Source organism: Actinomyces urogenitalis, from assembly GCF_002861525.1.
Classification (GTDB): domain Bacteria; phylum Actinomycetota; class Actinomycetes; order Actinomycetales; family Actinomycetaceae; genus Actinomyces; species Actinomyces urogenitalis.
In genome coordinates, this window is sequence record NZ_PKHA01000008.1 from 1 (window position 1) to 57,240 (window position 57,240).

The following is a 57,240-nucleotide window of genomic DNA, read 5'->3' on the forward strand; positions in this document are numbered from 1 at the left end:
ACGGGGATGGGGCGGCGTGCGGGGGGGGGTGGTGCGTGCGATGTCGGTGCGATGGGCTTTTGGTGCGTGGGGGGGGTGTGACGTGCGGGGGTGGTGCGATGGGCTTTTGGTGCGTGGGTTGGGTGATTGGTGCGTGCTTTGGTGAATGTGACGGTCTCTGGGGGAGCGCTAGGGCACGCACCAATTGAGGGTGCACGCACGCTTCGGGGGAAGCGCGTACCAATGGGGCTCGGGCCTGGTGGGGGAGTACGCGCCTATGGGTGGAGGCACGCCGGCATCGAGGAAGCACGTTCCAGTGGGGCTGCGGCCCGGGTGGGGATGTACTCCGCCACGGCAGAAGCGCGCCGCCCAGGGTGGCTGGGCGGGCCGCGAAAGACTATTGGTACGGCCGGGGTGCATGGGGTCCGGCCGCGAACGGGAGGGTAGTATGCGCGGATGTGGTGCGAATCGCAAGGGTCGGTACCGCGCAGGCGTAGATGTCGGTGTTAGGGGCGTGTACGCTAGCGCTTTGCGTGCATTGTGTGTAGTGACGCTCGTAGCGCCGTCGGACGGACGGTCCCCTGGCTGGGGAACCGGTACCGCTCCGCTGGTCTGGGGCTCCCACCGTGCGCAGTGTACGCAGAGTGATCCCCGAGATGAGGGAAGGATCCCCTTTGGCTGCCTCGCGCACCTCTGCACCAACTGCCGCTGACATTGCCGCGCGTACCGCGTCGCGTCGCATCAACTTCGCGAAGATCGCCGAGCCTATGCAGGCTCCGAACCTTCTCGCCCTGCAGACCGAGAGCTTTGACTGGCTCGTCGGCAACGAGAAGTGGCGCGCCCGCGTGGACGCTGCGAACTCGGCTCGGCCTGGCTCGCTGCCCGAGACCTCGGGTCTGGAGGAGATCTTCGAGGAGATCTCCCCGATCGAGGACTTCGGCGAGACCATGGCGCTGTCCTTCCACGACCACCGCTTCGAGGAGCCGAAGTACACGGCCGAGGAGTGCCAGGAGAAGGACCTGACCTACTCCGCGCCCCTGTACGTGGTGGCCGACTTCGAGAACTTCCAGACCGGTGAGATCAAGTCCCAGACGGTCTTCATGGGCGACTTCCCGCTCATGACGGACAAGGGCACCTTCATCGTCAACGGCTCCGAGCGCGTCGTCGTCTCGCAGCTCGTGCGCTCGCCTGGTGTGTACTTCGAGCGCACCACCGAGAAGGCCTCGGACAAGTACGTCTACAACGTCAAGTTCATTCCCTCTCGCGGCGCCTGGCTGGAGTTCGAGGTCGACAAGAACGACCACGTCGCCGTGCGTATCGACCGCAAGCGCAAGCAGGACATCACGGTCTTCCTCCTGGCCCTGGGCATGGACGAGTCCGAGATCCGCGAGGAGTTCAAGGCCTACCCGGCTCTGACCTCCGCCCTGGACGAGGACCGTAAGGTCACCAACCAGGACGAGGCGCTGCTGGATATCTACAAGAAGATCCGTCCCGGTGAGCCGCCGAGCGTCGAGGCCGGCCGCACCCTGCTGGAGAACTTCTACTTCAACGCTAAGCGTTACGACCTGGCCAAGGTCGGTCGCTACAAGATCAACAAGAAGCTGGGCCTGGCCGCGGACCTGGCGGACTCGGTGCTGCGCATCGAGGACATCGTCGCCGCGATCAAGTACCTGCTTGCCCTGCACGCCGGTGCCGAGACCGTTGAGGGCGTCAAGGACGGCGAGATCGTGGACATCGCGGTCGAGTTCGACGACATCGACCACCTCGGTAACCGTCGCATCCGCGCTGTCGGTGAGCTTATCCAGTCTCAGGTGCGTACTGGTATGAGCCGCATGGAGCGTCAGGTGCGTGAGCGCATGACGACCCAGGACGTCGAGGCCATCACGCCCAACACCCTCATCAACATCCGGCCCGTGACCGCCGCGATCAAGGAGTTCTTCGGGACCTCCCAGCTCTCGCAGTTCATGGACCAGAACAACCCGCTGGCCGGTCTGACGCACAAGCGTCGTCTGTCCGCCCTGGGCCCGGGTGGTCTGTCGCGCGAGCGCGCCTCCATGGAGGTGCGTGACGTCCACACCTCGCACTACGGCCGCATGTGCCCCATCGAGTCCCCTGAGGGCCCGAACATCGGTCTGATCGGATCGCTGGCGACCTTCGCCCGCATCAACCCCTTCGGCTTCGTTGAGACCCCGTACCGCGTGGTCAAGAATGGCCAGGTCACCGACGAGACCCACTACCTCACGGCTGACGACGAGGACCGGCACATCATCGCCCAGGCCAACGTCGAGCTGACCGAGGACGGGCACTTCGCTGAGTCCCACGTCCTGTGCCGTGTCACCGGAGGTGAGCCAGCGCTGGTTCCGGCCGGAGACGTCGACCTCATGGACGTCTCCCCGCGCCAGATGGTGTCGGTGGGTACCTCCCTCATTCCGTTCCTGGAGCACGACGACGCCAACCGCGCCCTCATGGGTGCCAACATGCAGCGTCAGGCCGTGCCGCTCATCCGTCCCGATGCCCCGCTGGTGGGTACCGGTATGGAGCGCCGCACCGCCGTCGACGCCGGTGACGTGCTCGTGGCCTCCAAGCCCGGTGTCGTCACCGAGGTCTGCGCCGACTTCGTGCGCGTGGCCAACGACGACGGCTCCGAGACGGTCTACAAGGTCGCCAAGTTCCGCCGCTCCAACCAGGGCAACTGCTACAACCAGCGCGTCGTGGCCACCGAGGGTGAGCACGTCGAGGCTGGCTCGGTCCTGGCCGACGGTCCGGCCACCGAGGGCGGAGACCTGGCTCTGGGTCAGAACCTCCTGGTTGCCTTCATGACCTGGGAGGGTCTGAACTACGAGGACGCCATCATCGTGTCCCAGCGTGTGGTCTCCGAGGACCTGCTGACCTCGATCCACATCGAGGAGCACGAGGTTGACGCCCGTGACACCAAGCTCGGCGCCGAGGAGATCACCCGCGACATCCCCAACGTCAGCGAGGAGACGCTGGCCAACCTCGACGAGCGCGGCATCATCCGCATCGGCGCTGAGGTCCGCAGCGGGGACATCCTGGTTGGCAAGGTCACCCCGAAGGGTGAGACCGAGCTGACCAGCGAGGAGCGCCTCCTGCGCGCGATCTTCGGTGAGAAGGCTCGCGAGGTGCGCGACACCTCCCTGCGTGTGCCCCACGGCGAGTACGGCATCGTCACCGGTGTGCGTGAGTTCGACGCCTCCAACGAGGACGCCGAGCTGCCCGCCGGCGTCAACCACATGGTGCGTGTCTACATTGCCCAGCGCCGCAAGATCACCGTGGGTGACAAGCTCTCGGGCCGTCACGGCAACAAGGGTGTGATCTCCAAGATCAACCCGATCGAGGACATGCCCTTCCTAGCCGACGGAACCCCGGTCGACGTCATCCTCAACCCGCTGGGTGTGCCCAGCCGTATGAACGTCGGTCAGGTCCTGGAGCTCCACCTGGGCTGGGTGGCCTCGCGCGGGTGGGACGCCACGGCGGCCCGTAAGGCCGGCGAGGAGTGGGCCGTGCGCCTGCCCGCCAACGGCGTCAAGGCTGAGCCCCGCACCCCGGTGGCGACCCCGGTCTTCGACGGTGTGCGTGACGACGAGCTCATGGGTCTGCTCTCCTCGACCCTGCCCAACCGCGACGGCATGCAGCTCATCGCGCCCAACGGCAAGGCCCGTCTGTTCGACGGTCGCTCCGGCGAGCCCTTCCCGTACCCGATCTCGGTGGGCTACATGTACATCCTCAAGCTCCACCACCTCGTGGACGACAAGATCCACGCCCGCTCCACCGGTCCGTACTCGATGATCACCCAGCAGCCGCTGGGTGGTAAGGCACAGTTCGGTGGCCAGCGCTTCGGTGAGATGGAGGTCTGGGCGATGGAGGCATACGGTGCCGCCCACGCCCTGCAGGAGCTGCTCACCGTCAAGTCCGACGACGTCAACGGGCGAGTCAAGGTCTACGAGGCCATCGTCAAGGGTGAGGACATCCCCGAGCCCGGCATCCCCGAGTCCTTCAAGGTGCTCATGAAGGAGATGCAGTCGCTGTGCCTGAACGTCGAGGCGCTGGACGCCGAGGGCAATGTCATCGGCCTGGACGACACTGACGAGGACGGCCGTCGCGCCTCCGAGGAGCTCGGCTTCGACCTGGGCCGCCGCCCCGGTGGCGCCATGGCCTCCACGGTCGACGAGATCTGACCACCACAGGCCCCGGTTGAGGGGCGGCTCCGGCCGCCCCTCCCGGGCCCCACGGGCGGGCCAGCGTCCTGGAACAACGCTCGCCAGCCCCACCAGACAATCGATGAGCTGACACATCGGAAGTAGGAACTGTGCTCGACGCCAACGTCTTCGATCGCATCCAGCTCGGCCTTGCCACCTCCGAGGACATCAAGTCCTGGTCCCACGGTGAGGTCAAGAAGCCCGAGACCATCAACTACCGCACCCTCAAGCCGGAGAAGGACGGACTCTTCTGCGAGAAGATCTTCGGCCCCACCCGCGACTGGGAGTGCGCCTGCGGCAAGTACAAGCGCGTGCGCTACAAGGGCATCGTCTGCGAGCGCTGTGGCGTGGAGGTCACGCGCTCCAAGGTCCGCCGTGAGCGCATGGCCCACATCAAGCTGGCCGCTCCGGTCACGCACATCTGGTACTTCAAGGGCGTCCCCTCGCGCCTGGGCTACCTGCTCAACCTGGCCCCCAAGGACCTGGAGAAGGTCATCTACTTCGCTGCCTACATGGTCACCGAGGTGGATGAGGAGGGCCGCCACGACGACCTTCCCTCGCTGCGCAACGAGCTGGAGGTGAAGAAGAAGCACGTCGAGGAGGCCGGCCAGGCCGACGTCGAGGCGCGCCAGAAGCGTCTGGAGGAGGACCTCGCCCAGCTCGAGGCCGAGGGCGCCGACCAGGCCCAGCGCGACAAGCTGCGCAAGACCGCCGAGCGCGAGATGGGTGCTCTTCGCCGCAAGAACCAGCGCACGCTGGAGCACATGGACAAGGTCTGGGACCGCTTCGTCTCTCTCAAGGTCGGTGACCTGGAGGGTGACGAGGTCCTGTACCGCGACATGGTGGCCGACTACGGCATCTACTTCAAGGGTGCCATGGGCGCCGAGGCCGTCCAGGCCCGCCTGCGCACCTTCGACCTGGAGGCTGAGGCCGAGGCCCTGGCCGAGGTCGTGGCCAACGGCACCGGGCAGCGTAAGACCCGCGCGATCAAGCGCCTAAAGGTCATCAACGCCTTCCGCGTCACCGGCACGGCTCCTGAGGCCATGGTGCTCGACTCCATTCCGGTCATCCCGCCGGACCTGCGTCCGATGGTCCAGCTTGACGGTGGCCGCTTCGCCACCTCCGACCTCAACGACCTCTACCGTCGCGTTATCAACCGCAACAACCGCCTCAAGCGGCTGATGGACCTGGGCGCGCCCACGATCATCGTCAACAACGAGAAGCGCATGCTTCAGGACGCCGTGGACGCCCTGTTCGACAACGGCCGCCGCGGCCGCCCGGTCACGGGCGTGGGCAACCGCCCGCTGAAGTCCCTGTCCGACATGCTCAAGGGCAAGCAGGGACGCTTCCGTCAGAACCTGCTGGGCAAGCGTGTGGACTACTCCGGCCGTAGCGTCATCGTGGTCGGTCCTCAGCTCAAGCTGCACCAGTGCGGTCTGCCCAGCCAGATGGCGCTGGAGCTGTTCAAGCCCTTCGTCATGAAGCGCCTGGTCGAGCTCAAGGAGGCCCAGAACGTTAAGGCCGCCAAGCGCATGGTCGAGCGGGCCAACCCCAAGGTGTGGGACGTGCTCGCCGAGGTCATCCGCGAGCACCCTGTGCTGCTCAACCGTGCCCCCACGCTGCACCGCCTGGGTATCCAGGCCTTTGAGCCGCAGCTGATCGAGGGTAAGGCCATCCAGCTGCACCCGCTGGTGTGTGGCGCCTTCAACGCCGACTTTGACGGCGACCAGATGGCTGTCCACCTGCCACTGGGCTCGGAGGCCCAGGCGGAGGCCCGCATCCTCATGCTGTCCTCCAACAACATCCTCAAGCCCTCCGACGGCCGCCCGGTGACCATGCCGTCTCAGGACATGATCATCGGTACCTACTACCTCACCCAGACCCCCGACCCCAAGGTCGAGGTCGAGGTGGACGCCGAGGGCAACCCGGTCGTGCCGTCCTTCTCCTCCTTCGCCGAGGCGCTCATGGCGCACGACTTCGGCAAGCTGGACATGAACGCCACCTGCGACATCCGCTTCGAGGAGGGCATCACGCCCCCCACCGACTGGCAGGCCCCCGAGGGCTGGAGCGAGGGTGAGCCGGTGACGCTGCGCACCTCGCTGGGACGCGCGGTGTTCAACACGGCGCTGCCCGAGACCTTCCCGTACATCAACTACGTGGTGGACAAGAAGAAGCTCGGCAACATCGTCAACCGTCTGGCCGAGTCCTACCCGCGCGTGGACGTGGCGGCCTCCCTGGACAAGCTGAAGTCCAACGGCTTCTACTGGTCCACCTGGTCCGGCATCACCGTCGCCTTCGCCGACGTCGTCTCCCCGGCTTCCAAGCCGGAGATCCTGGCCCGCTACGAGGCTGAGGCGGCTGAGATCGAGGACCAGTTCGAGATGGGTGCGCTCACCGAGGAGGACCGCTACCAGTCCCTCATCGATATCTGGACCAAGGCGACCGCTGAGGTGGCCGAGGCCATGCGTGAGAACTTCCCCGAGCGCAACACCGTCTACCAGATGGTGGTCTCCGGTGCTCGTGGTAACTGGGACCAGATCCGCCAGCTCGCAGGTATGCGAGGTCTGGTGGCTGACCCCAGGCAGCGCCTCATCGAGCGCCCGATCAAGTCCAACTACCGCGAGGGCCTGAGCGTTCTGGAGTACTTCATCGCCACCCACGGTGCCCGTAAGGGTCTGGCGGACACGGCGCTGCGTACCGCGGACTCCGGCTACCTCACCCGTCGTCTGGTGGACGTGTCCCAGGACGTCATCGTGCGTGAGGACGACTGCGGTACCCGCAAGGGCCTGGCCAAGCGCATCTTCACGTGGAAGGAGGTCGACGGCGAGCGGGTCAAGGAGCCTAGCGAGATCCTGGCGACCACCGTCTACGGCACCACGCTGGCTCGTGACGTGGTCGACGAGGCGGGCAACGTCGTCGTCGCCGCGGGCACGGACCTGGGCGAGGCCGAGGTCGCGGCCGCCATTGAGGCGGGCGCCGAGGAGATCACGGTCCGCTCCGTGCTCACCTGTGACTCCGCCGTCGGCACCTGCGCGGCCTGCTACGGCCGCTCGCTGGCCACCGGCAAGCGCGTGGACATCGGTGAGGCCGTCGGCATCATCGCGGCCCAGTCCATTGGTGAGCCCGGCACCCAGCTGACCATGCGTACCTTCCACACCGGTGGTGCGGCTGGTGCCGCGGACATCACGCAGGGTCTGCCGCGTGTCCAGGAGCTGTTCGAGGCTCGTACCCCCAAGGGCGAGGCTGCCGTGGCTGAGGCCGCCGGCACGCTCAAGATCGAGGACGACGCCGAGGGTAAGCGTCTGGTCATCACGCGCGACGACGGCGAGGAGGACCTCGTGGTTCCGGTCTCGCGCCGCCAGCGCCTGCTGGTGACCGACGGCGACCACGTTGAGCCCGGCCAGGCCCTGACCGAGGGCCCGGTGGACCCGAAGAAGGTCCTGCGCCTGCGCAGCGTCGGTGCCACCCAGCGTCACCTGGTGGAGGAGGTCCAGGAGGTCTACCGCTCCCAGGGCGTGGACATCCACTCCAAGCACATCGAGGTCATCGTGCGCCAGATGCTGCGCCGCGTGACCGTGCTGGAGTCCGGGGACACCAACCTGCTCCAGGGAGACCTGGTGGACGTCATGCACTTCCGTGCGGAGAACCGCCGCGTCATGGCTGAGGGCGGCAAGACCGCCTCTGGCCGTACCGAGCTCATGGGTATCACCAAGGCCTCGCTGGCCACGGACTCCTGGCTCTCGGCGGCCTCCTTCCAGGAGACCACGCGAGTGCTCACCGAGGCCGCGATGAACGGCAAGTCGGACCCGCTGCTGGGCCTGAAGGAGAACGTCATCCTCGGTAAGCTCATCCCGGCCGGAACGGGCCTGGCCCGTTACTCCGACATCGAGGTCGAGCCCACCGAGGAGGTCAAGCAGGAGGTCTTCTCCCGCACTGGCTTCGGTGACATGTTCGGCACCGGCGAGTCGGTCGCGCTGGACGACTTCTCCTTCGGGGGAGACTTCCGGGCTGACTTCTCCGATGACTTCCGCACTGGCTTCTCCTCCGAGGACTACCAGTTCTGATCCAGCCCGCGTAGCCCGGCACTGACCGGCCGCGCATGTGGACGCTGACGACGGCGGCCCGGCATCCTGACCACGGTGCCGGGCCGCCGTCGTGCGTCACGAGGATGGGGTTGGGGCGTGGCCCCCGTGCCTGATACCAGAACTTGTCCTGACGTATGTAACGGATGAGTGACGCCTGAGCCATATCCTCAACTCGGTTCGTGCCCGCTGGGTCAGGCTCCCTGGTCCGGGCCGCAGCGTCACGTAGCGCCGTGAGTCGGCGGGCACCGGCCCGGGGCGAGCCGCGTCGCCACGTGTGGGCAGCGGACGCCTCGCGCTCGTAAGGACGGAGGCTGCATGGGTGAGCACACCCAGGACTCGGGTGGGGTTCTTCAGTCCGCCTCGGTGGTCTTCATCAGCGACAACGTGCTGCAGGCAGCCGGCCTTGAGCACTTGCTGACAGCGGCGAAGGACCTCGTCTACGCCGGACGCGTCAGCTCGGTGGACGCCCTGCTCGCCGCGGGCGGGGCCCTGCCTCGGCTGGCCCTGATGAGCCTGGCGCTGTGCGACGGCTCGGACCCGGTGAGCAACGTCCGGCGCCTGCGTGAGGCAGGAGTGCGTGTGCTGGCCTACTTCGCCGGTGCGGACCGGTACCAGGTGCGTCGGGCCTACGAGGTGGCACAGGTCGGCGTCGTACGTTCGTGGGACGAGGGGCCGGTCATGCTGGAGGAACTGCGCCAGGCCCTGGACGATGCCAGTGGGCCGCTCCAGCGGTGGACGGACGTGCTGGGCATCGACGCCGCGACGGTCGTCAGCGACCGCCTGACCGCGGTGGAGCGCGAGGTGCTCATGGTGTACGCCGCAGTAGCGACGGCGGACTACGTCGCCAGGCGCCTGGGACTAGCGACCAACACCGTCAACAAGTACGTGGCCAAGGCGCGACGTCGCTACGCCGAGGCGGGAAAGACCGCTGACAGCCGGGCGGACCTGGTGCGCCTGGCTCAGGAGGACGGGCTGCTGCCCCTGGCCCTGGCCGCGCGCGATGAGCCAGGTACGAGCTGGCCGTGAGAAGTGGCCTCGGGGGGGGGCACCGTCCAGGAGTTATGGTGGCGTCAACTGCCAAGGACAAGGAGACAGACCGCACCAGGACAGCCCACGGCTCCGGGACCCCTGCCCGCGACGCCATCCCTCAACGACGTGAAAGCCAGTGATATGAGTGCCTCCCCGACTCGCCAGCGCTTCGGCGCCCCCGGTGCGCCCCGCGAGGCTCGGCCCGTCGCGAACACGAGCCCCGAGGTCTACACCGAGGAGCTGTCCGTGTGTGCCCTGGCACCGTGGCACAAGGCGCGTCTGGCATGTTCTCCGTCGCGTCTGGTAGTGGACCTGCCGCACCTGTGGATGGGGCTGTTTGCGGTCGGTCGGGAAGTCAGTGAGTTCGACCTGGAGGCGCTGCGCACGATCGAGACGTCCACGCGGGTGCGTAGCCGCCGGGCACTGGCAGCGGCCGTCATGGTCAGCACCGGGATCTGGGCACTGGCCGCCTCTTTTGTCTCCTTTGGCGGCATGGCCCACGGATTGCGGGCGATCTGGGTGGCTGCCAGTCTCCCGGGGCTGGCTAGCCTGGTGCTGGGCGTCATCCTTGCGGCCAACGCCTCGGTGGACGTGCTCACGGTTGCTGATGAGCAAGGCGCGTCGGTGCGGATCGAGGTCAATCCGCGTGGTCGGCACGGGCTGCACCTGTTCAAGGGCGAGCTGCTGCGCCACGTGCGCGTCCACGGTGCCTCGCGCCGGGGGGGGGGATCCTCCCAGGCCCCCGAGGTCGCGCACGATGAGGACGGAACAGGGCCCGGCCGTGTCCTAGACCACCAAGGCGGTCGGCCCTAGGCACTGGTGAGGCGCCGTCGTCGTCGGTAACCTTGCCTGCGGTGCCCGCGTGCGGGTTGCCGTTCTCCATTCCGTTCCCAGCGCTGTGGCCTCCTTCTGGCCGACGACGTGACGCGGGTCTGCCGCGGCGGGAACCGACGGGCCCCTTCCGCGGGGCTCCGGACGTCGCCTGTTCCTGACAGGCTGACGGGCCGGCCCAGGCTCCGCGGCGCTGTGCGCCCATGGGGGAGCGGGGCTGGCGCGAGGGCAGCAGAACTGTCCAGATGCACTTCAAGATGGAGAATCCGTAGTGCCTACCATTCAGCAGCTGGTCCGCAAGGGCCGCTCGACGAAGCGCTCGTCGTCCAAGACGCCCGCGCTCAAGGCCAGCCCGCAGCGTCGTGGCGTGTGCACCCGTGTGTACACCACGACCCCGAAGAAGCCGAACTCCGCCCTTCGTAAGGTCGCCCGTGTGCGCCTGTCGACCGGCATCGAGGTCACCGCTTACATCCCCGGTGAGGGCCACAACCTCCAGGAGCACTCGATCGTGCTCGTGCGTGGCGGTCGTGTGAAGGACCTCCCCGGTGTCCGCTACCACATCGTGCGCGGCTCCCTCGACACCCAGGGTGTCAAGGGTCGCCAGCAGGCACGCTCGAAGTACGGCGCCAAGAAGGAGAAGAAGTAATGCCTCGTAAGGGTCCCGCTCCCAAGCGCCCGCTCGTCGTCGACCCCGTCTACGGCTCGCCGGTCGTCACCCAGCTCGTCAACCGCGTTCTGCTGGACGGTAAGAAGTCCACCGCCGAGCGCATCGTCTACGGCGCCCTGGAGGGGGTGCGCGCCAAGACGGACCAGGACCCGGTCTCGGTCCTCAAGCGCGCCCTCGACAACATCCGCCCCGCGCTGGAGGTTCGCTCCCGCCGCGTGGGTGGTGCCACCTACCAGGTCCCGGTTGAGGTTCGCCCCAACCGCGCCACCACTCTGGCTCTGCGCTGGCTCGTCGACTTCTCCCGGCAGCGCCGTGAGAACACGATGACCGAGCGTCTCATGAACGAGATCCTCGACGCCTCCAACGGCCTGGGTGCCGCTGTCAAGCGTCGTGAGGACATGCACCGGATGGCCGAGTCCAACAAGGCCTTCGCGCACTACCGCTGGTAATCATCCGCGCGTCGGTCGGGGACCCCCGGCCTGATCCAGACCGGCCCCGACCGACGCCTTCTTCATCACACCATCGACACGAAGGACTTCACTAGTGGCACTCGACGTGCTGACTGACCTCAAGAAGGTCCGCAACATCGGCATCATGGCCCACATCGATGCCGGTAAGACCACCGTCTCCGAGCGCATCCTGTTCTACACCGGTATCAACTACAAGATCGGCGAGACCCACGACGGCGCCTCGACGATGGACTGGATGGAGCAGGAGCAGGAGCGCGGTATTACCATTACCTCCGCTGCAACCACCTGCTTCTGGAAGAACAACCAGATCAACCTCATCGACACCCCCGGACACGTGGACTTCACGGTCGAGGTCGAGCGCTCCCTGCGTGTGCTTGACGGTGCCGTGGCCGTCTTCGACGGCAAGGAGGGCGTCGAGCCCCAGTCCGAGACCGTGTGGCGTCAGGCGGACAAGTACAACGTCCCGCGCATCTGCTACATCAACAAGATGGACAAGCTGGGCGCGAACTTCGATTTCTCCGTCCAGACCATTCGTGACCGTCTTCACGCCACGCCGATCGTCCTCAACTTCCCGATCGGTGCCGAGAACGAGTTCTCCGGCGTCGTCGACGTCATTGAGATGCGCGCCGTGCGCTTCCCCGAGAAGGACGCCGACGGTCAGGAGACCCGTGGCGCCGTCGTCGAGTACGAGGACATCCCCGCTGACCTGGTCGACAAGGCCGAGGCCTACCGCGCCGAGCTGCTGGAGACCGTCGCCGAGGCCGACGACGAGCTCATGGAGAAGTACCTCGAGGGTGGCGAGCTGAGCGTCGAGGAGATCAAGAGCGGCATCCGCAAGCTCACGATCGCTGGTGAGGCCTACCCGGTCCTGGCTGGTTCTGCGTTCAAGAACAAGGGCATCCAGCCCGTCCTGGACGCGGTGATCGACTACCTGCCCTCTCCGCTGGACATTCCTCCGGTGGAGGGCCACGAGCCCGGTGACGAGGAGAAGGTCCTCACCCGTCCCTCCGACGAGAACGAGCCCTTCGCCGCCCTGGCCTTCAAGGTCGCCACGCACCCGTTCTACGGCAAGCTCGTCTACGTGCGCGTGTACTCCGGCAAGGTCGGCTCCGGTGACCAGGTCCTCAACGCCACCAAGGGCAAGAAGGAGCGCATCGGGAAGATGTTCCAGATGCACTCCAACAAGGAGAACCCGGTCGAGGTCGCTCACGCCGGTCACATCTACGCCTTCATTGGTCTCAAGGACGTCACCACCGGTGACACGCTGTGCGCCCAGAACGCGCCCATCATCCTGGAGTCGATGACCTTCCCGGACCCGGTCATCCACGTGGCCATCGAGCCCAAGACCAAGGGCGACCAGGAGAAGCTGGGCGTTGCCATCCAGAAGCTGTCCGAGGAGGACCCGACCTTCACGGTCGAGCTCGACGAGGAGACCGGCCAGACCGTCATCGGCGGTATGGGCGAGCTGCACCTGGACGTCTTCGTCGACCGTATGCGTCGCGAGTTCAAGGTGGAGGCGAACGTCGGTAACCCGATGGTGGCCTACCGCGAGACGATCCGTAAGAAGGTCGACAAGGTCGAGTACACGCACAAGAAGCAGACTGGTGGTTCCGGCCAGTTCGCGAAGGTGCAGATGTCCTTCGAGCCGCTGGAGGTCGTCGAGGCCGAGGACGGCGAGGAGAAGCAGCACTACGAGTTCGTCAACGCTGTCACCGGTGGTCGCGTCCCGCGCGAGTACATCCCCAGCGTCGACGCCGGCGTCCAGGACGCCATGCTCACCGGTGTCCTGGCTGGCTACCCGGTCGTGGACGTCAAGGCCACGCTTCTCGACGGCGCCTACCACGAGGTCGACTCCTCCGAGATGGCCTTCAAGATTGCCGGATCCATGGCTTTCAAGGAGGGTGCCAAGAAGGCCTCGCCGGTTCTGCTGGAGCCGGTCATGGCCGTCGAGGTGCGTACGCCTGAGGAGTACATGGGTGACGTCATCGGTGACCTCAACTCCCGTCGTGGCATGATCCAGTCGATGGAGGACGCCGTCGGCGTCAAGGTCATCAAGGCTGCCGTGCCGCTGTCCGAGATGTTCGGCTACGTCGGTGATCTGCGTTCCAAGACCCAGGGCCGCGCCGTCTACTCGATGAGCTTCGACTCCTACGCTGAGGTTCCCAAGAACGTCGCGGACGAGATCATCGCCAAGGCCAAGGGCGAGTAACCCTCGGTCCTCCCGGGGACCGGACTAGAGTTGTCCGGTCCCCGGGACACCCGGCTCCATTGCGGAGTTTGGGTGTCATTCCAGTAAGATTTCCAACAATCCAACAGTAGAGACTCTCAGAGTCGTCACGGCTAGCATGTCGCTAGTCGAATCCCGACGAAGAGAACTACCCGAGTCCCAGGAGGACACCAGTGGCCAAGGCCAAGTTCGAGCGGACCAAGCCGCACGTCAACATCGGAACGATCGGTCACGTCGACCACGGTAAGACGACGCTGACTGCCGCGATCTCCAAGGTCCTGCACGACGAGTACCCGGACCTCAACCCCTTCACCCCCTTCGACGAGATCGACAAGGCTCCTGAGGAGCGCCAGCGCGGTATCACGATCAACATCGCGCACGTCGAGTACCAGACCGAGAAGCGTCACTACGCTCACGTCGACGCCCCCGGCCACGCCGACTACATCAAGAACATGATCACCGGTGCGGCCCAGATGGATGGCGCCATCCTCGTGGTCGCCGCCACCGACGGCCCGATGGCCCAGACCCGCGAGCACGTTCTGCTCGCCCGTCAGGTCGGCGTGCCGGTCCTGCTGGTCGCCCTCAACAAGTGCGACATGGTCGAGGACGAGGAGCTCCTCGAGCTCGTCGAGATGGAGGTCCGCGAGCTGCTGTCCTCCCAGGACTACGACGGCGACAACGCCCCGGTCATCCGCGTCTCCGCTTTCCAGGCCCTGCAGGGTGACGAGAAGTGGACCGCCTCCATCAAGGAGCTCATGGACGCGGTTGACGAGTACATCCCGACCCCCGAGCGTGACATGGACAAGCCGTTCCTCATGCCGATCGAGGACGTCTTCACCATCACCGGTCGCGGCACGGTCGTCACCGGCCGTGTCGAGCGCGGTAAGCTCGCCATCAACTCCGAGGTTGAGATCCTCGGTATCCGCGAGGCTCAGAAGACCACGGTCACGGGCATCGAGATGTTCCACAAGGCCATGGATGAGGCGTGGGCCGGCGAGAACTGCGGTCTGCTCCTGCGTGGTACCCGTCGTGAGGACGTCGAGCGCGGCCAGGTCGTCGTCAAGCCCGGCTCCATCACCCCGCACACCGAGTTCGAGGGCCACGTCTACATCCTGACCAAGGACGAGGGCGGTCGCCACAACCCCTTCTACTCGAACTACCGTCCGCAGTTCTACTTCCGTACCACGGACGTCACCGGTGTCATCACCCTCCCTGAGGGCACCGAGATGGTCATGCCCGGTGACACCACCGAGATGACCGTCCAGCTCATCCAGCCCATCGCCATGGAGGAGGGCCTCGGCTTCGCCATCCGTGAGGGTGGCCGCACCGTCGGCTCCGGCCGCGTCACCAAGATCATCAAGTGATGAGATGATCTGACCCGGCTCATCTGAGCGAAGGCTGAATCAGCCTGATCGAGGTTCCCCCGGTCTCCTGATGGAGGCCGGGGGAACCTTGCTGTTGGCTGCTTCTTGCCCGGGGGGGGCGGGCTGCTTCAGCAACTGGGGTGTGGTCCGCATGCGGGCGGACCTGCGGCCGTGCCTGAGGGTGTCGATATGTCCTGACTATTCTGGGCCCATGGTCGCCCTGTGGGAGCGCTGTCCGGCGGCCATGACCTGGTGTAGGGTACGAGTGATCTCGACCGCATCGTCGCGTCTCCGGGCCAGACGGCTGTGGTCTCTCCACCCCCTCCTGAGGTCCCCTCATGGCCCAGCTTCCCCCGCCTAGCCCCTTCCCACAGCCCACTCACCCCGTCGGTCAGACCCCGGCGGGGCCGCCGCCGTTGGCTCCTGTGGCGCCGGGCCCCTTGGCTTCCCAGGCATCTACGTTCCCTCCGACGGTGCCCTTAGCGCCGCTGCCGGTGCCTGCTACGTCAACGGTGGGACTCGTGCCCCCGGCCGGCGCAAGCGTGGCGCCCTTGGTCATGCCTCCCGGGCAGGTCGCAAGCAAGCGCGACCGGGCATCGCGACGTCGTTCTCGGGCGACCTGGATCTCGGCCGGGCTGTGTGCGGCCAGCGTTGCGCTCATTGGCTTTGGGGCCTATGACCTCCTGGCCTCCATCGACCTGCTCGGCGTCATCACCGGTGGGGAGCCACTGGTCAGTCCCTTCGCCCTGACACGCTTTGGTACCGGCGTCGTGGTCTCCGTGGTCGCCTTCATCCTGGCTATCGCGGCCACGGTGCGCTCGCGCCCGCGTCTTCTTCCCGCCCTCGTCCTCGTTGCGACCCTCCTGCTGCCGCTGCCCGTCTTCGTCTTCTCGGTCTCTTCCGGGGTGGACGCCTTCCAGACCAACGCCATGAGTGACATCAACGCCGTGCGCGAGACGGTCGTGGCCGCGGCCAGCGGCGCGGTGTCCCTGGGTGAGGGTGATGTCGGCGCCCTGGTGGACATGGACCCGGCGCAGGCGCGCCGTGCCCGTGAGGCGATCGGCACCCTGGAGGGCTTTGGCGTCGATGTTCCTCATCGGCAGGAGATCCTCGACGCCCTGGAGCAGATCGAGGCGCGGGGCGCCTCCTGAGCCAGCCGCCGCGACGGCCGACGAGCACCACCTTCTCATCCCCGCTAGGAGCATTCCATGACCAGTGGATACCCGGTACCTCCACGAGGCACATCTGGCACCCCGGGCCTGCCTGCCGCCGGTGCGCCGGTCGTTCCTGTTGCTGCCCAGGCTGCTGGGACGCTGCCGGTGGCACAGCCCGGGCACGGCGCTGCGCCGGTGACAGGAGCGATTCCCGTCGTGGGTGCCGGCTCTGGTCGCGTGGCTATGCCGGTGGCAGGACCGGCCGTGGCTGGCCCGGGCGTCGCAGGCATGGCGCCGGTGGCGGGCCCGGTCATGCCAACGGCGCCCTCGGCCCCTGGCGCGCCCACTGGTCCTGCAGGCCCCACGATTCCCGTGCTGGCCGCTCCCGTGGCGACCGGTGGCGGGCTGCCGGTGCCCGGAGCTCCCACGGCCGTCTTTGGCACGGCGGCGACGCCGGAGCAGGCGCAGGCAAGGCGTGCCCCGATGCTCCTCATCTACATCTCGATGGCTGCCTCCGTGCTCGCCATCCTTGCCTGCGCGCTGCAGTCCTCGGCTGTCGTGGCCGTCTTCTCCTGGCTCTTGGCAGGTGTGGTGGGCCTCGGCCTGGGCTGCGCCTTCTTGGTACGCAACGCCATGGCCCAGGTCGGCTCGTGGTACGCGCCCTCCCGGCTCCCTACGGTGCTTTACCGGGTCAGCGTGGTCCTGGGCGTGGCAGGGATTGTTCTGGCCGCGCTGCGCTTCGCCCTGGTCATCGGAAGGCTGTGACACGTGGTGCGTGAGATGACAACTATGTGGCGGCGTTTGGCCGCGGTGGCGGCCGGGCTGGTGCTCGGCGCTGCCAGCCTGGTCAGTCCGGGTCTGGTCCTGCCTGCCCAAGCAGCGACCACGGACGCCAAGGCGGCGTCCATCGCCGGCCTGGACGAGTTCGGAGCCTGCATGGCCGGGGCTGGTCGAGGCTCGCTGGTCTTCCTCATCGACCAGTCTGGGTCCCTGCGCCAGAGCGATCCGGACAAGGCCCGAGTCACCGCGGGCCACTACCTGGCGGACCGTCTGGCCTCCTTCGCGCAGTCGGCCAAGGTGACGCTGGACGTGCGCGTGGCTGGCTTCGCCGCCGACTACGCGGCCGCGGGTGAGTGGACCGCCATCAGCGAAGCGAGTAGCGGGGCGATCAAGCAGACGATCACTCAGGTCGGCGAGGACATCAAGAACTTCGACACGGACTACTGGAATGCGCTGGAAGGGGCGCGCGCAGACCTCGTGGGACACGACTCCTCCGGCTGCCGGGCCATCGCCTGGTTCTCTGACGGCGCCTTCGACCTGGACGTGCGTACCTCGGACAGTGCCAAGGACCAGTTTGGTACGGACAAGGGATACGCTCCGGGCGCCGACCTGAGCACGCAGGAGGGGACGGCAGCAGCCGAGCAGGCCGGTGTCAGCGACCTGTGCCGGCCCACGGGCGTAGTTGACCAGACACGGGCCGCTGGCATCACCATCCTCGGGATCGGGCTCAACGACGGCTCGGCGGACTTCTCCCTCATGCGGCGCATTACCGAGGCTGCCGGCAAGGACGTGGACGGCCTGGAGCGGTGTGGTGACCAGACCCAGCCAGTGGGGGAGTTCTACCCCGTCTCTGACATCGACTCCCTGCTCATGGCCTTCGACTCTATCGCGGCGGCCGGCACGACGGTGGACACCCGCAATATCAGCATCTGCCAGGCCAAGGCCTGCACGCAGGGAGAGGTTGCCTTCGTCCTGGACGGCGCGCTGGACGAGGCCCACATCCTGGCCTCCTCCTCGGTGGACGGTCTGGACGCCTATCTCTACCGGCCCGGACAGGACGAGCCCCTCGTCCTGTCCTCCCGCCAGACGCAGGAGCGCCAGGACGAGGGAGTGACCTCACGGTGGATCACGCCGCGCACCCTGGAGATCAGCGCTGACGCAGCGCACACGCCTGCCTGGGACGGGGTGTGGCGGCTTGCCTTCGTCGACAACGCGGCGGCCAGCCAGGGCGAGGAGATCCAGATCAACCTCAAGCTCTCCTCCCCGGCTCAACTGGTATGGGAGGACCTGAGCAGGACGGAGCTGCGGGCCGGTGAGACCGTCAAGGACGTCCAGCTGCGCCTGTACGACCGGCCTGATGGGGCACCGGTCGATCCCCAGCGCATCACCGGGACATTGAACGCGACGGTCACCCTGCAGGACGCGCAGGGACAGCAGGTCACGCTCTTTGAGACCGACGACGCGGCAGACCTGGCGGGCGGGCACGACATCACGGTGCCCGCTGACCTCGCACCGGGCGCGGCCACGATGACCCGCACGATCACGCTCACCACGCCGGATGCGACCGGGGTCGACGGCGCCCGCGTGCCGGGCACGACCCTGTCCCCGACGGTGGTGACTGAGCAGGTCACCTTAGTGCCCCCGCTGAACTTCCCGACTGTGGCCGCGGCCCTGACCTTCCCGCTCCTGGAGAAGGAGACCGCCGCCACCGGCACGGTGGGGGTGAGTGGCCCGGGCTGCGTGTGGCTGGACCCGGGTGCAGTGACCCTGACTGGAGCCCCGGCTGAGGCAGGTGAGGTCACGATCAGCTCGAGTCACTCCAGCGCCGAGTCCTGCCTGGAGGTTGCCGACGGTGCCACCGCGGACCTTGAGGTGAGCCTGTCGACCAAGGATCACGCCAACGGCTCAGTCACGGGCAGCCTGGAGGTCTCGATCTCCCCGCTGGGACACGCCGACCAGGCCCGCTCCACGACGGTCGCCTTCAACGGTGAGATGCGCCGTCCCCTCAACGTCACGACCACCAGCGCCACTTTCGTCGTCGCGCTGGTGCTCGGGATCGCCATCCCGATCCTGTTGCTTTACCTGGTCAAGTACCTCATGGCGCGTGTCCCAGCCGGTGGCCTGGTCATCGGGCGCACAGTGGTTGAGGTTCCCAGCGACGGGCAGCCTCCGAGCGTCGACCTGTCCTCTCGCGATCTCAAGCAGCTGGCCGTACGCAAGGGGACCCGGGAGCTCAGTACGGACGGGTACGTCCTGCGGGCCCACCCTGGCTTGGCGCCGACCTCGGTGCCGCAGGTCCGGCTGGACCAGCCCCAGGCGCCGTCGGTGTCTGGGTCCTTGGAGGGCCAGCGTGGCGGTCACGCCGTCCTGCCACTGAGCGTGCGCGGGAACTGGGTCGTGGTGCTCGACCAGCCTGACTCCCCACGGACCGTCACCCTGCTGGTCTTCTCGCCCTCGCTGGAGCGCAGCGACATCGACCGCATCACTCAGGACGCTGCCAAGCGCCTGCCCTCGCGCGTTGCGACGCTGGCGGCCAGCAACCGCGGCACGAAGAACGAGGCCGCCGGCGCGAACCAGCCCGGTCCTGCTGCCGCGCAGGCCACGGTCCTTCCTCCGCCGTCGGCGGGTGCCAGCGGCTTCAGCACACCGATGCCCCCAGCGGGTTCGTCTGCCGTGTCCCCGGTGCCGGTCCCTGGTACAGCCCCGATGCCGGCGCCCATGCCGGTACCCGGCCCCTCGGCTCCTGCACCTGGCGCCGCGGCCCCCGGAGCACCGGTTCCGGGTAGCGCAAGCTCCTTGTACAGCCGCAGCGTTCCCAGCGCTGCCTCGGCGTCGTCCTCCTACGGCCACGTCCCCTCCGGACCGACGGCGTCTTCCGCGCCGACTGCGGGTCCAACCCCGGCGCCAGACTCGCCCGCGCCAGCAGGACCGCCACCGTTTTCCTTCCCGTTGCCGGGGTCCCAGGGCTCTGACAGCGCTGGTGGACCGGCCTCGGCCCCGCCTCCTCCCGGACAGTCCTGAGCCAGGCGCCCGGTGCGTCACGTCCAGACCCGGGAGATCACGACCATGACGGCACCACCTGTGCGGTGCCCTGACCCCCAAAAGAAGTGTTGCCGGCCCGGCCGGTGGAAAGGAGCAGGCCATGCGTAAGGTGCTCGTGGTCGGTTGTGGAGGTTCTGGCGCCAAGACGCTGGCCTACATGATGGATCAGCTGCACGCCGACCTGGCGGCCTACGGCATCGAGAAGATCCCGGGGTGCTGGCAGTTCCTCAGCGTCGATACGCCGCTGCAGGAGGAGAAGCCCGGTGGCCTGGGCTCGGTGACTCAGCAGGGCGGGGCCTACGTGGCCTGCGGGGTCTCGGCCGGAAGCTACTCCGTGGTGGACGACAGCCTGACCCACCAGGTCCAGTCCAAGGGCCCGGCAGGCCTGAGGCAGCTGGCGACCTGGATGCCCGGGACCGTCCAGGACGTGCCCTTCCCGGTCACCGTCGGCGCCGGGCAGTGCCGCGGTATCGGTCGCCTGCTCATTCTGGACCGGTTGTCGGCCGTCTCCCAGGCCGTCCAGGACGCGCTGGCTCGCATGGCCAGTACGCAGTCCGTCAGTGAGGCTGCCGAGGTGGCCCGGCGCGTGCCCGGCGTCGGAGAGCCTCCGGCGACGACGGCGCCGCCCATGGTCCTCGTGGTCTCCTCGATGGCCGGCGGCTCGGGAGCCTCGATGACCCTAGACGTCTGCCGCGTCATCGCAGGCACCCAGACGACCCCGGCGATTGATCCCCAGCTCATCTCCGTCTTCCTGTACACCGCCGAGGTCTTCAACGAGGTGCCCAAGGACAAGAAGGACGGAATGCCAGGCAATACCCTGGCCATGCTCGGTGAGATCATCGCCGCGCAGTCCTCCAACGGCGGCAAGGCCGCCCGGCTCGACGAGGAGCTCTACTCCCTCATGGGCGGGGCGACCAAGGCCGGCCACGCCTTCAAGCGCGTCATCCCGATCGGGCTCAAGGCCGGAGGGACGGGGGCCGTCTTCGGAGACGGCACGACCTCCGGCGTCTTCCGCGGCATGGGGCGAGGCCTGGCCCGCTACATCGCCTCTCCCGCCTTCGAGAGCTACGTGCAGTTCGACATTGCCAACAAGGTCGACATCCCCAACCACAACGCCGTGAGCTGGGGAGTGGACCCCACCGAGACGGCATGGGGCTCCTTCGGCTACGCCTCACTGAGCACCGGGCGTGACCGCTACGCCGAGTACGCCTCCCAGCGCATGGCACGGCGCAGCATTGACCACCTGCTCGACGGCTTCCGTTCCGCCGGTGACTTCAGCGGGGACGCCCAGCGCCTGGCCGCTCTGTGGCAGGCGCGGATGCCCGAGGAACTGGCGAAGATGCACCTGCCCCAGCCCACGGGCCAGACCGTCATGGCCGGCGGTCAGGCAGTCGACGCTGCCGCGCAGGCCTGGCTCATGAACGACTCAGCGACCGCCAACGCCAGCCTCATCTGGGCCCGTGCCTCAGAGATGGCGCAGCAGGTCATGAGCACGCGCCCACAGGCTGCCGAGATGCCGCTGTCGGACTGGATCGTGGGCATGAACCAGTGGCTGGGCAGCGTCGAGCCCCAGATCATGCCGCAGCTGGCCACGATGGCGGTGGAGTACACCCGCGCCCGTGCCCAGGAGGTGCACACCGCGATCGTGGAGCAGGTCCGCACGGACCTGGCCGACCTCGGCCTGCCCTACGCCCTACAGGTCATCGGTGAGCTCCGCGGCGAGGCGGGTGTCATCAAGCGCCTGGCTGGCTCGCTGGCCGGGATGGGGATGCAGCAGCCCCAGCACGCGCTGGTCCTCCCGCAGGACTTCGTTGCTCCTCTGACCGCCCGGGTCAAGGAGACGCTCACGGCAACCGGTGAGGGACAGTGGGCCGAGCAGGTGCGCGAGAAGGCGGCTGTGGGCATCTACCAGTGGCTCGTCTACGCCCTGGCTCAGAACCTGGCCAAGGTCCTTGACGACATGGTGGGCTCGGCTCTCAAGCCACTGGAGTACGAGCTCAACGAGAAGCTCAAGGTCCTCACCCATGACCGTCAGTCGCTTCAGGACGTTGCCGGTGTGGCCGACGTCGCCACCGACCTGTACTCCGCCTGGCCCACCGAGCCCACTGCGGCTATGACCTCCGAGCAGGTGGTGCCTCAGCGCTTCTCGACGGCGCACAACGAGGTCGTTCTCATGGACGTGGCCACCTATCCCTCAGCCTTCGAGGAGCACGTGGTCGAGGCAGTCCCACCGGCAGCCCGGGGAGGTTTTGACCAGGCCTACCGGGAAGCGGTTCGCGAGATCATCCGCGGTGAGTGGGAGCAGGGCTCGGGCGCTCCGGCTCCGGCTGACCTGCTGGAGATCGCCAGTCCGTGGGTGCCCGCAGGGCTTCCCGGTGTCATGAGTCAGATGCCGGCCCCCGCCCAGTACGAGGTACGGCTCTCACGCGCCCAGGTGCTGGGGCGGGCTCGCGCTTTCGTCGGGCGCCGCGGTGAGGCCTTCGAGAGCTTCGTCTCCCAGTCCTTGCGCGACTACCTCACCGACCCGGCGGCCGGGGAGTTCGAGCAGGCCCGTCGTGCCGACGAGGTCCTGGAGGGAATGCAACGTGCCATGGCGATGGCGCGTCCGCTGGTCCAGGTCGACGCCCAGGTCTTCCAGCGGCTGCACGGATCGGCTCCGGCGCTGTCCTTCAACTTCTCCTCCGTCCCCTTCCGCCACACCAAGGTCGCCACCGAGCTGGTGACCTACGCCAGCCACGAGACCTCCTTTGACGGTCCCGCCGTGGCCCAGACGATCGAGCAGGCCCTCAGCGACGACCAGGTCTCCCGGGTCGACGTCTTCGGCTCCTACCCGCGCACCCTTCCAGTGGCCTACTCCGGGCTGCTCAAGTCCGTCTCGACGGCGTGGCACCACGCCACCGGCTCCTCGGGTGCACGGGCTAGCTTCTGGCAGTTCCGCCGCGCCAGGCCGCTGCCCGGAGGCCTGCCGATGGGCGACGACGACCGTCGCGCCATGGTCCACGGCTGGTGGGTCGCCTTCTTCTCGGGAGGAATCCAGCGGCCGGGCTGGGGCATGGAGAAGGACACCGATCCCATCAGCGTGTGGGACGCCGACTCCGAGCGCTTTGTTCCCTTCCCGGCACCGATGCTCACTTCCCACTCCCAGATGGTCACGCCCAACTCGGCGCTCGCGGCGGTTCTGGAGTCCATCCTCCTGGCCTACCTCGACGTGGATGACTCCCTGTCCGTCTTCACGCCGTGGCAGGTGTTGCGCCGGTGGGCCGACACCTCTGACAACGCGCCGAGCTCGAAGATGGGGGTGCGTACTCCGACCCAGCAAGCCATCAGCGAGCTGCTCGGGCACGGTGAGGTCGCTGGCCTGCCCACCCCAGCCTTCCTGGAGGGACTGACGCAGCCGGAGGAGCGGCGTCAGGCGCTGGCGACCCTGTGCGACAACATCCTGGCGGATCTCGACCAGCGTTACCTGCCGGGCGAGGGCAAGCAGGATGGCCCGGGTTCCTTCACGAACTTCCGCAGCCGCGAGCTGGTGGACTCCGCGCCTCTGTCAATTGACCTGGCTCAGGAGATGTACGACGAGCTCACCAGCGTGCGCGAGGTCATCGCCTCCGTCGCACCGGCTGGCGCCGCAGCGACGCGACGCAGCCCGCTGGAAGGCGGGATGGTGTACTGATGCAGCGCCGCAGTGAGTCGATCGTCATCGCACCACCCAGCCAGCGCCCGATTCTGGCGGCGCTGACCGACCTGTCCGCTGCCGGCCTCCTGGCTCCCTTCCAGTGGCTGGAGTCAACGCCGGGTGCCGGTCAGGCGGCCGGTGCGGATGACAACCCCCGCGTGCTCCGGGTGAGCCAGGGACGCACGCAGGTGCACAGCTACTCCGAGGTCGTTGGTCGCCACGACCTGGACCTGGTCCGCGTCATCGCCGTCGTGCCGCTCGGGCACCCGGCTCGCGACGCCCTGGACGCCATGGATGAGCTGCACTACCTCAACCTGCCCGTCGCCGCCGGAGCGCACAAGCAGCCTGTCCGTGTGCTGGTGCCCTGGAGCCCGGAGCCTGTTGAGGCCGTGGTCGGGCACCCGGGGTGGAGCAACGTCATGCTCTCTCCGGAGCCCACCTCTGATCCTGCCTTCCCCGCCACCGCCTGGTGGCTCACGCCTGAGCAGATTCCGGCGGCGGCCGCCGTCGGCATCGCGGTGCAGGCCGGTATCGCAGGCTCGGTCGAGCAGGCCCCGACCGACCAGGACTCGACGGCCTCGGGCAGCTCGGTGAGGGTGGTGCGCACCTTCGTGCGTCATGTCGACGCCTCCGCGGTCGAGCAGACCCTGCGCCACCAGGTGATGAGCGTGGGCCAGACCCTGCCCCAGCCGGTGCGCCCGGAGGCCGGCGGTGGGCACGTCTATCCCTTCCACGATCCCCACGGCCGAGTGGTGGCTATGGCCAACGAGTGGTTCTCTCGCCACTACTACTCCCTGCGCCGCCAGTCGGCCGCGGTGCCCGTGGTCGAGCAGGAACAGGTAGGAGCTCTCCAGGCACTGCGGCTCTTCTTCTCCTTCATGGTCAAGGCGGTCCTGGGTGCGCCGGGGGCGTGGCTGCGCTCCCAGATCCGAGGGGTCAAGGCGACGGTGGCTGCGAAGGTAGAGGGCTTTGTCTTCGGAGCAGGCAGCGCCGTCTCCGTCGTCGTCGGTGGGGTGGACGCCTCGGGTCGCACCGCCGGGTGGCGCGAGCTTGCCGCGGCCGCTCGGGAGGCGTCCTCGACGATGCCCACCGAGATGCCCCAGCTGGGGGTACCCCGGCCACGCAGCTTCGCAGCGCTGTGGCAGGACCTGGTCAACGGTTGTCAGGCGCTCGCGGACGGCTCGGGCTACGCCGAGCTCAAGATCATCCCCAACGAGGGCTATATCCGCGACCGTGACATCCTGGCGCCGGCCCGTGATGCAGGTGGCTCCTACGTCTTCGCTGTGCCGGTCGGCCCCTTCCCTGCAGGCACGCAGCTGCGCTGCTGGGACCAGATGGAGATTCGGCGCGTCATGGGTGAGCTCGCCGCCCTGTCCCAGGCTGGCGGTCCGGATGCCGCTGAGGCCGCGCGGGTGTGGGGTGAGATCCAGCGCTGGCAGCAGGAGGGGAGCTATCGGCTTCTGCCGCTGATCGGCTCTTACCTCACTCAGGTCTTCGACCAGACCCGCGCTGACCTCAACGGCTACTACGAGCAGCTGCGCGCCCTCGTGGCGGAGGATGAGACCGAGGCCCTGGAGACTCGGCAGCGTCGAATCGCCAGGATCATGCGGATCCTGCTGGGCATCTTCGTCATCGTCCTGCTCATCAGCCTGGGGCTGGCGGCGCTGGGCGAGATCACCTGGCTCATCGCGGGCATTGTGGCCGGTGTAGCCTTCGTGTCCTGGATCGTGTCCTCGATATGGACCTTCGTGGTCCAGCAGCGCGGCGTCTTCCGTCTGCTCCACCTTGCCCGTACCCGCGAGACCCTGGTCCCGGTGCTCAGCGCCAACCTCAGGCTGGCGATCGAGGACCTGTCCGCTCAGGGTGAGGCCTACGCGCAGTTTGATCGTTGGGCCTCGGTCCTGACCTCCTTCATGTCTGACCCGTTGGGTGAGCAGGACACGCAGCGCACGACCGAGGACCACGCGGCGAGCCTGCCGGCCGCCTTCCAGAGCGTGGAGGCCCAGGCAGGCCAGTCCACGATCGAGACGACGGCGGCCGAGCTGCGTATCCGGGTGTTCAAGGTCGGCTGGCTCAAGGAGGCGTGGCAGGCCCTGGGAAGCGCTATTGCTGCGGACCTGAGCCCGGATGAGGTAGCGCGGCTGATGCGTCGTGACCTTGACGTCTTTGCTGAGGCCGGAACTGGTGAGACGGCGCTGACCCACTGGGCGGCAGGCCTGGAGTCCCACGGGGTGCGCTCGGGTATCGGCGCTGCCTACTGGGAGGAGTGCCTGACGGCGCTGGCCCAGGGCGTCAACGACTCCCTGGCTCTGGAGGTCGTTCCTCCCAGTGGCGCGAGCCGTCCCCTGTCCCAGTACCGTCAGGACCTGGAACGCTTCCGTCAGACCACCGTGGTCACCGGTGTCTTCGCGCCCGGACGCTATGCCGGGACAGAGCCGCAGACCAGGGCCGAGGGGCACTGGTTCCGCGAACGCCGTGACGGGTTGTCCACGACGATGGCCATGACGGACGCCACGACGGCGCTGACATCGGACTACTTCGTCTACCCGGCCCCGGCCAAGGCACGCGCCGCAGCCACGGACTCCCTCGTGTACTAGGCCCCTTTGCGGACGATCGTCGACCGTCTTCCCGCTCGTGAGAGAACCAGGTGTTGGCCTTATGGCAGTTTCGCTCCCACAGTTCATCGAGTTCATGCAGGACTGGCACGCCAGTGCCTCTCCCGCAGCACGCTCGCACCTGCCCGTGAGCTCCTGGAGCCAGGTGTATCGCATGTGCGAGGCCCGCGGGACAGGCCTGGTTCTTGATCCCAGCCGGGTCACTGGTGACCTGCTGGACGCCGACCCTGGTCTGCACCAGCAGGTAGCGGTGCCCCTGGCGCAGGCTATCGCTGCGGCCTTCCCCGCCACGGGTGCTGAGGCGGCCTCACCCGGCGCTGCCGGTGTGGATCGACCGATCGGGACCCTGGCCAATCCCGAAGGACGCATCGGTGCCGCGCTTGCCGTTCCATCCACGGCGACGACCTCGGTGCCGGCAGCCGCCTATGCTCCTGTTCCGGCGCCGGCGGTGGTGCCAGCACCGGTGGTGGTGCCAGCATCGCCTCAGACGGTGTCTGGTGCGCAGGCCCCGATGCCATCTGGGGCGGCTGAGCCGGCCCTTGGCGTGGCGGCCGTTCCGGCTGCCTCGGCGGTGCCCTCGCCGGCCAGCGCGGTCACGGCGACGGCCGTCCCCTCGCCCCCTGCCCAGGCCGGCGTGCCGGCGGTACCAGCGGTCCCACCCCCGCCTCAGGCTCCTCACTCCTGGGTCTTCCCGGCCTACGACTACACGCGGGAGAACCTCGATCGTGGGGATGAGGGTGGAGACGCCGTCGAGGTCTCGGTCCAGGTCATGGAAGGCGGCGTGCTGCGCTACACCTGGCCCGATGCCGGTCAGAACGAGGTCTACCGCGTCGTCGTCTCGGAGGAGGAGCCGGTCTACGACCCAGCCGATGGGGTGGACCTGGCGGTCACCGAGGAGCTGAGCTGCACCGACTCCACGGTGTACCCCTACGCGCTGCACTTTGTCTCTGTGTGGGGCTACGAACGTGTTCCTGGCACCCAGGAGCTGGGCCAGTGCCGTCGCGTCGCCTCCGTCGTCCACGTCCACCCGCTGTCCGGCTGGAGCGTGGAGTTCGACGAGGGCTCGCGCGCTGTCATTGGACGCTGGGACCAGGTCAACGCCCCCCAGGGCACACGCTGCACTGTGGTCACCGCCAAGCTGCCGGTGGGCGAGTCCCCCCACAAGTACCTGCACGGTTCGATCTGGCGCAGCTACGCCACGGCTAACAACGGGGCCGGCTTCCAGGACCGTGAGGTAGTGGGAGGCCGCAGGCACCACTACGTCGCCGCGCTGGAGGCGGAGATCGACGGCACGGTCTACACCTCAGCGATCCAGCACGTGTCGGTGCTCGTGACCCAGCGGGTCGAGAAGGTCACGGACCTGGTGGTCGAGCAGGTCGACAACCAGGGACAGGGTGTGACCTCCCTGTCCCTCAACCTCACCTGGAGCGAGGGCAAGGGCTCCGAGGTTGCGATCTTCCTGTCGCGCACCGCCCCCAATCCTGCCGCGGTCGATCGTGGCAGGATCCCCCAGGCGCAGCTGGGGGCAGCAGGGCTGCGTGAGGAGGACAGAATCACGATCCCGGCTGGTATCGAGGAGATCCCGGATCAGCCTGACCGCCAGCGCCGCAGCCTCATCGGTGTGGCCTGGCCCGACGACGTGGCCTGGGACTCGATCTACCTCACCGCGGTCGTCCTGCGCGACCAGGAGGCCACCCTGTCCCAGCCAGTGCGCACCAAGCGGGTGGCTCCGCCCTCGGAGGTCGTGGTCACTCGTCATGCGGCCAGCCATGACCTGGTCACCTTTGCCTGGCCCGGTGAAGCGGCCGAGGTACAGCTGTACCGGGACGAGCAGTGCCAGGCCCTGGCCGCCTCGGTGACGCAGGAGAAGTACGGCAAGGACGGCGGGCTCATCGTCGAGTCAGGGATGCTGGACGCCAGTGGAGGCGTGGCCTACCTGACTTCCTTGCAGCACCTGGCCGGGCAGGTCAAGGTCTCCCGTCCGGTGCGTGTCCAGGTTCCGCCCCTGTGGGTCTACCGCTATGACATCCGCTGGCCCGGTGTGCTCAAGCTGCGCAACCACACCGCTAGCCTGGTCATTGAGCCGCTGCTGCCTCTGGCTGACCCTGCCAAGGCCTTCACCTACTGCCTCGTGCGCAACCCCCGACGCCTGCCTCTGGGTCCGTGGGACGGCGAGCTCATCCCCCTCATGCAGCAGGAACCGTCCAAGGATCTGCAGCCGGAGAACTACCAGGCCCTCCAGATGCCCCCTGGCCAGACCTCGGTGGTCCAGTGGTTCGACTCCAGCCTGTGCAACGGCTTCTACGTACGCCTCATGGTCTCGGCCTACACGGCTGCCGCGGCCCAGGGACAGGACCTTCCAGTCCTGGAGCACTACGCACTGCTTGACCCGGCGATCGCCACCTTGGACCGTACCAGCGAGGGCAAGGGATGGTTCAAGTGAGCACAGCGAGTACGCCCGTGGCACGGGCTGGGGTCCAGTTGCTGTACGCCAACGTCGATCGTGTCGTCGACGGGCGCGAGACCAGCGGTTGGCAGCTCATGGCCTGCGAGCCCGCGATAGCAGATGACCTGCGCGAGCGTCTGCTGACCCATATCCGCCCCGAGTTGGACCTGGTCGTCCCGCTTCCTGACTTCCCCACGCCGCAGGAGGAGGCGGCGGCTGACCGCCGTCTGACTCAGGTCCTCACCGTGGACGGGACGGTGTTGGCACACACCGCGCCGGCCGGGCCGGACACGACGGGGCGCGCCAACACGATGAGCCACCTCATCCTGCTTGCCGCAGAGCCTGCTCCCGCGCAGGCCACCGCCGACCTGTGGCGCTCGCCGGCATGGAGCACGCCGGTGGGTGCACAGGCCGTCAGACAGGCGCGGGTCAGTGCCCCGGACGCCTTCCTCCCCGGCACGGTGGTGACCGAGGAAACGGTCGCCGCCTTCATCACCCAGGCCGGCTGTGGGCCGGTCCTGGCCTACATCGCTGACCTGCTGGATGAACGCCTGCGCGCTCGGGTAACGGGAGAGCGGGTCGACGGCGCCACGCTCGTGCTCCCGGTGCAGTCAACCGATGAGGCTGCGTTGTGGATCGGTGCGCTCCAGCGGACCTGCGCCCCGGCCACCGCGCGCCTGCTGGGCTACACCACCTTCGCCCGGGCGGCCGCTCCGCTGGAGGTCGATGCCTTGGCTTCCTCGGGACTGGACCTGGTGTGCGTGCCGGCCTCCGACCGCCTCGACGTCGTCGACCAGCACCCGGATACTGCCCTGGTCACGGCGCAGGCGGCGGCCGCGCACACACTGACCACGGCCTGGGGAGTGCTCGTGGCCGCGATGAGCCGTGATCTGGGTACCTGGCAGGGCGCTCGCTCGGCCATGAGGGACCTGCTGTCCTTCCTCACGGTCCATACCGACCTGTCTCCCGCCTGGCCCCTGGCCATGGTCGAGGCCTCCGACGCCGGGATCCTGGGCGTCAGTGACGGCCATCTGGATACGACGGTGGACCTGGAGCTGGTGGCGTGCCAGCCCTCTGGCCTGGCGGGAGCGGCCTACCTGTCCTCCCTCGTGGCCGAGCGGATCCTCGGCGCTAGCCAGAGCGATCCCGCTCACTGGTGGGACAAGCTGAGCGTGGTGCCCCGTGACGTCCCGGCCACCGGCGTCGTGGCGGGGCTGGCGGAGAAGTACCTCAACTCAGCCGTCCAGGACGCGGCCTGGCTGTTGCGTCGTGAGCGTCACGACGACGAGGACGCCGAGCGCAGCCTTGCGCAGTGGTCAACCAGCAGCCAGGGGTGTGCGGTGCTGCCGGACTTGGCCGGCCGGCTCATCGCCACCCTGGAGGCTGCCGGCGCCGCGGGAGCACGTGAGCGTCTAGCGGCGGTGGGCAACCTGGTGCGCGACGGCGTCGTCCTGGACGAGACCGTTGAGATGCGCCTGCTGGCGCCCGTCGCCCAGGCCTTCATGACGGCGGACGGCAGCGCCCTGGCCGAGCCGAGCCTGCCATCGGCGCTGCGGGCGGGAGTGTGCCGGCTGCTCGGTGACCTGCTCGTGGGGGAGTACCGCTTCCATACCGTACCGAGCCTGGCGCCGCAGGTGTGTGACTGGCTTGCCCCGGTGGCGACGGCGTCGCCCCACGTGGCCTTGGAGGTCGCTGCCAGCCGGCTGCTCGTCTCCTCCTCCCCACAGCGGGAGGCCGAGCAGTGGCGCCAGGCGATGGACGCCGTCGTCGGCCTTGAGCGTGGCGACCAGGTCGCCACCTCCCCACAGCTGCAGGACCAGGTCGCGCGCTATGTGGCGCCGGCGGCCATGCCGCCCTGGCAGCAGCTGTGGCAGAGCTGGAGCGAGGCGGCAGCAGCCTGCGCGCTCTACCACGCCGGTCAGGAGAGCGCGACCGCGCTGGCTCAGCAGGTGCTCGTGGCCAAGAACCACCCACCGAGCCAGCCCCTGGGCGCCACCTACGCCTACGTCTCGACGCCGACGGCGGCGGCGACTGTGGCCTGGCTCCATCCCCAGCCGCTTTTCAGCCTTGCTGCCCCCACCGCGGTGGGCTGGGCTTGCGCCACGTTGCTTGCCACGCACTCTTTGGCCAGGACCCAGGAGCCGCTCATGCAGTGCCGGGCAGTGACAGACGAATGTGACCGGGCTCTGGCCATCCTGGCCCTGGCGGCGGTCCAGGGTCTGCGCCCAGGCCTGCCGGGTGACCTCAGTACGGTCGCCGCGCGGCTGCAGCAGCGTTCGGTGGAGCTGGTCGAGGTCCTGGACTCCCATCCCCAGCTGCTGCACCGGGGGACGGATCTGGCCACAGGTGAGCTGGTGGACGGCGCTCTCAGAGCTCTGGCCGACGCCGAGAACGCCCGCACGATCGTGGAGCAGGCCGCCTCACTCGCCCCGCGAGTAGAGGGATCGCGACAGCACGTGGCAGCCGCCGCATCCGTGCTCGGCGGACTGGTTCCGGACCCCGTGGCCCTGGCCAAGGCGGCGATTCGGGCACGCGTGAGGATGCTGGGAGAGGCGGGCGTGGAGGCCGTGCACCGGGCTATCCACACGGCCTACGTCGGATACGGGATTCAGGGTATGGACACCTGGTGTGACAAACAGGTTCTCGGCACCTCCTCACGAGGCCTGCGGGGCCTGTTCCAGCGCCGCTGAGAGATGACAGGAGACTGACGATGATTCACAACTACCTCAGCGGCCAGTGGGAGCGGGCCACGCTCCAGGGACAGGGCCCGCTCAAGGTGATCATGAGCTCGCGCGAGCCCGCCAGGCTCAGCGCCCGTGGTACTGACAGCGCCAAACGCCCCACGAGTGCAGGCAACTTCCTCGTCCTGCCGCCGGGTAGTCTCACCGAGGACGCACCGGTCACGCTGGTGGTTGAGTCCCTGACGGGTACGCCCTTCTCGGGCGAGGCCGTCGTCGACCTGTCCCTGGAGGAGGGCAACGGTACGACGAGCCACTTCTTCCGCTCCAACCCGGTGGCTGGTCAGGTCCAGGCCCCGGTCCTCCAGCTCGTGCGCAGCGGCGAGAGCATCTCGGTGCGCCCGGGAGAGGGCGGAAGCTCGACCCGGGGCCTGGGCGGATGGTGTGCCAAACGGCGCCAGGAAACCGGGCAGAGCATGGAGGTCTCGCTCAGTCGCGTGCTGGTGGACACCTCACGCTCGATGCGTCAGCTCCAGCCGCAGGTCGAAGCTCTGCTGCGCTTCATCAAGGACCTGTGCCTCACACTGGAGACGGACCTGCCGGTCATCGAGCGGCCGGCCGTTTCCGGCGCGTCCCAGGACGGCGTCGGTGCGATCGCGCCCGCTCCGGCGCCGGGACGCACCGTGGTCATCACCGACCTGCCCGGGGTCGATACCGACGCCGACTACCTGCTGTTGTGTGAAGAGACCGTCCTGGAGACGATGCCCCAGGCTCGCGCCCTTGCGCTCAGCCCCGCGGCCTGGCAGCAGCTGGCGCGTCAGGACACGGCCTACGACCACCAGACCATGACTGCCCTCGACCCGCTGCTGGACTGGCTGGGCCAGGCGCCGAGCACGGAAGGGAGGACAGCATGAGCGCCTGTCCTTACTGCTTTACCGAACTGCCCAAGGACCAGGTGGTCTTTCGTTGCGTGGGGCGCTGCTCTCCCCGCACCGACGAGCAGGCCGAGCGCTACGGCCGTCGTCGTGCCAGGATCACGCCTCTGGTGACTGCCGGGATCAGTCCCGAGACGAAGAAGCTGCCGACCTTCGGCGTGTGCCAGCAGTGCTCGCAGACGACCTCCCTGGAGGTGTGCCCGACCTGCCACCGAGACCTGCAGGAGGGGTGGCGAGGAGTACGGACCTTCACGATGACCGTGACCGGGGCGCGCGGCTCGGGCAAGTCGGTCTATATCGCCGTCCTCATCGACTCGCTCAAGCGCTACGCCGTCAAGCGGCGCGTCATCATCTCCGAGGTAGGGGAGACCGCCAGCCTGTACGAGCGCAACTACTACGAGCGCGTCTTCGACAACAAGGCGTTGGCCGGCACCCTGCCCGGCTTCGACGACGTCATGATGTGGAAGGCAGAGGCCTCCTCCTCCAAGCCCTTTTACATCATCGTGCGCGATGTGGCCGGCGAGGACGTCGAGAAGCTGACGGCTGAGCCGGATCCGCGCTTGTCCTTCATCGACCGTGCGGACCTGACGCTCTTCCTCTTCGACCCGCTCATGCTCCAGCAGGTCAAGCAGCGGCTGGACGGCGTCATCGCCAGCGTCGACGACTCGCGCTTGGGTGATACTCCGGAGAAGGCCCTTCCCAAGGTCCTGGCACAGATGGGCAGCGGGCACGCCCGGCTGGCCATGGTCGTGGCCAAGTTTGACTCTCTGCACGCGCTGGGTGACGTGGGCGGCGCTGATGCCCTTGCTCAGGCGCTGGCCAACCCGGCGGCCCACTACAACTGGGACCAGACGGTGCGCCGGGCCGAGATGGACGCCGCTGAGGCTGCGCAGTTCCTCGACGCCGACACGGCCTTCCTCGACGCCGAGCTGCGGGGCCTGCTGTCCCTGCTGAGCGACCCACCAGTCACGATCGTGGCTGACGAGGCAGCGGCCTCCCGCAAGCTGGCTGAGGTGCGCCACTTCGCTGTCTCCTCCGTCGGGGACAGCGCCCGGCACGCCGACCAGCTCACCCTGCGCGGCATCTCACCCTTCCGGATCCTGGACCCGGTGCTGTGGGGCCTGCAGCGCTCGGGCTACCAGCTGTAGACCAATGACGCACAAGCAAGGAGAAGACGATGGCGACCTGGAGTGAGATGCGTGAGCACCTGGTGCAGACCTACGGACTTGAGGAGGACCTCGACCGCGGCGCAGGGCGCCTGAAGGGGTTCATGCCCAATGGCTACGGCAGCGACCGGCTGGTGCTCGTCCACGACACCGGTAACGAGAGCACGGGCGACCTGATGAGCGTGGAGTCTCCTGTGGCGGACTTGGACCACCTGGACCTGGCTCGCGCCTTGACCTCGATGGGCTCGATGGTGACCGGCGGCCTGGTGGTGGGGACCTATGCCCCGGGCTGGGTGAGCGTGAGACAGACGGTCACGCTGGCCAACGTCTACACCGACGACGTGCGCACGGCGATGGAGCGGGTGCCGTCCATCGCCCGGCAGCTGGCGATCGAGTGCGCTGGTGAGGAGTAGACGCCGTCGACGCGGGGTGTCAGGTTCTGTCCTGACGCCCCGCAGGTGAGCGAAGGCCGTGTCAAGAGTGCTTCGGTGTGCGACACGCCCGAGCGCGTGGACCGGGTGCTCAGTCTCACAGCCCCTCCGGGCCCTCGCGGGTTCCGTCAGCGGTGGCGCCGCTGATACCGTTATCGGGCTGCCAGGGCGCAGGTCCTGACAGCCACCTCCCGGGGTCGACCCGGGAACCAGTCTGACGGACCCGGGTCCTCCGGGTTTCCGTGTGTCCAGACCGGCCCACTATTCCTTCACAGCGAGGTACTTGTGCGAGTCGCCATGCGACACGCCCGAGCGCGTGGACCGGTCACCGAAAGCAAGAGAGGTTAGGCGCCATGGCGGGACAGAAGATCCGCATCCGGCTCAAGTCCTACGACCACGAGGTCATCGACAGCTCGGCGCGCAAGATCGTCGACGTCGTGACCCGCGCAGGTGCGACGGTCGTGGGCCCGGTGCCGTTGCCGACCGAGAAGAACGTGTTCTGCGTCATTCGGTCGCCGCACAAGTACAAGGACAGCCGCGAGCACTTTGAGATGCGTACGCACAAGCGGCTGATCGACATCGTCGACCCGACGCCCAAGGCCGTCGACTCGCTCATGCGACTCGACCTGCCGGCCGACGTCAACATCGAGATCAAGCTCTGAGGACTGAAGCCATGACTACGCTTAACCAGCCGGCTGCCGCCGCGCCTGCCAAGGCGCTGCTCGGCACCAAGCTCGGCATGACGCAGATCTGGGACGAGAACGGCGTCCTGCGTCCCGTCACTGTCGTGCGTGTTGACACCAACGTCGTGACCCAGGTCCGCACCATCGAGACCGACGGCTACGAGGCCGTCCAGCTCGCCTTCGGTGAGATCGCTGAGCGCAAGGTCACCAAGCCGCTCGCCGGCCACTTCGCCAAGGCCGGGGTTGCCCCCCGTCGCCACGTCGCCGAGGTGCGTACCTCGCTGGCCTCCGAGTTCGAGGCCGGCCAGGAGCTCACCGCTGACCTGTTCGAGGTCGGCCAGAAGGTTGACGTCCAGGGCACCTCCAAGGGTAAGGGCTTCGCCGGTGTCATGAAGCGTCACGGCTTCGCCGGCGTTAGCGCCTCCCACGGTGCTCACCGCAACCACCGCAAGCCCGGTTCCATCGGTGCCTGCGCCACCCCCGGCCGCATCTTTAAGGGCCTGCGCATGGCTGGCCGCATGGGCCACGAGACGACCACCGTCCAGAACCTCAAGGTTCGTGGCGTGGACGTCGAGAAGGGTGTCCTCCTCGTCAACGGCGCCATCCCCGGCCCCAAGGGCTCGGTCGTCGTCGTCCGCACCGCAGTGAAGGGAGCCTAACGACCATGGCTGACGCACTGACTGTCGACATCGTCGACTCCAAGGGCAAGAAGACCGGCTCCGCCGAGCTGCCCGCCGAGATCTTCGACGTCGAGACCAACATCCCCCTGATGCACCAGGTCGTCGTGGCCCAGCTGGCCGCGGCTCGCCAGGGCACCCACGCCACCAAGACCCGCGGCGCCGTCCGTGGTGGTGGCCGCAAGCCCTACCGCCAGAAGGGCACCGGCCGCGCCCGTCAGGGTTCGACCCGCGCTCCGCAGTTCGTCGGCGGTGGCACCGTGCACGGCCCGCAGCCGCGTGACTACAGCCAGCGGACCCCCAAGAAGATGAAGGCTGCCGCGCTGCGCTCTGCGCTGTCCGACCGCGCTCGCAACGGCCGCATCCACGTCATCACCGAGTTCGTCACCTCCGAGAAGCCGTCGACCAAGTCGGCCCTCGGCGCGCTGCGCAACATCACCGACCGCAAGGCCCTGGTCGTTGCTACCCGCGCCGACGAGCTCACCGCGCTCAGCCTGCGCAACGCCCCCGAGGCGCTCGTGATCTGGGCCGACCAGCTCAACACCTACGACGTCCTGGTCAACGACGACGTCGTCTTCACTGCCGCTGCCCTGGACAGCTTCCTCGGCAAGGGCGAGGAGGAGTCCAAGTGAGCCTCGAGAAGAGCAAGAACCCCCGCGACGTCATCGTCGCGCCGGTCGTCTCCGAGAAGTCCTACGCCTGCATGGACCGTGGCCAGTACACGTTCCTTGTCGCGCCGGGTTCTAACAAGACCGAGATCAAGCAGGCCGTCGAGGCCATCTTCGGTGTCAAGGTCGCGTCCGTGAACACCCAGAACCGCCAGGGCAAGACCCGCCGTACCCGCAACGGGCTCGGCAAGTCCAAGGACACCAAGCGCGCGATCGTCACGCTGCGCGAGGGGACCATCGACATCTTTGGCGATGTGGCCGAGTGAGCCACGGAAGGTAAAGCATCGACATGGGAATCCGTAAGTACAAGCCGACGACGCCGGGTCGCCGCGGCTCCTCCGTGGCCGACTTCGTCGAGATCACGCGCAGCGAGCCCGAGAAGTCCCTCGTCCGTCCGCTGAGCAAGACTGGTGGTCGTAACTCCAACGGCCGCGTCACCACCCGCCACAAGGGCGGCGGTCACAAGCGCGCCTACCGCGTCATCGACTTCCGTCGTGGTGACAAGGACGGCGTGCCCGCCAAGGTCGCTCACATCGAGTACGACCCCAACCGCACTGCCCGCATCGCGCTGCTGCACTACGCCGACGGCGAGAAGCGCTACATCATCGCCCCCAACCGTCTGGGCCAGGGCGACGTGGTCGAGTCCGGCCCGAACGCTGACATCAAGCCCGGCAACAACCTGCCGCTGCGCAACATCCCGACCGGTACCGTGGTCCACGCCGTGGAGCTGCGTCCGGGTGGCGGTGCCAAGATCGCCCGCTCTGCTGGTACCTCGGTCCAGCTGGTGGCCAAGGAGGGCAAGTACGCCCAGCTGCGTATGCCCTCCGGTGAGATCCGCAACGTCGAGGCCGCCTGCCGTGCAACCGTCGGCGAGGTCGGCAACGCCGAGCAGTCCAACATCAGCTGGGGTAAGGCCGGCCGTATGCGCTGGAAGGGCGTGCGCCCGACCGTCCGTGGTGTCGTCATGAACCCGGTTGACCACCCGCACGGTGGTGGTGAGGGCCGTACCTCCGGTGGTCGTCACCCTGTGTCCCCGTGGGGCAAGCCCGAGGGCCGTACCCGTCGTCCCAACAAGTCCAGCGACCGCCTCATCGTGCGTCGTCGTCGGACCGGCAAGAAGCGCTGATAGGAGCCTGATATGCCGCGCAGCCTGAAGAAGGGTCCCTTCGTCGACGACCACCTCATGAAGAAGGTGGACGCCCAGAACGAGAAGGGCACCAAGAACGTCATCAAGACCTGGTCCCGTCGTTCGGTGATTACGCCGGACTTCCTCGGACACACTTTCGCCGTCCACGACGGTCGCAAGCACGTCCCGGTCTTCGTCACCGAGTCCATGGTGGGCCACAAGCTCGGCGAGTTCGCTCCGACCCGCACCTTCCGCGGGCACGTCAAGGACGACCGCAAGTCGCGTCGCTGACGCCCGCAGCAGGAAGAGAGGCTAGAACATGGAAGCCAAGGCGCAGGCCAAGTACGTGCGCTGCACGCCGATGAAGGCACGTCGCGTCGTGGACGTCGTCCGCGGCAAGAACGCCCTCGAGGCCGTCAACGTGCTCCGTTTCGCCCCGCAGGCCGCTGCGGTGCCGGTGCGCAAGGTCATCGAGTCCGCGATCGCCAACGCTCGGGTCAAGGCCGAGCGGGCGGGTGAGCGTTTCGACGAGAGCCAGCTGTTCATCACCGAGGTGTTCGCTGACGAGGGCCCGACCCTCAAGCGTTTCCGTCCCCGCGCCCAGGGGCGCGCGAGCCGGATCCTCAAGCGCACCAGCCACATCACCGTCATCGTCGGCGACAAGGCCGACGCCGCCAAGAAGGAAGGAGCCCGCTAATGGGGCAGAAGGTCAACCCGACCGGCTTCCGCTTGGGCATCACGACGGACCACCGTTCGCGCTGGTTCGCCGACTCCACGAAGCCCGGTCAGCGTTACCGCGACTTCGTTGAGGAGGACGTCAAGATCCGCCGCCTCATGGAGGACGGCATGGAGCGCGCCGGTATCTCCAAGGTCGACATCGAGCGCACGCGTGACCGCGTCCGCGTCGACCTGCACACCGCGCGTCCCGGCATCGTCATCGGTCGCCGCGGCGCCGAGGCCGAGCGCCTGCGCGGTCAGCTGGAGAAGCTGACCGGCAAGCAGGTCCAGCTCAACATCCTCGAGGTCAAGAGCCCCGACCTGGACGCCCAGCTCGTGGCGCAGGGCATCGCGGAGCAGCTCGCCAGCCGAGTCTCCTTCCGCCGTGCCATGCGTAAGGGCATGCAGTCGGCCATGCGCGCCGGCGCCAAGGGCATCCGTGTCCAGTGCTCCGGCCGCCTGGGTGGCGCTGAGATGAGCCGCAGCGAGTTCTACCGTGAGGGTCGCGTGCCGCTGCACACCCTGCGTGCGAACATCGACTACGGCTTCTACGAGGCCAAGACCACCTTCGGACGTCTCGGCGTCAAGGTGTGGATCTACAAGGGCGACATGACGGAGCGCGAGTTCGCCCGTCAGCAGGCTGAGTCCGGCCCGCGCGGCCGCGGTCGTGGAGACCGTCGTCGTGGCGAGCGTCGTGGCGAGCGCGCCCCGCGTCAGAACAGCGAGCAGCAGGCCGAGCAGACGCCGGCCGCCGAGAGCGCTGCCGCTCCGCAGGGAACGGAGGCCTGAGCCATGCTCATCCCTCGCCGGACCAAGTTCCGCAAGCAGCACCGCCCGCACCGTTCGGGCCTGTCCAAGGGCGGCAACCAGATCGCCTTCGGTGACTACGGCATCCAGGCTCTCGAGCCCGCCTACATCACCAACCGCCAGATCGAGGCGGCCCGTATCGCCATGACCCGTCACGTCAAGCGTGGCGGCAAGGTGTGGATCAACATCTTCCCGGACCGTCCTCTGACCAAGAAGCCCGCCGAGACCCGCATGGGTTCCGGTAAGGGTGCTCCTGAGTGGTGGATCGCCAACGTCAAGCCCGGACGCATCCTGTTCGAGCTCGGCGGTGTCGACGAGGCACTCGCCCGTGAGGCGATGCGCCGTGCGCAGCACAAGCTTCCGATGAAGACCCGTTTCGTTACTCGTGAGGGTGGTGACGTCTGATGGCTATCGGCTCCCAGGGCCTGACCCCGACCGACCTCGACGCCATGGACAACGAGCGCCTCGCTGAGGAGCTCTCCAAGGCCAAGGCCGAGCTGTTCAACCTCCGGTTCGCGTCCGCGACCGGTCAGCTGGAGGACCACGGTCGTCTCAAGGCCGTGCGTCGCGACATCGCCCGCATCCACACCATCGTGCGCGAGCGTGAGCTCGGCATCCGTACCGCTCCGAGCACGGAGGAGTCCAAGTGAGCGAGCAGAATATCGAGACCACCGAGCGCAACCAGCGCAAGGTCCGCCGCGGCTACGTCGTGTCGGACAAGATGGACAAGACCATCGTCGTTGAGGTTGAGGAGCGCTACAAGCACTCCCTGTACGGCAAGGTCCTGCGCCGTTCGTCCAAGGTCAAGGTCCACGACGAGAACAACGAGGCCGGTGTCGGCGACCTCGTCGTCATCATGGAGACCCGTCCGCTCAGCGCCACCAAGCGCTGGCGCCTGGTCGAGATCGCCGAGAAGGCCAAGTGATCTGACGCCTCGCGTTGGATACACAGCGACGCCGTCGCCTCCCGTCAGGGGGCGGCGGCGTCGTCGCGTGCGCGCCCAGCGGAGGTTTGCGGTGCGGTGAGCAAAGGCACAGGCGCTTTCGCCTCGCCCCGGTTCCGCAGAATCATGCGGTTGCACTAGGCTGTGGGAGTTGCGCGCGCCCGTAGTGCGCCTAGCAGAGACCTCGCGCCCTGTGCGCCTGTGTCTGCCGGGAGCCACGCGCCGCGGACTCCCACGCCTCGGCGGGGGAGCAGCGTGCATGAGAAGAAGGAACGTTCGGCCAGGCTCGCGCCCCACCAGGGCTGTCGAGAACCGGCTCGACGACAGGAGAACACCCAATGATCCAGCAGGAGTCGCGACTGAAGGTCGCCGACAACACCGGTGCCAAGGAGATCCTGTGCATCCGTGTGCTCGGCGGCTCGGGTCGGCGCTATGCGGGCATCGGCGACACGATCGTCGCTACCGTGAAGGACGCCATCCCCGGCGGCAACGTCAAGAAGGGCGACGTCGTCAAGGCGGTCGTCGTGCGCACCCGCAAGGAGCGCCGGCGTCCGGACGGCTCGTACATCCGCTTCGACGAGAACGCAGCCGTCATCCTCAAGAACGACGGCGACCCGCGCGGTACGCGCATCTTCGGTCCCGTCGGCCGTGAGCTTCGCGAGAAGAAGTTCATGCGCATCGTCTCGCTCGCCCCGGAGGTGATCTGAACATGGCACGCATCAAGAAGGGCGACCAGGTCATCGTCATCGCCGGTAAGGACAAGGGCAAGACCGGCCGTGTCCTGGAGGTCCTGCCCAGCAAGGACCGCGTGGTCGTCGAGGGCGTCCAGCGCGTCACGAAGCACACCCGCGTGGGCCAGTCCGCTCAGGGCGCCACGACCGGTGGCATCGAGACCGTTGAGGCCCCGATCCACGCCTCTAACGTCATGCTCGTCGACCCCAAGACCAAGGAGCGCACCCGTGTGGGCTTCCGCGTCGAGGAGGGCGAGCGCCCCAACGGCGCCAAGCGCACCGTCCGTGTGCGCTACGCCAAGAAGTCCGGGGAGGACCTGTGACCATGGCTGAGAACACCACCCCCCGTCTGAAGACCAAGTACGCCGAGGAGGTGCGCCCCGCCCTGCTCAGCGAGTTCCAGCACGGCAACGTGATGGAGGTCGGGCGCGTCGTCAAGGTCGTCGTCAACATGGGTGTCGGCGAGGCTGCTCACGACTCCAAGATGATCGAGGGCGCGGTCCGCGACCTCGCCGCGATCACCGGTCAGAAGCCCCAGGTCACCAAGGCCCGCAAGTCCATCGCGCAGTTCAAGCTGCGTGAGGGCATGCCGATCGGCGCGCACGTCACGCTGCGCGGCGACCGCATGTGGGAGTTCCTGGACCGCCTCATCTCGATCTCGCTTCCCCGCATCCGCGACTTCCGCGGCCTGTCCCCGAAGCAGTTCGACGGCAACGGCAACTACACCTTCGGTCTCACGGAGCAGGCTGTGTTCCACGAGATCGATGCTGACTCCATCGACCGCGTGCGCGGCATGGACATCACCGTGGTGACCACGGCCAAGACCGACGAGGAGGCCCGCTCGCTGCTCAAGCAGCTCGGCTTCCCCTTCAAGGAGAAGTGACATGGCGAAGACCGCTCTGATCGAGAAGGCCAACCGTAAGCCGAAGTTCGCTGTTCGTGCCTACACGCGCTGCCAGCGCTGCGGCCGTCCGCACTCGGTGTACCGCAAGTTCGGCCTGTGCCGTATCTGCCTGCGCGAGATGGCCCTTGGCGGCCAGCTCCCCGGCGTGAGCAAGTCCAGCTGGTAAGAACTTACGTCGCAGGTCCGATGAGGAAACCACGACGAGGAAGGGCGCAGGCCCACTCATGACTATGACAGACCCGATCGCAGACATGCTGACCCGTCTGCGTAATGCAAACAACGCCTACCACGACGCCGTCTCGATGCCGTCGAGCAAGCTCAAGGTGAGCATCGCTGAGATGCTCAAGGCCGAGGGCTACATCGCCGACTTCGAGGTCTCCGACGCCCAGGTCGGCAAGACGCTCACGCTGAGCCTGAAGTACGGAGCCAACCGCCAGCGGGCCATTCAGGGCCTCAAGCGCGTCTCCAAGCCCGGCCTGCGCGTCTACGCCAAGTCCACGAACCTGCCCAAGGTCCTCGGCGGCCTGGGGGTGGCCATCCTGTCCACCTCCTCCGGCCTCCTGACCGACAAGCAGGCTGAGTCCAAGGGCGTGGGCGGCGAAGTCCTCGCCTACGTCTGGTGAAACAAGGAACGGAGGAATAGCAATGTCTCGTATTGGACGTCTTCCCGTTCCGGTTCCCGCCGGAGTGGACGTGACCATCAACGGCAACGACGTGACCGTCAAGGGCCCCAAGGGCACCCTGTCGCGCACGATCGCGCAGCCGCTGAGCGTCACGCGACAGGAGGACGGCACCATCCTGGTGACCCGTCCCAACGACGAGCGCGAGTCCCGCTCGCTGCACGGCCTGTCGCGCACGCTCATCAACAACATGATCATCGGCGTGACCGAGGGCTACACCAAGAACCTCGAGATCGTCGGCACCGGTTACCGCGCTGCTCAGAAGGGCACGGGCATCGAGCTCTCGCTCGGTTTCTCGCACACCGTGGTCGTCGAGGCTCCTGAGGGCATCACCCTCAAGGTTGACGGCAACCTCAAGATCGAGGTCTCCGGTATCTCCAAGGAGCAGGTCGGCGAGGTCGCCGCGAACATCCGCAAGATCCGCCCCCCGGAGCCCTACAAGGGCAAGGGCGTGCGCTACGCCGGCGAGAACGTGCGCCGCAAGGTCGGAAAGGCTGGTAAGTGACCATGGCTTACGCGATCAAGAGGGGCAAGTCCAAGACCATTGCCCGCAAGATCCGTCACCAGCGCGTGCGCAAGCACGTGCACGGTACCGCCGAGCGCCCGCGCCTGGTCGTTACCCGGTCCAACCGTCACATGGTTGCCCAGGTTATCGACGACACCATCGGCCACACCCTGTGCTCCGCCTCCACGCTTGAGGACGCCGTCAAGGGCGCCGAGGGCCACAAGGTCGGTGCTGCGCACAAGGTGGGCGAGCTCGTCGCCGAGCGCGCCAAGGCCCTGGGCATCGAGGCGGTCGTGTTCGACCGTGGCGGAATGAAGTACCACGGTCGCGTTGCGGCCGTCGCGGACGGCGCCCGCGAGGGCGGCCTGAAGCTCTGAGCCAGACGACGAGAAAGCAGAGGAACATCTGATGGCTGCACCGCAGCGAGACAGGTCCGCGTCGTCCGACGGCTCGGCCCGCAACGAGAACGACGAGCGTCGCGGCGAGGGCCGCGGCCGTCGCAACCGCAACAACGACCGCCGCGACCGTAACAACGGCCGTGGCAACGACGACAAGTACATCGAGCGCGTCGTCACCATCAACCGCGTGTCCAAGGTCGTCAAGGGCGGCCGCCGCTTCACCTTCACGGCCCTGGTCGTCGTGGGTGATGGTGAGGGCACGGTCGGCGTCGGCTACGGCAAGGCGAAGGAAGTTCCCGCCGCCATCGCCAAGGCCGTCGAGATCGCGAAGAAGAACTTCTTCCACGTCCCGATGATCCGCCGCACGATCCCGCACCTGGTCCAGGGTGAGGACTCCGCCGGAGTCGTCCTCCTGCGTCCGGCCTCCCCGGGTACCGGTGTTATCGCCGGTGGTCCGGTGCGCGCCGTGCTGGACTGCGCCGGTGTCCACGACATCCTGTCCAAGTCGCTCGGCTCCTCCAACGCCATCAACATCGTCCACGCGACGGTGACGGCGCTCAAGCAGCTCGAGCAGCCGGAGGGCGTGGCCGCCCGTCGTGGCCTGCCCTTGGAGGACGTCGCCCCGCAGTCCATGCTGCGGGCTCGCGCCGAGGGCGAGGCTGACAAGCGCGCCGCGGCCGAGAAGAAGGAGGCCGAGAAGGCCGCTGAAGGAGTGGGTGCGTGATGGCTTCCGCCACTGAGAACAAGCAGCTTAAGATCACGCAGGTCCGTTCGGGCATCGGCGGCACCCGCCGCCAGCGCGAGACCCTGCAGTCTCTGGGCCTGCGCAAGATCCGCCAGTCCGTCGTGCGTGAGGACAACCCCTCGGTGCGCGGCATGATCGCCACGGTGGCCCACCTGGTCACCGTTGAGGAGGCCTGAGATGGCTGACAGCACGAAGAACGAGGACAAGGTCCAGGTCGTCAAGCTGCACCACCTGCGTCCGGCCCCCGGTTCGAAGAAGGCCAAGACCCGCGTGGGTCGTGGTGAGGGCTCGAAGGGTAAGACCTCCGGACGTGGTACCAAGGGCACCAAGGCCCGTTACCAGGTTCGTGCGGGCTTCGAAGGTGGCCAGATGCCGCTGCACATGCGTCTGCCCAAGCTTCGCGGCTTCCGCAACCCCAACCGCGTCGAGTTCCAGCCGGTCAACGTCGGTCGCATCGCTGAGCTCTTCCCCGAGGGTGGAGTGGTGAGCGTCGAGGACCTCGTGGCCAAGGGCGCCGTCCGCGGCGGCCGCCTGGTCAAGGTCCTCGGCACGGGTGACGTTAACGTCAAGCTCGACATCACGGTCGACGCCTGGTCTGGCTCCGCCAAGGAGAAGATCGAGGCTGCCGGTGGGTCCATCACGGCTCGCTGACGCTGATCTGATCAGTAGCACGGTCCCCGGCTACCGGTTCTCCGGTAGCCGGGGACCGTGCTGTCTGCGGGGCACAGACGTACCCACCGCGTGGCAGCGGTGACGGCGCGCCATGCCACTCACCCGGCGCGGCCAAGCGCACAGGAGCGTGACCTATACCCCGTCAGGAATTGCTGATGGCTGGACTACTGCCTGTGCTGTCGTTGTAGTGTGGCGCACGGTGCCTGTCGGTACCCCGCGCAGGGCGCCCTGTGCCCGTCGTGGTCACCCTTGTTCCCGCCACCTACAGGAGTTCGAGTGCTCAGCGCGTTTATGCAGGCGTTCCGCACGCCCGACCTGAGGAAGAAGCTCCTCTTCACGCTGGGCATCATGGCGCTGTTCCGGCTGGGCTCGGTTCTGCCCACCCCGGGCGTGGACATGAAGAACGTCCAGCAGTGCATCGGTGAGAGCCAGGACGCCGGGCTGCTGAGCCTGATCAACATCTTCTCCGGCGGCGCTCTGCTGCAGCTGAGTGTCTTCGCGCTGGGCATCATGCCCTACATCACGGCGTCGATCATCATCCAGCTGCTGCGCGTGGTCATCCCTCGTTTCGAGGAGCTCCACAAGGAGGGCCAGGCTGGTACTGCCAAGCTGACGGAGTACACCCGGTACCTCACCATCGGCCTGGGCGTGCTGCAGTCGGCCACCATCGTGGCCACGGCCTCCTCCGGCAACCTGTTCACCGGCTGCTCCGTGGCCGTCATCCCGGACTCCTCGGCGGTGAACCTCGGGCTCATGATCGTCACGATGACCGCCGGTACCGGACTGATCATGTGGCTGGGTGAGCTCATCACGGAGAAGGGCATCGGCAACGGTATGTCGCTGCTCATCTTCACGTCGATCGTGGCACGCATGCCACAGAACCTGTTCTCGATTCTGGGTGGCAACGGGGGCGCCTCGAAGTTCCTCACGGTCCTGGCCGTGATCTTGCTGGCGACCGTGGCCGTGGTGTTCATTGAGCAGGCCACGCGCCGGATCCCGGTCCAGTACGCCAAGCGCATGATCGGGCGGCGTCAGTACGGCGGCTCGACCACCTACATCCCGATCAAGATCAACACCGCAGGTGTGATCCCGGTGATCTTCGCGTCCTCGATCCTGGCGATGCCTCAGCTCATCGCCCAGTTCGGCTCACCGACGAGCTCCTGGGTCCAGTGGATCTCAGCCAACCTGCGCCAGACCGACCCGGTCTACCTCGTGGGCTACGGCCTGCTCATCCTCTTCTTCACCTTCTTCTACACCACGATCACCTTCAACCCGGAGGAGATCGCGGACAACATGAAGAAGTACGGCGGCTTCATCCCGGGTATCCGCGCCGGTGAGCCGACCGTCAAGTACCTCTCCTACGTCATCAACCGCGTGACTACCGCTGGCTCGGTCTACCTGCTGGTCCTCGCCCTGCTGCCGACCCTGGCAGTGATCTGGCTGGGCTTGTCCCAGAACCTGCCCTTCGGTGGTACGACGATCCTCATTATGGTCGGCGTCGGTCTGCAGACGGTCAAGGAGATCAACTCCCAGCTTCAGCAGCGCCACTACGAAGGGTTCCTCTCATGAGCGCACGTATGGTCCTCCTCGGCCCTCCCGGGGCCGGCAAGGGCACCCAGGCCGCACGTATCTCCGAGCGTCTGGGCATCCCGGCCATCTCCACCGGTGACATCTTCCGCGCCAACGTCGCGGGCAACACCGAGCTCGGCCAGCAGGCGAAGAAGTACATGGACGCCGGTGAGTACGTCCCGGACTCCGTCACCAACGCCATGGTCAAGGACCGTCTTGCTGCCGACGACGCCGCGCAGGGCTTCCTGCTTGACGGCTATCCGCGTACCGAGGCCCAGGTCCACGAGCTCGACGCCATGCTCGCCGAGAGCGGCCTGGCCCTGGACGTCGTCCTGGAGATCACGGCCGAGGCCGAGGTCGTGGTCCAGCGTCTGCTCAAGCGCGCCACGGAGCAGAACCGCGCCGACGACACTGAGCCGGTGATCCGCCGTCGCCTGGAGGTCTACGCCGAGCAGACCGAGCCTCTGGCCGCCCTCTACGAGTCCAAGGGGCTGCTGGTGCGTGTGGACGGCATCGGCGACATTGACGAGGTGACCGAGCGCATCATGAGCGCCCTCGCCTCGCGGGGCGTTCAGGCCTGACAACCTACGACGGCGGACCACCTGAGAGACGGGATGGTCCGCCGTCGTCATACCCGGCGGCCTGGGCGGCTGCCGACCGACGCCGAAAGGAGCCTCGTGCTGGGACGCGAGCAGATCGAGATCAAGACACCGCAGCAGGTGGCGCAGATGCGCCGGGCCGGCCTGGTGGTCGCCGACATCCACTCGGCGCTGCGTGAGGCGGTGCGTCCTGGCATCACCACGGCCGAGCTCGACGCCGTCAGCGCGGCGGTGATCGACAAGGCCGGTGCCGGCTCGAACTTCCTGGGCTACGAGGGATATCCAGCCACCGTGTGCATCTCGGTCAACAACGAGGTCGTTCACGGCATCCCCGGACCCCGCGTGCTGGAAGAGGGAGACCTGGTCACCTTCGACTGTGGTGCCTACGTCCTGGATGAGTCTGGTACCCAGTGGCACGGTGACGCTGCCTTCACCACGGTTGTGGGCGGACGCTACGCCAACCGCGTGGACCGGGTGCTGGACTGTGCCACGCGTGAGGCTCTGTGGGCGGCCATCGCCGCCGTGGCGCGGGCGGCGGCCGGTGAGACAACGGGCCGCGCCACACGGCTGAACGCCATTGGCGACGCCGTCGAGGCCGTGGTGGCGCAGGTCAGCGAGCGTGAGGGCGTGAGCCTGGGCATCCTGGAGGACTACGTCGGTCACGGCATCGGCACCGCGATGCATATGGACCCCGACGTCCTCAACTACTCGGTGCGACGCAAGGGCCCGCGGCTTCGGCCAGGCATGGTGCTGGCCATCGAACCTATGCTCACGGCCGGCAGCGGCGAGGTCCGCGAGCTCGACGACGGCTGGACCGTGGTGACTCAGGACGGCTCGCGTGCCGCCCAGTGGGAGCACACCGTGGCGATCGTGCCCGGGGGAGTGTGGGTGCTCACTGCCTCCGACGGCGGTGTGGAGGGCCTGGCGCCTTACGGCATCGAGCCGCGTCCCCTGCGCTAGGCCGCGACGGCGGCGCCGGAGCGCTGTGTTGGGGAACACCGTCAGTGTGCGGCTTCTCGCATGGTGAGGTCCCCGGCGTGTGCCGTATCGTTGGCACTTGGTGCGTCTGAAGAGTCCCGCGCGCCCTCAGTGAGGGAACGTGAGTCACCAGGGCGCGCTGCCTGGCGGCGACGCCGTCGGGCCACTCGAGCGAGAAAGCACCGATGGAGGAACATGGCTAAGAAGGACGGCGTCATCGAGGTCGAGGGATCGGTCGTCGAGGCCCTTCCGAACGCAATGTTCCGGGTGGAGCTGAGCAACGGGCACGTGGTGCTCGCGCACATCTCCGGAAAGATGCGGCAGCACTACATCCGCATCCTCCCCGAGGACCGGGTGGTCGTGGAGCTCAGCCCCTACGACCTGTCCCGTGGCCGCATCGTCTACCGGTACAAGTGACAGTCCTCCCCGCGAGGGGGACGGAGGAACATCATGAAGGTCAAGCCGAGCGTCAAGAAGATCTGTGACAACTGCAAGGTGATTCGTCGCCACGGCCGTGTCATGGTCATCTGCGAGAACCCGCGGCACAAGCAGCGTCAGGGCTGAGTCCCGACGCAGGTCGCCAGCCTGGCGGCCACTGACAAGCACCCACCCCAGCGACTCGGTCCAGCCGATCGCAACCCTCGGTTCCTGGAGGCCGGGGCCGCCGCACGAGGCGGAGGAGGTGGGCGACGACCTCCGGGAACACACAGGAGAACCACACCGTGGCACGTATTTCCGGTGTCGACCTGCCTCGCGAGAAGCGAGTCGAGGTCGCCCTCACGTACATCTTCGGAATCGGGCGCACCCGCGCGCACGAGACCCTCGCCGCTACCGGGGTCAACCCGGACACCCGCGTCAAGGACCTGAGCGAGGACGAGCTCGTCCTGCTGCGTAACCACATCGACGCCAACTACCAGGTTGAGGGTGACCTGCGCCGCGAGGTCCAGGCGGACATCCGCCGCAAGATCGAGATCGGCTGCTACCAGGGTCTGCGTCACCGCCGTCACCTGCCCGTGCACGGCCAGCGCACCAAGACCAACGCGCGTACCCGCAAGGGCCCCAAGCGCACCGTGGCCGGTAAGAAGAAGGCCAAGTAAGCAGTAGTCCACAGCGCGGGCACGGCTGCCCGCCATGGAACGACGACCTAGATCGAAGAAGGAAATATGCCTCCCAAGAGCCGCACCACCGTGCGTAAGCCGCGTCGCAAGGACCGGAAGAACGTGACCCACGGTCACGCCTACATCAAGTCGACCTTCAACAACACCATCGTCTCCCTGACCGACCCCAACGGCGCCGTCATCGCCTGGGCCTCCTCCGGCCAGGTCGGCTTCAAGGGCTCGCGTAAGTCGACCCCCTACGCCGCCCAGCTCGCTGCTGAGGCGGCCGCTCGCCGCGCCCAGGAGCACGGTATGAAGAAGATTGACGTCTTCGTCAAGGGCCCGGGCTCCGGCCGCGAGACCGCGATCCGCTCCCTCCAGGCCGCTGGCCTCGAGGTCGGCTCCATCACGGACGTCACCCCCCAGGCCCACAACGGCTGCCGCCCGCCCAAGCGCCGTCGCGTCTGAGACTCCTTGGCCGACGCCGTCGCTCTCCTGACGGTCAGCGACGTCGTCGGCCACCAGCCGCTTGCCGCCACCGGCGGCCAGCGGGTGCAGGGCCCGAGCCCCGGGCGGCTGCACCACCGATGAGGAACGGCGTCATATAGCGGGCGCCGCGACGAAAGGAAACCCAGTGCTCATTGCACAGCGACCCACGCTCTCCGAGGAGGTCGTCGAGGAGGACCGCCGCTCGCGGTTCGTCATCGAGCCTCTCGAGCCCGGCTTCGGATACACCCTGGGCAACTCCCTGCGGCGCACGCTGCTGTCGTCCATCCCAGGCGCAGCCGTAACCAGTGTGCGTATCGACGGCGTTCCCCACGAGTTCCGCACCATCGCCGGCGTCAAGGAGGATGTCACCCAGATCATCCTCAACATCAAGGAGATCGTGCTCTCGTCCGAGAACGACGAGCCGGTCGTCATGTACCTGCGTAAGTCCGGTCCGGGCGTTGTCACCGCTGGTGACATCACGCCTCCGGCTGGCGTGGAGATCCACAACCCTGACCTGGTGATCGCCAACCTCAACGAGAAGGGCAAGCTGGAGATCGAGCTGACCGTCGAGCGCGGTCGTGGCTACGTCTCGGCCAACCAGAACAAGGACCCCAACGGGGAGATCTCCCGCATCCCGGTGGACTCGATCTACTCGCCGGTCAAGAAGGTCTCCTACGCCGTCGAGGCTACCCGTGTTGAGCAGCGCACGGACTTCGACCGTCTCGTCGTTGACGTCGAGACGAAGGCCTCCATCACCCCTCGTGACGCTCTTGCCTCTGCCGGCAAGACCCTCGTCGAGCTCTTCGGGCTGGCCCGCGAGCTCAACGTCGAGGCCGAGGGCATCGAGGTCGGCCCCTCGCCGATGGACCAGGCCCTGCAGCAGGACCTCGCCCTCATGATCGACGAGCTGGACCTGCAGGCCCGTTCCTCCAACGCGCTCAAGCGCGAAGGTATCCACACCGTCGGTGAGCTCGTCGCGCGCAGCGAGGCGGACCTCCTCGACATCCGTAACTTCGGTGCCAAGTCGATCTCCGAGATCAAGGAGAAGCTGGCCGAGCTGGGGCTGTCCCTCAAGGGCTCCTCGGTCGACTACATCGCGGACGACGACTACACCAACCCCACGTTCAGCGACGAGCAGCAGGCCTGAGCCCGCTCGTCATTCACCTAGGAGACAACAATGCCTCGCCCCACCAAGGGACCCCGCCTGGGCGGTTCCGCCCAGCACGAGCGCCACATCCTCGCGAACCTCGCGACCCAGCTCTTCATCCACGAGTCCATCACGACCACGGAGGCTCGCGCCCGTCGCCTGCGTCCCTACGTCGAGAAGCTCATCTCCAAGGGCAAGCGCGGCGACCTTCACGCCCGCCGCACCGTCCTGAAGAAGGTCACGGACAAGTTCGCCGTCTACCGCCTCTTCGAGGAGATCGCCCCGAAGCTGGCCGACCGTGAGGGTGGCTACACGCGCATCGTCAAGACCGCGCCGCGCAAGGGTGACAACGCCCCCATGGCCGTCATCTCGCTGGTCCTGGAGCCCGTGGCCAAGCAGGAGGTCGTGGCTGACGCCGTGGCGACCGCCAAGCGCGCTGCCGAGGCCGCCGTGGCCAAGGAGGACAAGACCGAGGCTCCCGCCGCTGAGGCGAAGAAGGAGTACGCCGGCGCCGTGCGTCTGGAGGAGGGCTCGGCCGAGGCTCCTGACGACGAGCACAAGGTCAAGGGCAACGAGGACTCCATGAAGTACCACGTTCCCGGCTCGCGCTGGTACGACGCCACCGTGGCTGAGGTCTGGTTCGCTTCCGCCGAGGACGCCGAGGCCGCTGGCTTCGCTCCCGCCGGTGGCGCTGCCGCCCAGAAGGTCGAGGAGGCCTGATTGAGCCTGCCTCGCGTCTGACGGCGTGAGGAACACGGAAGGCCCGCCTGGCTGCTCAGCCAGGCGGGCCTTCCGTGCGTCTGAGGGGCGTTCCGCTGCCGTTGGCGGGCGGCCGTGGCCTGCGGCGCCGTCGGTCAAGGGCAACGCGGCCCTAGTACCGGGCCATGGACCAGCAGCGGGCCCCGCCGGTCATCCCCGCCTCATTGGGAACGACGACGACGTCGGAGCCCATCCGGGACAGCTGCAGCGGGGCGATCCTCCTGGAGTTCCCGCCGCCCAGGTAGAGGCGGTCCCACATGTACATCGGGCGCAGCGCGTCGACGACCCGTCGCACGCGCCGCGACCAGTGGGCGTCGCCGAGGCGCAGGCGCTCGTGCTCGCCGATGTAGTCGTCGTAGGTCAGTCCCCAGCGCACAGGCCCCTGGGAGACCTCAACATGGGGCGCCAGGACGCCGTTGTCGAAGACGGCGTTGCCCAGGCCTGTTCCAAGGGTGACGATCATCTCGCTGCCGTGGCCCGTGACGACTCCTGCACCGGCGACCTCAGCGTCATTGAGGACCAGGGCCGGGGCTCCCAGGCGCTGGCTGACGGCCTTGCCCATGTCAAAGCGCGCCCACTGCTCCACGAGCTCAGGCAGCACCTTGGAGCGAGGTCCGTCACGGGTGATGTAGTGGGGCGTGGCGATGACGACGCCGTGGCGGATCATCCCGGGCATCCCGACCGTGATCCGGTCGGCGTCAGGCAGCTGCTGGGCTAGGCCCGCGATGGTCTCTACCAGCTTGCTCGGCGGCAACGGGTAGGGAGTGGGGGTGCGCACGGCCCGGGAGATGATAGCGCCTTCGGCATCGAGGACCGAGGCCTTGATGCCGCCTCCGCCACAGTCCACGGACAGGGTGGTGTCACTGGTCATGAGGCGACCGTACCTGGCTACGCCCTCATGTGGTCGAATAGCCACGTGCCTGCCCCATCCACGTCCTCCCGTCCGCCCGCCCCGAGACCGCAGCCTGGCCTGCCTGACCGCGTGCCGGAGACCGAGGAGCGCCTGCGGCTGCGCCTCGACCTGGCCTATGACGGCGCAGGTTTCAAGGGATGGGCGGCGCAGCCTGGCCTGCGCACGGTCGAAGGCGAGCTGACCGCCGCCCTGGCAACCGTGCTGCGCGAGCCGGTGCGGCTGACGGTGGCGGGCCGGACGGACACCGGCGTGCACGCCGCGGCGCAGACGGCCCACCTGGACGTCAGCGAGCGCGCCTGGCAGGCGTTGCCGGGCCGCAGTGATCGTGAGCCAGGCCAGGCGCTGCTGGCGCGCGTGACGGGCGTGCTGGCCCGTCAGGCCCAGCGTGCCGCCGAGAACGGTCTCATCGGCGCGCTCGCCCGCGGAGCGAGTGACGTCGTCCTGCGGGGCGCCAGGCGCGTCCCGGCCGACTTTGACGCGCGTTTCTCAGCGCTGGAGCGGCGGTATGTCTACCGCATCGACGACGGCGCGCCGTCTCAGGGGCGCAGGGCCTACGACCCGTGCCGGCGCGGCCAGGTGCTGTGGGTCGGGCAGGCCCTCGATGTTGAGTCCATGGCGCTCTCAGCGCGAGGCCTGCTGGGTGAGCACGACTTCCTGTCCTACTGCAAGCCGCGCGAGGGGGCGACGACGATTCGCACCCTGAGGCGCCTGGACTGGCAACGCGCCTCCAGCGGGCCGGACGCCGGGCTGGTCACGCTCACCGTGGTGGCTGACGCCTTCTGCCACTCGATGGTGCGCTCGCTGGTGGGGGCAGGCCTCGCCGTCGGCCAGGGGCGTCAGCCGGTCTCCTGGCCGGCCCGGCTGCTGGCGGCGCGTAGCCGGGACCAGGCGGCGCCGGTAGCCCCGCCTTACGGACTGACGCTGGAGGAGGTCGTCTACCCGCCCGACAGCGAGCTCGCTGCCCAGGCACGCCGTGCCCGGGTGGTGCGCAGCCTGCCGGGGCCGGGCGATGACGACTGTGGCTGCTGAGGGTGCGCCCCACGTGGCGGGTTTCACGGGGCAAGGAGCCGTCAACCTTTTGACCCTCTCATAGGCGCGCCGGTATGGTGGGCAATCGTCGTGCAGCACGTATGTGCGCTTCCGCGGTGCCGTCCCACTCGCCCCGGTACGCCAGTGCTCCGACCACTCACCTGACCATGGTGGTCTCGCTGGACAGCGTTGCTTAGAGCGCTGGTTCCGGCGTGTCCACTCGCCAAGAGAAACGAAGGCAACGCCCGTGCGCACGTACACACCGAAGCCCGGCGACGTCGAGAAGAACTGGTACGTCATCGACGCCACCGACGTCGTCCTCGGCCGCCTCGCGGCCCAGGCTGCGACCCTGCTCCGTGGGAAGCACAAGCCCCAGTTCGCCCCGAACGCGGACTGCGGCGACTACGTCATCATCATCAACGCTGACAAGGTCGCCCTCACCAACGGCAAGGCTGACAAGAAGTTCGCCTACCGCCACTCCAACCACCCCGGTGGCCTCACCGCGGTCTCCTACCGTGAGCTGCTCGCGACCCGCCCTGAGCGCGCCGTCGAGAAGGCTGTCAAGGGCATGGTTCCGCACACCAAGCTCGGTCGCGCCCAGCTGAAGAAGCTCAAGGTGTACGCCGGCGCGGAGCACCCGCACGCCTCCCAGAACCCGCAGGCCTTCGAGATCACCCAGGTCGCCCAGTAAGCGCTCCAGCGCTCGGCACCCCGCGACAAGCAAAGGACATATCGTGGCTGAGACCACTGTCGACATTGACGCGCTGGACGAGGAGAACGCCCCCTCCAGCTACACCACCGAGACCGAGGGCTCCGTTGAGGGCCGTGGCCAGTCCATCACCGCTCCCGGTGCTGGCCTGGGTCGCCGCAAGGAGGCCGTCGCCCGCGTGCGCCTCGTTCCTGGCACCGGCCAGTGGACGCTGAACGGCCGCACCCTGGAGGACTACTTCCCCAACAAGCTGCACCAGCAGCTCGTGCGCGCCCCCTTCACCATCCTCGACCTCGAGGGCCGCTTCGACGTCATCGCCCGCATCAACGGTGGTGGCATCTCCGGCCAGGCCGGCGCTCTGCGCCTGGGCATCGCCCGCGCCCTCAACGAGATCGACCGTGAGGCCAACCGCGCCACGCTGAAGAAGGCCGGCTTCCTCACCCGCGACGCTCGTATCGTCGAGCGCAAGAAGGCCGGTCTGCACAAGGCCCGCCGCGCTCCGCAGTACTCCAAGCGCTGATCCGGCAGCTGGCGCCTGGAGCCAGCGCTACGTCTGTACGACGACGGCCGGTCACCTCCTAGCGAGGTGGCCGGCCGCCGTCGCGTCTGAGTGCCCTTGAAGAAGTGTCCCGTGCCGCGAGGGGGTGGACTCGCGGCACGGGAGTGGTGGTTGGAGCGGCTGGGTCGGCGTGGACGCCGGTCAGCCCATGCGCATGACGACCTCGGCCAGCAGACGCGCGATACGCGGGGCTGCCTGCTGACCAGCCTCGATGACCTCGGCGTGGGACAGCGGCGTGGGGGAGATGCCGGCGGCCAGGTTGGTCATGAGGGACAGGCCCAGCACCTCCATCCCGGCCTCGCGCGCGGCGATGGCCTCCAGGGTGGTGGACATACCCACGAGGTCGCCTCCCAGGATCCCCGCCATCTTGACCTCGGCCGGCGTCTCATAGTGGGGGCCTCGGAACTGGACGTAGACGCCCTCGGGCAGGCTCGGGTCGACCTCATGGGCGAGGTCGCGCAGGCGCTGGGAGTACAGGTCGGTCAGGTCGACGAAAGTCGCCCCTTCCAGCGGGGAGGCGGCTGTGAGGTTGATGTGGTCGCGGATGAGGACGACCTGGCCAGGCCGCCAGTCGGGGTTGAGCCCGCCGCAGCCGTTGGTGAGGACCACCTGGCGGGCGCCGGCGGCGGCAGCCGTTCGCATACCGTGCGCGACGGCTCGCACCCCGCGCCCCTCGTAGAAGTGCGTGCGGCTTCCCAGGACCAGCGCGTAGCGGTCGGTACCCGTCACGCGGATCGAGCGCATGACCGGCACGTGGCCGGCGACGGCAGGAGCGTGGAAGCCGGGTACCTCAGCGGCGGGGATCTCGCTGACGGTCTCGCCGATGAGGTCCGCGGCGCCGCCCCAGCCCGAGCCCAGGACCAGGGCGAGGTCATGGCGGGCGACGCCGGAGCGGCTGGCGATGACCTGGGCGGCCTCGCGCGCGAGATCGAAAGGACCGGTGGTCTCATGCACAGTGGTCATCGCCACAACCTAGTCCATGAGCACGGCCAGGGGACAGGCCACGCTCACGCACGCCACTGCGTGGGCGTGGAATGATGGAGACGAACCGATCACAGGAGGAACACCCATGGCACGACTCTTCGGCACCGACGGCGTGCGCGGCCTGGCCAACGACCTGCTCACCCCGGCCCTGGCCGTTCAGCTCGGTGAGGCGGCGGCCCAGGTCCTGACCCGGCAGACCCCGGCCTCCAAGCGCTCGCGCAGCGGGCGACCGCGCGCCATCGTGGGCCGTGACACCCGTGCCAGTGGCGAGTTCCTCGACCACGCCATCTCGGCCGGCCTGGCCTCCTCCGGCGTGGACGTCACCCGCGTGGGCATCCTGCCGACCCCTGCCATCGCCCACCTGACCGCGACCCAGGACGTGGACCTGGGTGTGGTCATCTCCGCCTCCCACAACCCCTTCCAGGACAATGGCATCAAGTTCTTCGCCCGCGGCGGCTACAAGCTGGCCGACGCCGTCGAGGACGAGATCGAGTCCCTGCTCGGCACGATCGACCAGCTGCCCACCGGCGCGGGGGTGGGCCGGGTCATCAAGGGCGAGACCGTGGCGGACCAGAACTACATCAATCACCTCGTCGACTCCGTGGCCACCGACCTGTCCGGCCTGCGCATCGTCGTGGACGCCTCCAACGGGGCCGCCTCGAACGTGGGCCCGGCCGCCCTGCGCGCCGCCGGGGCGGAGGTCATCGTCATCAACGCCTCCCCGGACGGTCTCAACATCAATGACGCCTGTGGCTCTACCCACCCCGAGCAGCTCCAGGCCTACGTGCGCAACGTGGGCGCGGACATGGGAGTGGCCTACGACGGCGACGCCGACCGCTGCCTGGCCGTGGACGCCGAGGGCAACCTCGTTGACGGCGACCAGATCATGGGCCTGTTGGCCATCGGTATGAAGGAGGACGGCACCTTGGGCTCCGACACCCTCGTGGTCACCGTGATGAGCAACCTCGGCCTCATCCTGGCCATGAAGGAGCACGGTATCCGCACCGTCCAGACCGGCGTGGGTGACCGCTACGTGCTGGAGCGGATGCTCCAGGGCGGCTACACCCTGGGTGGGGAGCAGTCCGGTCACGTCATCGACTCCCTGCACGCCACCACCGGCGACGGCGTGCTCACCTCCTTGCGCGTGGCCGCGCGGATGAAGCGCACGGGCAAGTCCCTGGCCGAGCTGGCCAGCGTGGTCACCCGCCTGCCCCAGACCCTCATCAACGTTCGCGGTGTGGACAAGGTTGCCGCCGGCACGGACAAGACCGTGCAGGACGCCGTCGCCGCAGCCGAGGCGCGCCTGGGGGAGACCGGCCGCGTGCTCCTGCGTCCCTCGGGCACTGAGCCGGTCGTACGCGTCATGGTTGAGGCCGCCACCCAGGAGGAGGCGGACGAGGTCGCCGGTCAGCTGGCGGGCGTCGTCAAGGACACGCTCTCGCTGTAGGCCCCTGGCGAGCCGGACGACGGCGGGGCCCACCTTTCCAGCGAAAGGTGGGCCCCGCCGTCGTCGCGTGGATGGGACACCAGCGCGAGCAGGGACCCGTGCTGGCGCGTGCCCGCAGCCGCGCCGGACTCAGGCCTTGCGTAGACGCACCCGGCTCATGTGGTGGTCGGCGTCCTTGTGCAGCACCAGCGTCGCGCGCTCACGCGTGGGCTCGATGTTCTCCTTGAGGTTGGCCAGGTTCACGCTCTCCCAGATCCCGCCGGCGACCGTGAGGGCCACGTCGTCGGGCAGGGAGGCGTAGCGGCGGAAGTAGGAGCGCGGGTCGCGGAAGGCCGTGCGCTTGAGAGTGAGGAAGCGGTCCAGGTACCAGCTGCGGATGTGCTCGGGATCGGCGTCGACGTAGATCGAGAAGTCGATGAAGTCGGAGACCGCCAGGGTGGAGCCACCCAGGGGCTGGTGCCCGCGTGGGGCGGGTTGGAGGACGTTGAGCCCCTCCAGCACGAGCACGTCCGGGCGCTCGACCGTGATACGCCGCTCGGGCACGATGTCATAGACCGTATGGGAGTAGACCGGCGCTTTCACCCGGGGTGCCCCGGACTTGACCGCGGCCACGAAGTCGAGCAGCGCGTGGCGGTCGTAGGACTCGGGGAAGCCCTTGCGGGTGGTCAGTCCCCGCTCCTCCAGGACGGCGTTGGGCAGGAGGAAACCGTCCGTGGTCACCAGGTCCACCCGGGGCGTGGCCGGGAAGCGGCGCAGGAGGTGGGCAATGAGGCGGGCGGTCGTGGACTTACCCACTGCCACCGATCCGGCGACGGCGATGATGAAAGGGGTCGGGCGCTCATCCACCCCCAGGAACTCAGCCGTCGCCTGGCCTCGGGCGCGGGTGGAGGTGATATAGGTCTCCAGCAGCGCCGTG

General features: G+C 67.8%; 55 protein-coding genes (1 of these 55 only partly in view). 52 read left to right on the top strand and 3 right to left on the bottom strand.

All coding sequences use genetic code 11. The features are described 5' to 3' along the window. Positions 1-653 precede the first annotated feature (653 nt). The 48 genes from rpoB to rplQ all read left to right on the top strand — a co-directional run bounded on the left by rpoB (position 654) and on the right by rplQ (position 50,644). Positions 654-4,175: a DNA-directed RNA polymerase subunit beta gene (rpoB, locus tag CYJ26_RS07765; RefSeq protein ID WP_034236283.1), complete on the top strand. Its 3,522-nt coding sequence runs from the start codon at positions 654-656 to the stop codon at positions 4,173-4,175. A gap of 131 nt (positions 4,176-4,306) precedes the next feature. Continuing rightward, positions 4,307-8,260, top strand: coding sequence for a DNA-directed RNA polymerase subunit beta' (locus CYJ26_RS07770; protein WP_048679779.1), 3,954 nt, complete (start codon positions 4,307-4,309; stop codon positions 8,258-8,260). A gap of 336 nt (positions 8,261-8,596) precedes the next feature. After that, positions 8,597-9,307, top strand: a complete 711-nt coding sequence (locus CYJ26_RS07775) for a helix-turn-helix domain-containing protein (protein WP_048679777.1) — start codon at positions 8,597-8,599, stop codon at positions 9,305-9,307. A gap of 144 nt (positions 9,308-9,451) precedes the next feature. Continuing rightward, positions 9,452-10,123, top strand: a complete 672-nt coding sequence (locus CYJ26_RS07780) for a hypothetical protein (protein ID WP_024035140.1) — start codon at positions 9,452-9,454, stop codon at positions 10,121-10,123. 289 nt (positions 10,124-10,412) lie between these two features. Continuing rightward, complete coding sequence (gene rpsL / locus CYJ26_RS07785; protein ID WP_024035139.1) at positions 10,413-10,787, top strand: 30S ribosomal protein S12; 375 nt, start codon at positions 10,413-10,415, stop codon at positions 10,785-10,787. Next, positions 10,787-11,257, top strand: a complete 471-nt coding sequence (rpsG, locus tag CYJ26_RS07790) for a 30S ribosomal protein S7 (protein ID WP_006548368.1) — start codon at positions 10,787-10,789, stop codon at positions 11,255-11,257. The genes rpsL and rpsG overlap by 1 nt, the downstream gene beginning before the upstream one ends. A 94-nt stretch (positions 11,258-11,351) precedes the next feature. Then, positions 11,352-13,487, top strand: coding sequence for an elongation factor G (gene fusA / locus CYJ26_RS07795; RefSeq protein ID WP_006548369.1), 2,136 nt, complete (start codon positions 11,352-11,354; stop codon positions 13,485-13,487). Positions 13,488-13,678: 191 nt separating this feature from the next. Beyond that, complete coding sequence (tuf, locus tag CYJ26_RS07800; RefSeq protein ID WP_006548370.1) at positions 13,679-14,869, top strand: elongation factor Tu; 1,191 nt, start codon at positions 13,679-13,681, stop codon at positions 14,867-14,869. A gap of 473 nt (positions 14,870-15,342) precedes the next feature. Beyond that, positions 15,343-16,020, top strand: a complete 678-nt coding sequence (locus CYJ26_RS07805; protein WP_145990776.1) for a hypothetical protein — start codon at positions 15,343-15,345, stop codon at positions 16,018-16,020. Positions 16,021-16,077: 57 nt separating this feature from the next. Further along, positions 16,078-16,788, top strand: a complete 711-nt coding sequence (locus CYJ26_RS07810; protein ID WP_024036106.1) for a hypothetical protein — start codon at positions 16,078-16,080, stop codon at positions 16,786-16,788. A gap of 15 nt (positions 16,789-16,803) precedes the next feature. Continuing rightward, positions 16,804-19,824 carry a VWA domain-containing protein gene (locus CYJ26_RS07815; protein WP_145990777.1) on the top strand — a complete coding sequence of 1,007 codons (3,021 nt, stop codon included), beginning with the start codon at positions 16,804-16,806 and terminating at the stop codon, positions 19,822-19,824. A 121-nt stretch (positions 19,825-19,945) separates the two neighbouring features. Further along, positions 19,946-23,515 (top strand): tubulin-like doman-containing protein, encoded by a 3,570-nt coding sequence (locus CYJ26_RS07820; RefSeq protein WP_006548375.1) that lies wholly within the window; start codon positions 19,946-19,948, stop codon positions 23,513-23,515. After that, on the top strand, positions 23,515-26,115 hold the full coding sequence (locus CYJ26_RS07825; RefSeq protein WP_101638245.1) for a hypothetical protein: 2,601 nt from the start codon (positions 23,515-23,517) through the stop codon (positions 26,113-26,115). Before CYJ26_RS07820 ends, CYJ26_RS07825 begins: the two co-directional genes overlap by 1 nt. Positions 26,116-26,176: 61 nt before the next feature. Continuing rightward, positions 26,177-28,576 carry a SaeA-related protein gene (locus CYJ26_RS07830; protein ID WP_048679766.1) on the top strand — a complete coding sequence of 800 codons (2,400 nt, stop codon included), beginning with the start codon at positions 26,177-26,179 and terminating at the stop codon, positions 28,574-28,576. Next, positions 28,573-31,269 (top strand): GAP1-N2 domain-containing protein, encoded by a 2,697-nt coding sequence (locus tag CYJ26_RS07835; RefSeq protein ID WP_145990778.1) that lies wholly within the window; start codon positions 28,573-28,575, stop codon positions 31,267-31,269. The genes CYJ26_RS07830 and CYJ26_RS07835 overlap by 4 nt, the downstream gene beginning before the upstream one ends. A 20-nt stretch (positions 31,270-31,289) precedes the next feature. Further along, complete coding sequence (locus CYJ26_RS07840) at positions 31,290-32,171, top strand: hypothetical protein (protein WP_101638246.1); 882 nt, start codon at positions 31,290-31,292, stop codon at positions 32,169-32,171. Continuing rightward, positions 32,168-33,340: a hypothetical protein gene (locus tag CYJ26_RS07845; RefSeq protein WP_006548381.1), complete on the top strand. Its 1,173-nt coding sequence runs from the start codon at positions 32,168-32,170 to the stop codon at positions 33,338-33,340. The genes CYJ26_RS07840 and CYJ26_RS07845 overlap by 4 nt, the downstream gene beginning before the upstream one ends. Before the next feature lie 29 nt (positions 33,341-33,369). Continuing rightward, positions 33,370-33,771, top strand: a complete 402-nt coding sequence (locus CYJ26_RS07850; protein WP_006548382.1) for a hypothetical protein — start codon at positions 33,370-33,372, stop codon at positions 33,769-33,771. Positions 33,772-34,142: 371 nt separating this feature from the next. Beyond that, complete coding sequence (gene rpsJ, locus CYJ26_RS07855) at positions 34,143-34,451, top strand: 30S ribosomal protein S10 (protein ID WP_003786051.1); 309 nt, start codon at positions 34,143-34,145, stop codon at positions 34,449-34,451. 11 nt (positions 34,452-34,462) lie between these two features. Next, the gene (gene rplC / locus CYJ26_RS07860) at positions 34,463-35,131 is read left to right on the top strand and encodes a 50S ribosomal protein L3 (protein ID WP_006548383.1); all 669 of its coding nucleotides are present in this window, start codon (positions 34,463-34,465) and stop codon (positions 35,129-35,131) included. A 5-nt stretch (positions 35,132-35,136) separates the two neighbouring features. Beyond that, positions 35,137-35,781, top strand: a complete 645-nt coding sequence (gene rplD, locus CYJ26_RS07865; RefSeq protein WP_006548384.1) for a 50S ribosomal protein L4 — start codon at positions 35,137-35,139, stop codon at positions 35,779-35,781. Further along, on the top strand, positions 35,778-36,083 hold the full coding sequence (gene rplW / locus CYJ26_RS07870; protein WP_006548385.1) for a 50S ribosomal protein L23: 306 nt from the start codon (positions 35,778-35,780) through the stop codon (positions 36,081-36,083). Before rplD ends, rplW begins: the two co-directional genes overlap by 4 nt. A gap of 23 nt (positions 36,084-36,106) precedes the next feature. Beyond that, a complete protein-coding gene (rplB, locus tag CYJ26_RS07875) occupies positions 36,107-36,943 on the top strand; it encodes a 50S ribosomal protein L2 (RefSeq protein WP_034236266.1) in 837 nt (278 codons plus the stop codon). A 12-nt stretch (positions 36,944-36,955) separates the two neighbouring features. Beyond that, complete coding sequence (gene rpsS, locus CYJ26_RS07880; protein ID WP_006548387.1) at positions 36,956-37,234, top strand: 30S ribosomal protein S19; 279 nt, start codon at positions 36,956-36,958, stop codon at positions 37,232-37,234. 28 nt (positions 37,235-37,262) lie between these two features. After that, a complete protein-coding gene (rplV, locus tag CYJ26_RS07885) occupies positions 37,263-37,640 on the top strand; it encodes a 50S ribosomal protein L22 (protein WP_006548388.1) in 378 nt (125 codons plus the stop codon). After that, complete coding sequence (rpsC, locus tag CYJ26_RS07890; protein WP_006548389.1) at positions 37,640-38,449, top strand: 30S ribosomal protein S3; 810 nt, start codon at positions 37,640-37,642, stop codon at positions 38,447-38,449. Before rplV ends, rpsC begins: the two co-directional genes overlap by 1 nt. A gap of 3 nt (positions 38,450-38,452) precedes the next feature. Further along, positions 38,453-38,872: a 50S ribosomal protein L16 gene (gene rplP, locus CYJ26_RS07895; protein ID WP_006548390.1), complete on the top strand. Its 420-nt coding sequence runs from the start codon at positions 38,453-38,455 to the stop codon at positions 38,870-38,872. After that, positions 38,872-39,117, top strand: coding sequence for a 50S ribosomal protein L29 (gene rpmC / locus CYJ26_RS07900; protein WP_006548391.1), 246 nt, complete (start codon positions 38,872-38,874; stop codon positions 39,115-39,117). The genes rplP and rpmC overlap by 1 nt, the downstream gene beginning before the upstream one ends. Further along, the gene (rpsQ, locus tag CYJ26_RS07905) at positions 39,114-39,392 is read left to right on the top strand and encodes a 30S ribosomal protein S17 (protein ID WP_006548392.1); all 279 of its coding nucleotides are present in this window, start codon (positions 39,114-39,116) and stop codon (positions 39,390-39,392) included. The genes rpmC and rpsQ overlap by 4 nt, the downstream gene beginning before the upstream one ends. 356 nt (positions 39,393-39,748) lie before the next feature. Then, on the top strand, positions 39,749-40,117 hold the full coding sequence (gene rplN, locus CYJ26_RS07910; protein ID WP_006548393.1) for a 50S ribosomal protein L14: 369 nt from the start codon (positions 39,749-39,751) through the stop codon (positions 40,115-40,117). A 2-nt stretch (positions 40,118-40,119) separates the two neighbouring features. Continuing rightward, entirely contained in the window at positions 40,120-40,464 is a 345-nt protein-coding gene (gene rplX / locus CYJ26_RS07915) for a 50S ribosomal protein L24 (RefSeq protein WP_006548394.1), read from the top strand. A gap of 2 nt (positions 40,465-40,466) precedes the next feature. Continuing rightward, positions 40,467-41,024 carry a 50S ribosomal protein L5 gene (gene rplE, locus CYJ26_RS07920; RefSeq protein WP_006548395.1) on the top strand — a complete coding sequence of 186 codons (558 nt, stop codon included), beginning with the start codon at positions 40,467-40,469 and terminating at the stop codon, positions 41,022-41,024. A gap of 1 nt (position 41,025) precedes the next feature. Continuing rightward, positions 41,026-41,211 (top strand): type Z 30S ribosomal protein S14, encoded by a 186-nt coding sequence (locus tag CYJ26_RS07925; protein ID WP_006548396.1) that lies wholly within the window; start codon positions 41,026-41,028, stop codon positions 41,209-41,211. A 58-nt stretch (positions 41,212-41,269) separates the two neighbouring features. Beyond that, positions 41,270-41,668 (top strand): 30S ribosomal protein S8, encoded by a 399-nt coding sequence (rpsH, locus tag CYJ26_RS07930; protein WP_006548397.1) that lies wholly within the window; start codon positions 41,270-41,272, stop codon positions 41,666-41,668. A gap of 22 nt (positions 41,669-41,690) precedes the next feature. Next, the gene (gene rplF / locus CYJ26_RS07935; RefSeq protein ID WP_024034507.1) at positions 41,691-42,230 is read left to right on the top strand and encodes a 50S ribosomal protein L6; all 540 of its coding nucleotides are present in this window, start codon (positions 41,691-41,693) and stop codon (positions 42,228-42,230) included. 2 nt (positions 42,231-42,232) lie between these two features. Then, positions 42,233-42,607 carry a 50S ribosomal protein L18 gene (gene rplR / locus CYJ26_RS07940; RefSeq protein WP_024034508.1) on the top strand — a complete coding sequence of 125 codons (375 nt, stop codon included), beginning with the start codon at positions 42,233-42,235 and terminating at the stop codon, positions 42,605-42,607. Between the two features lie 31 nt (positions 42,608-42,638). Then, a complete protein-coding gene (gene rpsE, locus CYJ26_RS07945) occupies positions 42,639-43,352 on the top strand; it encodes a 30S ribosomal protein S5 (RefSeq protein ID WP_006548400.1) in 714 nt (237 codons plus the stop codon). Continuing rightward, positions 43,352-43,549: a 50S ribosomal protein L30 gene (gene rpmD, locus CYJ26_RS07950; protein WP_006548401.1), complete on the top strand. Its 198-nt coding sequence runs from the start codon at positions 43,352-43,354 to the stop codon at positions 43,547-43,549. The genes rpsE and rpmD overlap by 1 nt, the downstream gene beginning before the upstream one ends. Before the next feature lies 1 nt (position 43,550). Next, positions 43,551-44,024, top strand: coding sequence for a 50S ribosomal protein L15 (rplO, locus tag CYJ26_RS07955; protein ID WP_006548402.1), 474 nt, complete (start codon positions 43,551-43,553; stop codon positions 44,022-44,024). Between the two features lie 297 nt (positions 44,025-44,321). Next, complete coding sequence (gene secY, locus CYJ26_RS07960) at positions 44,322-45,614, top strand: preprotein translocase subunit SecY (RefSeq protein ID WP_006548403.1); 1,293 nt, start codon at positions 44,322-44,324, stop codon at positions 45,612-45,614. Continuing rightward, positions 45,611-46,195: an adenylate kinase gene (locus CYJ26_RS07965; RefSeq protein ID WP_024036726.1), complete on the top strand. Its 585-nt coding sequence runs from the start codon at positions 45,611-45,613 to the stop codon at positions 46,193-46,195. Before secY ends, CYJ26_RS07965 begins: the two co-directional genes overlap by 4 nt. A 96-nt stretch (positions 46,196-46,291) precedes the next feature. Then, a complete protein-coding gene (map, locus tag CYJ26_RS07970) occupies positions 46,292-47,173 on the top strand; it encodes a type I methionyl aminopeptidase (protein WP_024036727.1) in 882 nt (293 codons plus the stop codon). A 213-nt stretch (positions 47,174-47,386) separates the two neighbouring features. Further along, the gene (infA, locus tag CYJ26_RS07975) at positions 47,387-47,608 is read left to right on the top strand and encodes a translation initiation factor IF-1 (protein WP_003781847.1); all 222 of its coding nucleotides are present in this window, start codon (positions 47,387-47,389) and stop codon (positions 47,606-47,608) included. A gap of 33 nt (positions 47,609-47,641) precedes the next feature. Then, a complete protein-coding gene (gene rpmJ / locus CYJ26_RS07980) occupies positions 47,642-47,755 on the top strand; it encodes a 50S ribosomal protein L36 (protein WP_005987264.1) in 114 nt (37 codons plus the stop codon). Positions 47,756-47,913: 158 nt separating this feature from the next. Next, complete coding sequence (rpsM, locus tag CYJ26_RS07985; protein WP_006548406.1) at positions 47,914-48,288, top strand: 30S ribosomal protein S13; 375 nt, start codon at positions 47,914-47,916, stop codon at positions 48,286-48,288. 66 nt (positions 48,289-48,354) lie between these two features. Next, positions 48,355-48,756 carry a 30S ribosomal protein S11 gene (gene rpsK / locus CYJ26_RS07990; protein WP_006548407.1) on the top strand — a complete coding sequence of 134 codons (402 nt, stop codon included), beginning with the start codon at positions 48,355-48,357 and terminating at the stop codon, positions 48,754-48,756. 166 nt (positions 48,757-48,922) lie between these two features. After that, positions 48,923-49,924 carry a DNA-directed RNA polymerase subunit alpha gene (locus CYJ26_RS07995; protein ID WP_006548408.1) on the top strand — a complete coding sequence of 334 codons (1,002 nt, stop codon included), beginning with the start codon at positions 48,923-48,925 and terminating at the stop codon, positions 49,922-49,924. A gap of 30 nt (positions 49,925-49,954) precedes the next feature. Beyond that, the gene (rplQ, locus tag CYJ26_RS08000) at positions 49,955-50,644 is read left to right on the top strand and encodes a 50S ribosomal protein L17, sunset domain variant (protein ID WP_006548409.1); all 690 of its coding nucleotides are present in this window, start codon (positions 49,955-49,957) and stop codon (positions 50,642-50,644) included. A gap of 151 nt (positions 50,645-50,795) precedes the next feature. Here the strand turns inward: rplQ and CYJ26_RS08005 are convergent, their stop codons facing one another. Further along, the gene (locus tag CYJ26_RS08005; RefSeq protein ID WP_006548410.1) at positions 50,796-51,554 is read right to left on the bottom strand and encodes an ROK family protein; all 759 of its coding nucleotides are present in this window, start codon (positions 51,552-51,554) and stop codon (positions 50,796-50,798) included. Between the two features lie 45 nt (positions 51,555-51,599). Between CYJ26_RS08005 and truA the strand changes: the two genes are divergently transcribed. The 3 genes from truA to rpsI all read left to right on the top strand — a co-directional run bounded on the left by truA (position 51,600) and on the right by rpsI (position 53,854). Then, on the top strand, positions 51,600-52,625 hold the full coding sequence (truA, locus tag CYJ26_RS08010) for a tRNA pseudouridine(38-40) synthase TruA (RefSeq protein ID WP_412186031.1): 1,026 nt from the start codon (positions 51,600-51,602) through the stop codon (positions 52,623-52,625). 247 nt (positions 52,626-52,872) lie between these two features. After that, positions 52,873-53,316 carry a 50S ribosomal protein L13 gene (rplM, locus tag CYJ26_RS08015; RefSeq protein WP_006548414.1) on the top strand — a complete coding sequence of 148 codons (444 nt, stop codon included), beginning with the start codon at positions 52,873-52,875 and terminating at the stop codon, positions 53,314-53,316. Positions 53,317-53,359: 43 nt separating this feature from the next. Then, positions 53,360-53,854: a 30S ribosomal protein S9 gene (gene rpsI, locus CYJ26_RS08020; protein WP_006548415.1), complete on the top strand. Its 495-nt coding sequence runs from the start codon at positions 53,360-53,362 to the stop codon at positions 53,852-53,854. A gap of 180 nt (positions 53,855-54,034) precedes the next feature. On the opposite strand, the gene CYJ26_RS08025 is transcribed toward rpsI, so the two are convergent. After that, positions 54,035-54,856, bottom strand: a complete 822-nt coding sequence (locus tag CYJ26_RS08025; protein ID WP_040319685.1) for a purine-nucleoside phosphorylase — start codon at positions 54,854-54,856, stop codon at positions 54,035-54,037. 106 nt (positions 54,857-54,962) lie between these two features. On the opposite strand from CYJ26_RS08025, the gene glmM reads away from it, so the two are divergent. After that, the gene (gene glmM / locus CYJ26_RS08030; RefSeq protein ID WP_006548417.1) at positions 54,963-56,324 is read left to right on the top strand and encodes a phosphoglucosamine mutase; all 1,362 of its coding nucleotides are present in this window, start codon (positions 54,963-54,965) and stop codon (positions 56,322-56,324) included. Between the two features lie 129 nt (positions 56,325-56,453). On the opposite strand, the gene coaA is transcribed toward glmM, so the two are convergent. After that, a protein-coding gene (gene coaA / locus CYJ26_RS08035) for a type I pantothenate kinase (protein WP_006548418.1) crosses the window boundary here: on the bottom strand, positions 56,454-57,240 show its 3' portion. It continues 158 nt past the right edge of the window; only the last 787 of its 945 coding nucleotides appear in the window; its start codon lies beyond the right edge, outside the window — the gene reads right to left on this strand; it ends in the stop codon at positions 56,454-56,456.

Bases quoted from the DNA above. Each gene is read 5' to 3' on its own strand.
- CYJ26_RS07840 (WP_101638246.1), top strand. From the start codon at position 31,290: ATGATTCACAACTACCTCAGCGGCCAGTGGGAGCGGGCCACGCTCCAG.
- rpsC (WP_006548389.1), top strand. From the start codon at position 37,640: ATGGGGCAGAAGGTCAACCCGACCGGCTTCCGCTTGGGCATCACGACG.
- rpsH (WP_006548397.1), top strand. From the start codon at position 41,270: ATGACTATGACAGACCCGATCGCAGACATGCTGACCCGTCTGCGTAAT.
- rplQ (WP_006548409.1), top strand. From the start codon at position 49,955: ATGCCTCGCCCCACCAAGGGACCCCGCCTGGGCGGTTCCGCCCAGCAC.
- rplO (WP_006548402.1), top strand. From the start codon at position 43,551: ATGGCTGACAGCACGAAGAACGAGGACAAGGTCCAGGTCGTCAAGCTG.
- CYJ26_RS07825 (WP_101638245.1), top strand. From the start codon at position 23,515: ATGCAGCGCCGCAGTGAGTCGATCGTCATCGCACCACCCAGCCAGCGC.
- CYJ26_RS07925 (WP_006548396.1), top strand. From the start codon at position 41,026: ATGGCGAAGACCGCTCTGATCGAGAAGGCCAACCGTAAGCCGAAGTTC.
- infA (WP_003781847.1), top strand. From the start codon at position 47,387: ATGGCTAAGAAGGACGGCGTCATCGAGGTCGAGGGATCGGTCGTCGAG.
- rpmD (WP_006548401.1), top strand. From the start codon at position 43,352: ATGGCTTCCGCCACTGAGAACAAGCAGCTTAAGATCACGCAGGTCCGT.
- rplR (WP_024034508.1), top strand. From the start codon at position 42,233: ATGGCTTACGCGATCAAGAGGGGCAAGTCCAAGACCATTGCCCGCAAG.
- CYJ26_RS07775 (WP_048679777.1), top strand. From the start codon at position 8,597: ATGGGTGAGCACACCCAGGACTCGGGTGGGGTTCTTCAGTCCGCCTCG.
- rplB (WP_034236266.1), top strand. From the start codon at position 36,107: ATGGGAATCCGTAAGTACAAGCCGACGACGCCGGGTCGCCGCGGCTCC.
- rpmC (WP_006548391.1), top strand. From the start codon at position 38,872: ATGGCTATCGGCTCCCAGGGCCTGACCCCGACCGACCTCGACGCCATG.
- rplC (WP_006548383.1), top strand. From the start codon at position 34,463: ATGACTACGCTTAACCAGCCGGCTGCCGCCGCGCCTGCCAAGGCGCTG.
- rpsE (WP_006548400.1), top strand. From the start codon at position 42,639: ATGGCTGCACCGCAGCGAGACAGGTCCGCGTCGTCCGACGGCTCGGCC.
- rpsS (WP_006548387.1), top strand. From the start codon at position 36,956: ATGCCGCGCAGCCTGAAGAAGGGTCCCTTCGTCGACGACCACCTCATG.
- rplD (WP_006548384.1), top strand. From the start codon at position 35,137: ATGGCTGACGCACTGACTGTCGACATCGTCGACTCCAAGGGCAAGAAG.
- CYJ26_RS07820 (WP_006548375.1), top strand. From the start codon at position 19,946: ATGCGTAAGGTGCTCGTGGTCGGTTGTGGAGGTTCTGGCGCCAAGACG.
- rpsJ (WP_003786051.1), top strand. From the start codon at position 34,143: ATGGCGGGACAGAAGATCCGCATCCGGCTCAAGTCCTACGACCACGAG.
- rplV (WP_006548388.1), top strand. From the start codon at position 37,263: ATGGAAGCCAAGGCGCAGGCCAAGTACGTGCGCTGCACGCCGATGAAG.
- rpsG (WP_006548368.1), top strand. From the start codon at position 10,787: ATGCCTCGTAAGGGTCCCGCTCCCAAGCGCCCGCTCGTCGTCGACCCC.
- rpsK (WP_006548407.1), top strand. From the start codon at position 48,355: ATGCCTCCCAAGAGCCGCACCACCGTGCGTAAGCCGCGTCGCAAGGAC.
- CYJ26_RS07810 (WP_024036106.1), top strand. From the start codon at position 16,078: ATGACCAGTGGATACCCGGTACCTCCACGAGGCACATCTGGCACCCCG.
- rplN (WP_006548393.1), top strand. From the start codon at position 39,749: ATGATCCAGCAGGAGTCGCGACTGAAGGTCGCCGACAACACCGGTGCC.
- CYJ26_RS07815 (WP_145990777.1), top strand. From the start codon at position 16,804: ATGACAACTATGTGGCGGCGTTTGGCCGCGGTGGCGGCCGGGCTGGTG.
- CYJ26_RS07780 (WP_024035140.1), top strand. From the start codon at position 9,452: ATGAGTGCCTCCCCGACTCGCCAGCGCTTCGGCGCCCCCGGTGCGCCC.
- CYJ26_RS07830 (WP_048679766.1), top strand. From the start codon at position 26,177: ATGGCAGTTTCGCTCCCACAGTTCATCGAGTTCATGCAGGACTGGCAC.
- CYJ26_RS07850 (WP_006548382.1), top strand. From the start codon at position 33,370: ATGGCGACCTGGAGTGAGATGCGTGAGCACCTGGTGCAGACCTACGGA.
- CYJ26_RS08025 (WP_040319685.1), bottom strand. From the start codon at position 54,856: ATGACCACTGTGCATGAGACCACCGGTCCTTTCGATCTCGCGCGCGAG.
- rplF (WP_024034507.1), top strand. From the start codon at position 41,691: ATGTCTCGTATTGGACGTCTTCCCGTTCCGGTTCCCGCCGGAGTGGAC.
- rpmJ (WP_005987264.1), top strand. From the start codon at position 47,642: ATGAAGGTCAAGCCGAGCGTCAAGAAGATCTGTGACAACTGCAAGGTG.
- rplP (WP_006548390.1), top strand. From the start codon at position 38,453: ATGCTCATCCCTCGCCGGACCAAGTTCCGCAAGCAGCACCGCCCGCAC.
- glmM (WP_006548417.1), top strand. From the start codon at position 54,963: ATGGCACGACTCTTCGGCACCGACGGCGTGCGCGGCCTGGCCAACGAC.
- CYJ26_RS08005 (WP_006548410.1), bottom strand. From the start codon at position 51,554: ATGACCAGTGACACCACCCTGTCCGTGGACTGTGGCGGAGGCGGCATC.
- rplX (WP_006548394.1), top strand. From the start codon at position 40,120: ATGGCACGCATCAAGAAGGGCGACCAGGTCATCGTCATCGCCGGTAAG.
- CYJ26_RS07965 (WP_024036726.1), top strand. From the start codon at position 45,611: ATGAGCGCACGTATGGTCCTCCTCGGCCCTCCCGGGGCCGGCAAGGGC.
- CYJ26_RS07845 (WP_006548381.1), top strand. From the start codon at position 32,168: ATGAGCGCCTGTCCTTACTGCTTTACCGAACTGCCCAAGGACCAGGTG.
- rplE (WP_006548395.1), top strand. From the start codon at position 40,467: ATGGCTGAGAACACCACCCCCCGTCTGAAGACCAAGTACGCCGAGGAG.